Source organism: Halopseudomonas sp. (assembly GCF_041579695.1).
Classification (GTDB): Bacteria; Pseudomonadota; Gammaproteobacteria; order Pseudomonadales; family Pseudomonadaceae; genus Halopseudomonas.
In genome coordinates this window covers 57,672-105,685 of sequence record NZ_JBFGFI010000002.1, presented here as the reverse complement: position 1 = coordinate 105,685, position 48,014 = coordinate 57,672, and the positions used below count along the sequence as shown (strand labels likewise).

Annotated in this window: 41 protein-coding genes and 1 pseudogene (1 of these 42 only partly in view); 25 read left to right on the top strand and 17 right to left on the bottom strand. The window is 57.6% G+C overall.

All coding sequences use genetic code 11. The features are described from left to right. A partial coding sequence (locus tag ABYA88_RS01485) for a glutathione S-transferase family protein (protein ID WP_373184797.1) occupies positions 1–1,019 on the bottom strand: 1,019 nt, incomplete at its 3' end. A gap of 152 nt (positions 1,020–1,171) precedes the next feature. On the opposite strand from ABYA88_RS01485, the gene ABYA88_RS01480 reads away from it, so the two are divergent. Further along, entirely contained in the window at positions 1,172–1,876 is a 705-nt protein-coding gene (locus ABYA88_RS01480; protein WP_373184795.1) for an extensin family protein, read from the top strand. A 27-nt stretch (positions 1,877–1,903) separates the two neighbouring features. Here the strand turns inward: ABYA88_RS01480 and ABYA88_RS01475 are convergent. From ABYA88_RS01475 to ABYA88_RS01465, 3 genes and pseudogenes are all read right to left on the bottom strand, one after another. Then, positions 1,904–2,167, bottom strand: a pseudogene (locus ABYA88_RS01475) (SDR family NAD(P)-dependent oxidoreductase); the annotation flags it as partial. A gap of 137 nt (positions 2,168–2,304) precedes the next feature. Then, positions 2,305–3,948 (bottom strand): methyl-accepting chemotaxis protein, encoded by a 1,644-nt coding sequence (locus ABYA88_RS01470; protein ID WP_373184793.1) that lies wholly within the window; start codon positions 3,946–3,948, stop codon positions 2,305–2,307. A 128-nt stretch (positions 3,949–4,076) separates the two neighbouring features. Continuing rightward, positions 4,077–4,313 (bottom strand): cysteine-rich CWC family protein, encoded by a 237-nt coding sequence (locus ABYA88_RS01465; RefSeq protein ID WP_373184792.1) that lies wholly within the window; start codon positions 4,311–4,313, stop codon positions 4,077–4,079. A 365-nt stretch (positions 4,314–4,678) separates the two neighbouring features. Here ABYA88_RS01465 and ABYA88_RS01460 point away from each other — a divergent pair, with 365 nt between their 5' ends. Genes ABYA88_RS01460 through ABYA88_RS01450 form a run of 3 tightly spaced genes read left to right on the top strand, consistent with a single transcriptional unit; the run spans position 4,679 to position 7,460 of the window. Further along, the gene (locus tag ABYA88_RS01460) at positions 4,679–6,049 is read left to right on the top strand and encodes a flavin-containing monooxygenase (RefSeq protein ID WP_373184790.1); all 1,371 of its coding nucleotides are present in this window, start codon (positions 4,679–4,681) and stop codon (positions 6,047–6,049) included. Continuing rightward, entirely contained in the window at positions 6,046–7,152 is a 1,107-nt protein-coding gene (locus tag ABYA88_RS01455; RefSeq protein ID WP_373184788.1) for a hypothetical protein, read from the top strand. The genes ABYA88_RS01460 and ABYA88_RS01455 overlap by 4 nt, the downstream gene beginning before the upstream one ends. 14 nt (positions 7,153–7,166) lie before the next feature. Further along, entirely contained in the window at positions 7,167–7,460 is a 294-nt protein-coding gene (locus ABYA88_RS01450) for a hypothetical protein (protein WP_373184786.1), read from the top strand. Between the two features lie 205 nt (positions 7,461–7,665). Here ABYA88_RS01450 and ABYA88_RS01445 read toward each other — a convergent pair whose 3' ends face one another. After that, positions 7,666–8,454: a pseudouridine synthase gene (locus ABYA88_RS01445; protein ID WP_373184784.1), complete on the bottom strand. Its 789-nt coding sequence runs from the start codon at positions 8,452–8,454 to the stop codon at positions 7,666–7,668. A gap of 130 nt (positions 8,455–8,584) precedes the next feature. Here ABYA88_RS01445 and ABYA88_RS01440 point away from each other — a divergent pair, with 130 nt between their 5' ends. The 4 genes from ABYA88_RS01440 (at position 8,585) to fusA (ending at position 15,112) form a co-directional block, all read left to right on the top strand. Next, positions 8,585–9,343: a substrate-binding periplasmic protein gene (locus ABYA88_RS01440; protein ID WP_373184782.1), complete on the top strand. Its 759-nt coding sequence runs from the start codon at positions 8,585–8,587 to the stop codon at positions 9,341–9,343. 118 nt (positions 9,344–9,461) lie between these two features. After that, positions 9,462–10,382, top strand: a complete 921-nt coding sequence (locus ABYA88_RS01435) for a hypothetical protein (RefSeq protein WP_373184780.1) — start codon at positions 9,462–9,464, stop codon at positions 10,380–10,382. A 255-nt stretch (positions 10,383–10,637) separates the two neighbouring features. After that, on the top strand, positions 10,638–12,824 hold the full coding sequence (gene katG, locus ABYA88_RS01430; RefSeq protein ID WP_373184778.1) for a catalase/peroxidase HPI: 2,187 nt from the start codon (positions 10,638–10,640) through the stop codon (positions 12,822–12,824). Positions 12,825–13,024: 200 nt separating this feature from the next. Then, complete coding sequence (fusA, locus tag ABYA88_RS01425) at positions 13,025–15,112, top strand: elongation factor G (protein WP_373184776.1); 2,088 nt, start codon at positions 13,025–13,027, stop codon at positions 15,110–15,112. Positions 15,113–15,198: 86 nt separating this feature from the next. Here fusA and ABYA88_RS01420 read toward each other — a convergent pair whose 3' ends face one another. Together ABYA88_RS01420 and bfr are read right to left on the bottom strand one after the other, a co-directional pair. Then, entirely contained in the window at positions 15,199–16,746 is a 1,548-nt protein-coding gene (locus tag ABYA88_RS01420; RefSeq protein ID WP_373184774.1) for an MFS transporter, read from the bottom strand. Positions 16,747–17,309: 563 nt separating this feature from the next. Continuing rightward, on the bottom strand, positions 17,310–17,774 hold the full coding sequence (gene bfr, locus ABYA88_RS01415; protein ID WP_373184772.1) for a bacterioferritin: 465 nt from the start codon (positions 17,772–17,774) through the stop codon (positions 17,310–17,312). A 324-nt stretch (positions 17,775–18,098) separates the two neighbouring features. Between bfr and tssI the strand changes: the two genes are divergently transcribed. From tssI to ABYA88_RS01400, 3 genes are read left to right on the top strand one after another with little or no spacing between them, the layout of a single operon-like run. Continuing rightward, on the top strand, positions 18,099–20,249 hold the full coding sequence (tssI, locus tag ABYA88_RS01410; protein WP_373184770.1) for a type VI secretion system tip protein TssI/VgrG: 2,151 nt from the start codon (positions 18,099–18,101) through the stop codon (positions 20,247–20,249). Continuing rightward, complete coding sequence (locus ABYA88_RS01405) at positions 20,246–23,545, top strand: hypothetical protein (RefSeq protein WP_373184768.1); 3,300 nt, start codon at positions 20,246–20,248, stop codon at positions 23,543–23,545. The genes tssI and ABYA88_RS01405 overlap by 4 nt, the downstream gene beginning before the upstream one ends. Next, the gene (locus tag ABYA88_RS01400) at positions 23,542–24,732 is read left to right on the top strand and encodes a hypothetical protein (protein WP_373184766.1); all 1,191 of its coding nucleotides are present in this window, start codon (positions 23,542–23,544) and stop codon (positions 24,730–24,732) included. The genes ABYA88_RS01405 and ABYA88_RS01400 overlap by 4 nt, the downstream gene beginning before the upstream one ends. 350 nt (positions 24,733–25,082) lie before the next feature. Here the strand turns inward: ABYA88_RS01400 and ABYA88_RS01395 are convergent, their stop codons facing one another. Together ABYA88_RS01395 and ABYA88_RS01390 are read right to left on the bottom strand one after the other, a co-directional pair. Beyond that, entirely contained in the window at positions 25,083–26,360 is a 1,278-nt protein-coding gene (locus ABYA88_RS01395) for a sensor histidine kinase (RefSeq protein WP_373184765.1), read from the bottom strand. Further along, a complete protein-coding gene (locus ABYA88_RS01390) occupies positions 26,357–27,034 on the bottom strand; it encodes a response regulator transcription factor (RefSeq protein ID WP_373184806.1) in 678 nt (225 codons plus the stop codon). Before ABYA88_RS01390 ends, ABYA88_RS01395 begins: the two co-directional genes overlap by 4 nt. A 269-nt stretch (positions 27,035–27,303) precedes the next feature. On the opposite strand from ABYA88_RS01390, the gene ABYA88_RS01385 reads away from it, so the two are divergent. After that, entirely contained in the window at positions 27,304–27,681 is a 378-nt protein-coding gene (locus ABYA88_RS01385; protein ID WP_373184763.1) for a VOC family protein, read from the top strand. 52 nt (positions 27,682–27,733) lie between these two features. On the opposite strand, the gene ABYA88_RS01380 is transcribed toward ABYA88_RS01385, so the two are convergent. The 3 genes from ABYA88_RS01380 to ABYA88_RS01370 all read right to left on the bottom strand — a co-directional run bounded on the left by ABYA88_RS01380 (position 27,734) and on the right by ABYA88_RS01370 (position 32,490). Continuing rightward, complete coding sequence (locus ABYA88_RS01380) at positions 27,734–29,227, bottom strand: ice-binding family protein (RefSeq protein ID WP_373184761.1); 1,494 nt, start codon at positions 29,225–29,227, stop codon at positions 27,734–27,736. Between the two features lie 422 nt (positions 29,228–29,649). After that, positions 29,650–31,068 (bottom strand): hypothetical protein, encoded by a 1,419-nt coding sequence (locus tag ABYA88_RS01375; RefSeq protein WP_373184760.1) that lies wholly within the window; start codon positions 31,066–31,068, stop codon positions 29,650–29,652. Positions 31,069–31,305: 237 nt separating this feature from the next. Beyond that, positions 31,306–32,490, bottom strand: a complete 1,185-nt coding sequence (locus ABYA88_RS01370) for a YncE family protein (protein WP_373184758.1) — start codon at positions 32,488–32,490, stop codon at positions 31,306–31,308. A gap of 378 nt (positions 32,491–32,868) precedes the next feature. On the opposite strand from ABYA88_RS01370, the gene metG reads away from it, so the two are divergent. The 12 genes from metG to ABYA88_RS01310 all read left to right on the top strand — a co-directional run bounded on the left by metG (position 32,869) and on the right by ABYA88_RS01310 (position 44,183). After that, a complete protein-coding gene (gene metG / locus ABYA88_RS01365; RefSeq protein WP_373184804.1) occupies positions 32,869–34,926 on the top strand; it encodes a methionine--tRNA ligase in 2,058 nt (685 codons plus the stop codon). A 39-nt stretch (positions 34,927–34,965) separates the two neighbouring features. Then, positions 34,966–35,550: an electron transport complex subunit RsxA gene (gene rsxA / locus ABYA88_RS01360; protein ID WP_373184756.1), complete on the top strand. Its 585-nt coding sequence runs from the start codon at positions 34,966–34,968 to the stop codon at positions 35,548–35,550. Between the two features lie 2 nt (positions 35,551–35,552). After that, positions 35,553–36,131 carry an electron transport complex subunit RsxB gene (gene rsxB / locus ABYA88_RS01355; RefSeq protein WP_373184754.1) on the top strand — a complete coding sequence of 193 codons (579 nt, stop codon included), beginning with the start codon at positions 35,553–35,555 and terminating at the stop codon, positions 36,129–36,131. Continuing rightward, positions 36,131–38,293, top strand: coding sequence for an electron transport complex subunit RsxC (gene rsxC / locus ABYA88_RS01350; protein ID WP_373184752.1), 2,163 nt, complete (start codon positions 36,131–36,133; stop codon positions 38,291–38,293). Before rsxB ends, rsxC begins: the two co-directional genes overlap by 1 nt. Beyond that, on the top strand, positions 38,293–39,360 hold the full coding sequence (rsxD, locus tag ABYA88_RS01345) for an electron transport complex subunit RsxD (protein WP_373184750.1): 1,068 nt from the start codon (positions 38,293–38,295) through the stop codon (positions 39,358–39,360). The genes rsxC and rsxD overlap by 1 nt, the downstream gene beginning before the upstream one ends. A 2-nt stretch (positions 39,361–39,362) precedes the next feature. After that, on the top strand, positions 39,363–40,016 hold the full coding sequence (gene rsxG / locus ABYA88_RS01340; RefSeq protein ID WP_373184748.1) for an electron transport complex subunit RsxG: 654 nt from the start codon (positions 39,363–39,365) through the stop codon (positions 40,014–40,016). Next, positions 40,009–40,722 carry an electron transport complex subunit E gene (locus ABYA88_RS01335; RefSeq protein WP_373184746.1) on the top strand — a complete coding sequence of 238 codons (714 nt, stop codon included), beginning with the start codon at positions 40,009–40,011 and terminating at the stop codon, positions 40,720–40,722. Before rsxG ends, ABYA88_RS01335 begins: the two co-directional genes overlap by 8 nt. 6 nt (positions 40,723–40,728) lie before the next feature. Then, positions 40,729–41,364, top strand: a complete 636-nt coding sequence (nth, locus tag ABYA88_RS01330) for an endonuclease III (protein WP_373184744.1) — start codon at positions 40,729–40,731, stop codon at positions 41,362–41,364. A gap of 108 nt (positions 41,365–41,472) precedes the next feature. Then, positions 41,473–41,655: a PA3496 family putative envelope integrity protein gene (locus tag ABYA88_RS01325; protein ID WP_373184742.1), complete on the top strand. Its 183-nt coding sequence runs from the start codon at positions 41,473–41,475 to the stop codon at positions 41,653–41,655. A 168-nt stretch (positions 41,656–41,823) separates the two neighbouring features. Next, entirely contained in the window at positions 41,824–42,042 is a 219-nt protein-coding gene (locus ABYA88_RS01320) for a DUF2061 domain-containing protein (RefSeq protein ID WP_373184740.1), read from the top strand. A 90-nt stretch (positions 42,043–42,132) separates the two neighbouring features. Beyond that, positions 42,133–43,428 carry a serine/threonine protein kinase gene (locus ABYA88_RS01315; RefSeq protein WP_373184738.1) on the top strand — a complete coding sequence of 432 codons (1,296 nt, stop codon included), beginning with the start codon at positions 42,133–42,135 and terminating at the stop codon, positions 43,426–43,428. Continuing rightward, positions 43,425–44,183 carry a VacJ family lipoprotein gene (locus ABYA88_RS01310; protein WP_373184736.1) on the top strand — a complete coding sequence of 253 codons (759 nt, stop codon included), beginning with the start codon at positions 43,425–43,427 and terminating at the stop codon, positions 44,181–44,183. The genes ABYA88_RS01315 and ABYA88_RS01310 overlap by 4 nt, the downstream gene beginning before the upstream one ends. A 9-nt stretch (positions 44,184–44,192) precedes the next feature. Here ABYA88_RS01310 and ABYA88_RS01305 read toward each other — a convergent pair whose 3' ends face one another. Beyond that, on the bottom strand, positions 44,193–44,645 hold the full coding sequence (locus ABYA88_RS01305; RefSeq protein WP_373184734.1) for a YcgN family cysteine cluster protein: 453 nt from the start codon (positions 44,643–44,645) through the stop codon (positions 44,193–44,195). A gap of 2 nt (positions 44,646–44,647) precedes the next feature. Then, entirely contained in the window at positions 44,648–44,911 is a 264-nt protein-coding gene (locus tag ABYA88_RS01300; RefSeq protein WP_373184732.1) for a glutaredoxin family protein, read from the bottom strand. 163 nt (positions 44,912–45,074) lie between these two features. Here ABYA88_RS01300 and ABYA88_RS01295 point away from each other — a divergent pair, with 163 nt between their 5' ends. Further along, positions 45,075–46,403 (top strand): deoxyguanosinetriphosphate triphosphohydrolase, encoded by a 1,329-nt coding sequence (locus tag ABYA88_RS01295; RefSeq protein ID WP_373184730.1) that lies wholly within the window; start codon positions 45,075–45,077, stop codon positions 46,401–46,403. Here ABYA88_RS01295 and ABYA88_RS01290 read toward each other — a convergent pair. The 3 genes from ABYA88_RS01290 to ABYA88_RS01280 form a co-directional block, all read right to left on the bottom strand. Beyond that, complete coding sequence (locus ABYA88_RS01290; protein WP_373184728.1) at positions 46,390–47,259, bottom strand: hypothetical protein; 870 nt, start codon at positions 47,257–47,259, stop codon at positions 46,390–46,392. The genes ABYA88_RS01295 and ABYA88_RS01290 overlap by 14 nt on opposite strands. A gap of 18 nt (positions 47,260–47,277) precedes the next feature. Next, entirely contained in the window at positions 47,278–47,670 is a 393-nt protein-coding gene (gloA, locus tag ABYA88_RS01285; RefSeq protein ID WP_373184726.1) for a lactoylglutathione lyase, read from the bottom strand. A 108-nt stretch (positions 47,671–47,778) separates the two neighbouring features. Beyond that, positions 47,779–48,014, bottom strand: partial view of an argininosuccinate synthase gene (locus ABYA88_RS01280; RefSeq protein ID WP_373184724.1) — the end only. The gene runs 982 nt beyond the window's last position; 236 of the gene's 1,218 nt are visible here — the last part of the coding sequence; the start codon falls outside the window, past its right edge — the gene reads right to left on this strand; the stop codon is at positions 47,779–47,781.

The following is a 48,014-nucleotide window of genomic DNA, read 5'->3' as shown; positions in this document are numbered from 1 at the left end:
TCTGCATCAGTAAGTCCCTGCAACGCATTGACCGCCCGCTGGAGCAGAAAAAGCAGATACGGCTCCACACCCACCTCGAGCGAAACGCCCTTGAAGGTCGTGCTGACCATACCCAATTGACGCTGTTGCGGCTTCTCGGTCACCGGCGCGCCGTCGGCCGGCTGTGTGTTCTTCACCCAGTCATCGATGAAGGTGAACTTGTCGGTCAGCTCCGGGAATATTTCGCTGGCTATGTGCTCCAGAAGCGGCTCGAGAGTTGGCGGAATGGCATCTTCAGGCCAGAATTCGGTCTTCCGTTCGGGATATTCGACCACATCGAGCCCCGGTGCGGTCATGCGCTCGACCCAGCGATAAACCCGTGGCGCGCGCAGCTTCATGATTTGGCAAGGCACTGGATCACGTCCCAGGTGCGCGAACATGGAGCCGATCATGCCATAGTCACCAATCGAGGGCCGGTCGCCCAGCAGGTAGGGCATCTGCTCGAAGTGCTTATCGAGGATATCCAGCAACGCTTCGTAGGAACGCTCGATTTCCGGAATGCTCTGGTCGGTAACACCTAGGCGCGGCAGGTAAGCCTGCATGCGTCCCATCACCTTTTCTGCCATCGCCGCGCCTGATCCACCGGCGAACGCATGAATCAGAAATTCTTTCTGCTGTGCGAGATAGGACCAGCGATAATGCATTGCATGCTTGAGCATCGACTGACCACCGTAATACTCGATAATGATTCCAATCGCCTGCTGCAATGGCCCTTCCGGGTAAGCGGAGTAAGGAACACCGCGCTTCTCGAAATGATCGATGATATCCACCGTATCCTGGATGACCTCACCATCAGGCGTTTCGAGTACCGGGATGATGCCCCGCCCAATCTGCGGCAGAATACGCGCCGCGAAGTCAGGATGAGTAGTCGCTCGTTCGATATAAGGGATGCCCTGATTACGCATATAGCAACGGGCCTTGCCTGTATAAAGTGAATGTGGCGCGCCATAAAGAATGTAGGGTCTGGTATCGGTAAGCATGCTCGGCTCCCTTGAGTCTGTATTACGGGTCGGGGAGTTATAAGCACAGATTGTGCTGCAAGCAAGACGAATAGGCGTTATGAATATAGGGTTTACGTGATTGCTATCGGATTTTTCCAAGAGGTATAGGCCCTGATTTGAAGACTATCCTTGTGCGCTTGGCAAAACTGCTCGCCTTCCTTATGCTGTGCCTGCTGGTATTTCTACTGCGTCCCTGGGAGGCCATCCCACCGGCATGGAGCCCTTGGGAGCCGCTGTCGGTGGAACACGCGATGACACCTGTTACCCGCTGGAAGTTGTCCCGACTTGCCAATAACCCAACCCAATGCCGCGCTGCGCTGGCGACCGCACCGGATGAAGTACTTGCCTACACGCCGTTGGAAGATTACACGCCGATAGCGGGGTGTCCGCTGGCGAATGTAGTGAGAATCGAACGCAGCGACGTATCGTTCAGCTCCCCTTTCACCATCAGCTGTTCCTGGGCAGTAACCTGGGTCATGTTCGAGCGCAACGAGCTACAGCGCTTGGCCCTGACGCACCTAGACAGCAAGGTGACGCGTATCGACCACTACGGCAGCTTTGCCTGCCGCAATGTATACAACCGTGCCGAAGGGCGCCGCAGCCAGCATGCGACGGCATCGGCGTTCGACATAGCAGGGTTCCGGCTCGCAAATGGCGAACGAGTGTCGGTGCTTGAGAATTGGGCTGAACCAGGCGAATCGAAGCGCACGAGTTTTCTGCAGGCTTTCCAGGACAGCGCCTGTGATTACTTCGGCACCGTGCTGGGCCCTGACTACAACCGGGCCCATGCCAACCATTTTCACCTGGATACCAGCAATTACGGGTTTTGCCGATAATTCAAAACGTCAAATTATCGGGAACTATCACCAAGGTAGCTCCTCACCATTGCTGTGCCAGAAGGTGCCCGTGTTTTCCAGCGTCAGAGCGTCTATCCGCTCAACCAGGCCGCGGGCAGACTCGGCAGGGGTAATATGTCCCGAAAAACCCACCATGCGCGTCCGCACATAACCCGGATGAAGCTGTACCACTGCAATCCCTTTCGGTTTGAGATCCATTGCCAGCGACTAGCCGAACGCATTAAGAGCCGTTTTGGAGGCACGATAGCCGTAGCGTCCACCTGAATCATTGCAGCTCTTGCGCACCCAGACCGAATGCCAAGCTGAACGCATCCCACAGCGATCCCATATGCTCTCCTCATCACCGATGAGCGTTTGACACATGAGCTGCGGCAATATTCCATCCGCCGGTCAAGGCGGCATCGGGATCAGCGACTGGCTGTCTTGAACTGCCCGATCAAACGTTCAAGTTGCTCTGCTGCGCCCTTCAGATGCTCGGTATTCTCTGCCGTATCTTTGAGTTCGAACATGACCTTCCCGCCCAGGGCGCTGAGCTGGTTGAGGCTGCGGGCAATTTCATTGGAGGTCTGCGATTGTTCTTCAGCCGCGGCGGCAACTTGCTGCGTCATGTCGGAAATGGTTTCTACCGACGTGGTGATCGAGCCCAAAGCGGTCCGGGAGGCTTCTACCTGAGCCTGCATCTCTTCCGATTGCCGGTGGCTGCCTTCCATCGACTCCACAGCTCTGGTCGTACCGCCTTGCAGCAGTGTAATCATCTCCTGTATTTCATCAGTCGAGCGCTGTGTGCGGCTCGCGAGGGTGCGTACCTCGTCGGCTACTACTGCAAAGCCACGGCCCTGCTCGCCAGCACGGGCGGCTTCAATTGCTGCGTTGAGCGCCAGCAAATTGGTCTGATCGGCTACACCGCGGATGACGCTCAGCACCGAGCCTATGGTCTTCGAGTTCTCGTTCAGCTCACTTACGGCCTGAGCGGCGCGGGCAATATCGGTTGCCAGCGTGGCCATCATGGTCGAGGTGTTATCTGCGGTCTGGTGACCACGCGCAGTCTGCACACCGGCGTCCTTCGCAGCACCGGCCGAGTCAGACATGCGGCGGGCAATTTCCTCCACCGTTGCACTCATTTCTTCTACCGCAGAGGCAATGGTTTCCAGTTCGCTGTTTTGCTGATTGTAGGAAGACTCAGCCTTGACCATCGCATTACCCACATCCGTCGCGATCTGGCGGTTGCGCGACACCACGTCACGCAGCTCGTCGATCACACCAGACAGCTTGTCGGTGAAGGCATTGAAGCCGCGCGCCAGACCGGCTACTTCGTCACTGCCACTGGCATCCAGCCGGCGGGTCAGATCGCCATCGCCGGTCGCAATATCATCCATCGCACGCACAGCCTGGCCCAGCGGTCCATTGATACTGCGCGAGATGAGCAGATTGAACCCGATTAGCAGCAACAACCCGAGCGATGCCAGGATCAGCTTGGGAGTCATCTCCGCCCAGAAGAACCCATTCACGTCATCCAGATAGATCCCCGTGCCGAGCACTACGCCCCAGGGCTCGAACAAGGACACATAGGAAATTTTCGGAACCGGATTGGTAACACCGGGCTTGGGCCAGTCGTACGCGACAAAACCTGCTGAATCGGCACGCACGACTTCATTCATTTCACGGAAGAGGAACTTGCCGTTAGGATCTTTCACCTGGGCAACGCTGTTGCCGACAAGCGAAGTACTGAAGGGATGCATGAGCATCTGCAGATCAAGTGTATGCACCCAGAAGTAGTCATTGTCTCCGTAACGCTGGCCTTGCAGCACAACCAGCGCGGCTGCCCTTGCCTGTTCTTCACTAAGCTCACCCTGCAGATGTCGTTCATGAAAATACTCCAACACACCCATCCCCGATTCAACCAGATGCTGCGTTTTCAGTGCTCGGCCATCCAGCAGACTCTGACGAAAATCTACCGCGAAACCGGCAACAAGGGCGAAGACAATCAGCAGGATCAACGAAGTGACGGCAAGCAGTCTCTGGGATATTGAAAAGCGGCGTAGTAGGTTCATGGCGGGTCTCGAAAAAAGAGCGTGGGCTGAGGGAACATATGGAAACACTTTAAATCGGTATTGCCTATGCACCTTCGTCGAAAGGATGAGGGGGCGATACCGGCTTTTCGGCCGGCAGGCCCAGCGCCTTAATCTTTTCCGACGGACGGAATAGCTGTGCCCCGCTCGTCCGTGCATGAACCCGCGGCACATGCTGGACACAAACAAGCCTTGTTGACCTGGTCGGCTGGTATTCGCACAAGCGCCTGCATGCTTACCCCGACGCTCAAACACCAGCATGGCGTATCGAAGCTGCCCTCCACTGCGGGAGCGCACTGGTTGGATCCACCACATAGCGGACAAAGGTTACTGGGTAAGGGCTGCATGCTCATTTTCCTCGTGGCTGTACCTGTAAAAACGCGGAAACCTCAACTGTGATAGGATGCCCCTACTGGCATACGAGTTATCAAGTATTTTTCTCCTGCTTGTCCAGTTCGAGCGCTCCCCCCCGGCGTTTTCTCGAGATCTCGCGTTTCATCGGCGGCCTGCCCGCCTTCGGCCCTCTGTTGCACCCCGACAGCTGCAGCCTTCATTACATTGCGCCATCGGTTACCCCGACTTCAGTGCGCTTCATTGCGAAGCCCCATGTCTCGACCGTATTTCGGTTGGGCTGTGCCTGCTTTTCTCTTTTAATCGTCGCCCGGGCCGCTCTCGTCCGCGCACGATACCTTGCCTGTTATCAGGAGTCATTATGAGCTTTAGAGTTGCCATTCTAGGCGCCGGCCCGAGCGGCCTGGCCCAACTACGTGCTTTCGAAGCAGCCCGCCGCGACGGCGCTGACATCCCCGAAATCGTTTGCTATGAAAAGCAGAGTGACTGGGGCGGCCTGTGGAACTACACCTGGCGCACCGGTCTGGATGCCTACGGCGAGCCAGTGCACGGCAGCATGTATCGCTACCTGTGGTCCAATGGCCCCAAGGAATGCCTGGAGTTCGCCGATTACAGCTTCGAGGAGCACTTCGGTCGTCCCATCCCTTCCTACCCGCCGCGAGCCGTACTGCGTGACTACATCATGGGGCGTGTCGCCAAGAGCAACGTGCGCCAGTACATCCGCTTCAATACCGCTGTGCACTGGGTTGCCGAAGACGAAGCCACCGGCAAGTTCGCAGTCACCGTGCGCGACCTCAAGCAGGATGAGCTGAGCACTGAAGAGTTCGATCATGTGATCGTTGCCACTGGCCACTTTTCGACACCCAACGCGCCCTACTTCGAAGGTCTGGAAAAGTTTCCCGGACGCGTGCTGCATGCCCATGACTTCCGCGATGCGGTTGAATTCCAGGGCAAGGATCTGCTGTTGATCGGCAGCAGCTATTCGGCCGAAGACATCGGCACCCAGTGTCACAAGTACGGAGCCAAGTCGGTCACTTTCAGCTACCGCTCAAAGCCCATGGGTTTTGACTGGCCGGAATCCTTTGCCGAAGTGCCATTGCTTACCGAAGTCGTCGGCAAGACCGCCCACTTCAAGGACGGCACCAGCAAGGACGTCGACGCGATTATCCTGTGCACCGGATATCAGCATCACTTTCCGTTCCTGCCCAACGAACTGACCCTGACAACCAGCAATCGGCTTTACCCCGAAGGCCTGTACAAGGGCATCGTGTCTCTGGCCAATCCCAAGCTGATGTTCCTCGGCATGCAGGATCAGTATTACACCTTCAATATGTTCGACGCCCAGGCCTGGTACGCACGGGATCTGATGCTCGATCGCGTCACGCTGCCAACAGACCAGGCGATGGCCGCCGACACACATGAGTGGGTGGCCCGGGAGGAAAAGGTAGCGGACCCCTTCGAGGCGATTGACTTCCAGGCAGCCTACATACTGGATCTGCTTGAGCCTACCGACTATCCGCCGTTCGATGTGACCGGTGTCGCCGAGATCTTCAAGCAGTGGGAACATCACAAGGAGGCGGACATACTCGGTTATCGCAACAAGAGCTACCGCTCGACACTGACCGGTACCCTCGCACCCGTCCATCACACCCCGTGGATGGACGCGATGGACGATTCGCTGGAAGCGTTCCTCCACGAAGAGCAAGCCCAGCCAGAAAAGGAAGGTGTATGAGTCAGCAAAGCCCTAGCCAACCCACTCTCAGTCAGGCGCGTTCGCGTTTCACCTCCAGCAGCATCCGCTGGGGGTTCATGTGGGCGCTCTGGTGCGCCGTTCTGTGGGGCGCCTGGTATGTGCCGGGCTCCGCCGTCTGGTTTGAAGCGCCGTATATCGACCTGAGTTATGACACCAATGCCGAGTTCCTGCTGGCAGCGGCCGTGCTCACCACCTTCAACGCCATTGCCGTGCTGTTCTTCCTGTTTGTCTGGAACGGGGTGCTGGGCAAATGGGGTGAGTATGTGCGCACCATCAGGCAGATGCGCTACATCTCCAAGTGGTTTTTCATCGGCGCCATCTTTGGCGGGCCGATGGCCATCTTTGGTTCGTATCTGGCGATGGGCTATATCGGCGGCGCTTTCGCGGCAATTTCAGCGCTGATGTACCCGATAATCGGCGCCACGCTGGCCAGACTCTGGTACCAGGAAAAGATCACCCGTCGCGCAGCGGTGGGGATCTTCATCATTCTGGCCGGCGGCATCACCGTCTATGCGCCGGGCATTATCGGTGAACTCACCGGCACCGGCGACGCTGGCTGGCTGGGCTACCTGGGTGGTGCGATGGCAGCGCTGGGTTGGGGTATTGAAGGCGCGATTGCCGGCCGCGGGCTGGATGTAGCGGATCCGGATGTGGGCATTACCGTGCGATTCACCGCCGAAGTGCTGTATTGGGTTGTGCTGATTCTACCGGCGATCTACCTGTTCACCGATCAACCCGTAGTGGACCTGGTCATGGCCACATTCAACTGGGCTGCAATGGGCTGGCTGACACTGGCAGGCGTCACTTTCGCCTTCTGCTATGTCTCCTGGTACAAATCCTTCCCGCTGATTGGCGTAGGTCGTGGGCAGGCGATTGCAGCGCTTTACGGCCTGTTTGCGGTTATTTTTCTCGCCGCTTTCACGCTCGACTTCCCGGCGTGGAATTTCCTCGCAGGCCTGGTGCTGTTCGTGACCGGCGGGTTCGTCATGTACACCGAGAACAACGAAGTACTTGAAGTTGTCCGCGCTGTATCCAGCGATAGCGAAACGTCCAACACCTCCGCCAAAGCGGCCAACGTGTGAACACAGGAGCCACCATGAACACTTTGCACATGAAGGGCCGTATTCTTCAGTTGATCAATGCCACACAAGAGGTGGGCATCTGGGACTGGCAGGTCACCGACGCGCTGATGAAGGAGTTTGATCTCAGCGGCGCCTATTGGCGCGGCAACACCCGCGTCACGCTGGCTGACCTGTTCTCCAGCGGCATCATCGAAAGCGTTGAGGAAGAACTCGACGACCAGGCCTACTTCGGCGCAGGCCGGATCCTGTTCAAGTTCCGGCTAAATGACTTTGGTCGGCAACGCATGCGCGACACCGCACTGGCTTGAATGCCGGTGCGATCCTCTAAACTTAACAAGGAGAAATCATGTCTGATTTCTGGGGTTATCCGGGGGCTGACATCGTCGCCGTCGTCGTCATCATCGTGCTGAGCAGCCTTGCTCTGTACCAGGCACGTACCTTTGTAACCAAGCTCTAAGCGCAAGACGCTGGTGGCCCCTGGGCACCAGCGGCGGTAAAGGGTCTGGCAGGTTCTCAGCGCACAGCGCTGTGAACCTGCAGACCAGTCACTGCAACCTCCCCACTAAAGACCGTCAGTACCTGCATGAAAGAAGCCTCTGGTATCGACTTCAGCGTTACCGGCTGGCCGGTGACCGGGTGCATGAAAGCCATGGCAGTGGCTGCCAGCATCAATCGGCTCTGACCGAACCTCTCGGCGAAGTAATGGTTGTGGCGGGTACGACCGTAATTGGTATCACCAATAATCGGATGACTGATGTGCTGCATATGCCTGCGCAGCTGATGCTTACGACCGGTTTCTGGCTTTAACTCAACCAGGCTGTAACGACTGCTCGGATAACCTTCGATCTCGACGGGTATCTCCACCGTCGCCAGTTGGCGGAAGCAACTGCGTGCCTCGCGCACCGGCTGCTCTTCATTCTTGCAGCGTCGATCAGCCGGATGCTCGCGAAGAGGATGGTCGATGACTCCTGACGCCGGCGTCCAGCCGCGGACCATGGCCAGGTAGGTCTTCTTTACCGATCCGGACATGAACATCTTACCCAGCGCACGTGCGGTTCCGGGATCGCGGGCAAATAGCAGGAGCCCAGACGTCGGCCGATCAAGCCGATGCACCGGATAAACGTGCTCACCGCCGTTCAAAGCGCGCGCATATTGCAGGGCAAATTCGGTCTCGTGCCGATCTATCGGACTGCGGTGCACCAACAGACCCGCAGGCTTGTGCACCGCCAGCAGCCAACGATCCCGATAAACCTCTTCCAAGGGATTGAAGAGCGAGGACACGCATGTATCGACTACTTCCATGAACCTGCCTTTTCCAACACTGATTAAGGTCATGAGTCTAACCCAAATGCATGTATTTATCGGCTCGACGCCAGAGACATTCAACGCTAGGCTTTGCCAGAGATTCAAGGATGTGAGAACAGAATAAAAAATGAATTTTTATACCCGCCAATGGGGTATGGCTTCCCTGGGGCTCTTGCTGATGCTGACCTTTGGTGGCCTGCACGCCCAAGAAACTCCCCGCACCCTGACTGTTGCCTTTCTGGACTTTCCGCCGATGGCCTATGAGGATGACAACGGCAAAGCTGCTGGGAGTGTCATTGAACTGACCAACCGGATCGCAGCCGAAAGCGGCTTGAAGATCGAGTGGGTGAACTACCCGATCATGCGCATCTACCAGGGCCTGGCCAACGGTAAAATAGATTTCTGGCCCGGATCACAGGCGATTCCGGCTCTGCGCGATTTCACCCTGGAAACGCCCTCGATAGGTATTGATATTACTCTTTGCGCTTTTTCGTTGGGCGCTACACCAGTGCTAGAGAGCGTTCAGAAGCTTGCTGGCAACCGGCTGGTGCTTATAAGAGGCTACACCTACCGCAACCAGTTGAATGACATATTCGAGCAAAGTGCTCGTGAGCCCATTGTTGCCCCGAATCACGCAGCAGCATTGCAGCTGCTGGAAAAAGGCCGGGCCGACTATCTGATTAGTTACGCTGACCCGATCAAAAAAGCGCTGCTTCACTTCCCCCAAGCCGATTCCAAATGCGACGTACTCGATACCTGGCCTCTGGTCTACGTGGTTTCGAAGAAGACGCCTGATGCGCAAGGCATCCTCAAAGCACTGACTGAGGGTTATCTGAGAGCCAAGGCGGTTCAGACTACTGGCAGCGCATTCGTTCAAGCGCGATAGTTAGCTGCGCGGGATAAATGGGCTGAATGATGCGACACCAAGCCAATTGCGATATTTGCGCCACACCGCCTAAACTAAACTTGGCAACCCATCCCGACAGCCAATCAAAGGACATACGATGACCTTCGACACCCCCCTTTATCTCTGCGGCCCGTTACGCGAGCCAAAACAGATGCTTGCCGATCAGGAATACAGCGGACATACCTCCATTCATGACGACAGCATGGCGGAAAAGCTGGGCTTCAAGGCGGGTCCCATCGAAGGTCCCACGCACTTCAGTCTGTTTGCTCCGCTGTTGGCAGAGATCTGGGGGCAGGCCTGGTTCGAACGTGGCTGCTTCTCCGCACATTTCCAGAACATGGTGGTAGAAGGTGAGCTGGTACGCGCATTCATCGAACGTCCCTCACCCGGTGCAACCAGCGTACGCGCCTGGGCAGAGAAAGCTGACGGCACCCCGGTACTTGAAGCCAGCGCGAGTCTGGGACCCGATGCTGGCAAAACCCTGCTTGATCAGCGTATGGCAAAACTGCGTCCACCGGAAAAGCTGGTTATCCTGTCCGACCTGCATGTGGGAATGACCGGCGCCAAAGATGAAAAAGTGCGTATGAATGCTGACCAGCATATGGGCAACCTCTACCCCTTTTCGCTGACGCAAAAGCTTGAGGGTATTACCGAGAATTCGCCGTGGTATTCCGACCCCGCCAGCACACCGTGGGGCCGTGCGATCATTCCGATGGAAATGGTCAGCGTGCTTGCCGAGTACACCAGCAAGGAAGCCGAGTTTCCGGTCAAGCAGCCGGTTATCGGCCTGTTTGCTGATCAGGAAATTCGCATGATCGACGGCCCGTTGTTCGTCGGCGAGGACTATCTCATCCGTCGCGAAATTGTCGCGCTCTCTGAAAGCAAGCGCACCGAATCCTATTGGGTGCTTTCCAGTATCTATGATGCCAGCGGTAAAAAGCTCAAGGCGCAAATGCTGCTCAACCATGCCACGCTGAAAGCCTCCTACGCCAACTACGAGGCAGAAGCTTCGGCCTGACATCGGAAACGGCGGCCCTGAGGCCGCCGTTTTTCTTTCTCGCCCTCGTCATTCGTTGCCTGAAAACCCTGCTAACAAATCAGTACCACAATCCAGCCATGAGTTAACGTGGCCTGCGCCCCGTTCAGCTTTTACACGAGCCATGGATTCTGCCAGAACCGGAAAGCTTTGCTAATGTCATACCAGTCAGGACCTTGCACCTGTTGTCCTGCCCAGCGCCGTGCCCGGATCCCTACAAGAATTCCAGGAGTCGTTATGACCAGTGAAAGCAAATGCCCCGTGATGCATGGTGCACCCAAGAAAGGGCGTTCCAACCGTGATTGGTGGCCTGACCAGCTCAACCTGAACATCCTTCATCAGCATTCGCCCAGGGCCAACCCGATGGGCGAAGCCTTCGATTACGGCAAGGAATTCAGCAAGCTTGATCTCAAGGCCCTGAAGAAAGACCTCTATGACCTGATGACCGATTCCCAGGCCTGGTGGCCCGCCGACTACGGCCACTATGGTCCGTTTTTCATTCGCATGACCTGGCACAGCGCCGGTACCTACCGCATCGCCGATGGCCGCGGCGGCTCCTCCACCGGCTCCCAGCGCTTCGCTCCGCTCAATAGCTGGCCGGACAACGCCAATCTGGACAAGGCGCGCCGGTTGCTCTGGCCGTTGAAAAAGAAGTACGGCAACAAGATTTCCTGGGCCGACCTGATGATCCTGACCGGCAACTGCGCGCTGGAGTCCATGGGCTTCAAAACCTTCGGATTTGGCGGTGGCCGCGTGGACACCTTTGAGCCCGGAGAGGACGTGTACTGGGGTACCGAAGAGGAATGGCTGGGCGACGAGCGCTACGGCGAGGGTCGTGCTCTGCAGAACCCGCTTGCGGCGGTCCAGATGGGTCTGATCTACGTGAACCCGGAAGGCCCCAATGGCGAACCCAATCCGGAAAAGTCCGCCTTCGATATTCGCGACACCTTTGGCCGCATGGCAATGAATGACGAAGAAACCGTCGCGCTGATCGCTGGCGGTCATACCTTCGGCAAGTGCCATGGCGCGGGAGACCCGTCCCATGTGGGTGCAGAGCCCGAAGGTGCCGATATCGCGGAACAGGGTCTGGGCTGGACCAGCAAGTTTGAAAGCGGGTCTGCCGGCCATACGATAACCAGCGGCCTGGAGGGCGCATGGACTCCCCAGCCGACCAAATGGGATATGGGCTACTTCCATATGCTGTTTGACTATGAATGGGAGCTGGTCAAGAGTCCGGCCGGAGCCTGGCAGTGGGCGCCGAAGAATTCGGCCGAGAAAGACCTGGCCCCTGACGCCCACGACACAGGCAAGCACGTGCCTACCATGATGGCGACGACTGACCTTGCCCTGAAAGTAGATCCGGCTTACGAGCGCATCAGCCGTCACTTCATGAAAAATCCCGATGAGTTCGCCGATGCCTTCGCCCGCGCCTGGTTCAAGCTGACCCACCGCGACATGGGCCCAAAGGTGCGCTATCTGGGTGAAGAAGTGCCCCAAGAAGATCTCATCTGGCAGGATCCGGTTCCCACGGCAGATCATCCATTGGTTGACGCAGCGGATATCAAGTCGCTGAAGAGCAAGCTGCTCGATTCCGGACTCAGCGTTTCCGAGCTGGTTTCAACCGCCTGGGCTTCTGCGTCGACCTATCGTAACTCCGACAAGCGCGGCGGTGCGAATGGTGCCCGCATTCGCCTCGCCCCGCAGAAGGACTGGGCAGTAAACGAGCCGGCCAAGCTGGCCAAAGTGCTGGATAGGCTCGAACAGCTGCAACAGGACTTCAACAGCGCACCGCAAAACGGCAAGAAGATCTCCCTGGCCGACCTGATCGTTCTCGGCGGCTGTGCGGCAGTCGAGAAGGCAGCCCGCGCGGGCGGTCATGATCTGGAGGTGCCTTTTGCTCCCGGCCGCACAGATACAACTCAGGAGCTAACTGACGCCGAATCATTTGAGCCGCTGGAACCGAGAGCCGATGGTTTCCGCAATTATCTGGAAGTTGATGAAAAAATGCCCACTGAAGCCATTCTGGTCGACCGGGCCCAGTTGCTAACCCTCTCAGCGCCGGAAATGACCGTGTTGATCGGCGGTCTGCGCATGCTCAACGCGAATCATGAGCAATCTCGCCACGGGGTCCTGACCAAGCGACCGGGTACGCTGAGCAATGATTTCTTTGTCAACTTGCTGGATATGGGGGTCGCCTGGAAACAGACCTCGGAAACCGCCAACACTTTTGAAGGTCGTGACCGTGAAACAGGCGACCTGAAGTGGACCGGCACCCGAGTAGATCTGGTTTTCGGCTCCAACTCGCAATTGCGTGCACTTTCAGAGGTCTATGCCCAGGATGATGCAGAAGAGATGTTCGTCAAGGAATTCATCACCACCTGGGACAAGGTCATGAACCTTGACCGGTTCGACCTCACTTCCTGAGCCCCTGACCCGCGACGCAGGAAATAGAACGAGCACGCCGCACCGGCGATGCTCGTTTTTTCTTGCCCACACCTCAACAGCCCACTGCGAATCTCTGTCTTCATTCTCCGCCAGCCTTTCTATTCTAAAAGCAGAGCGAAATCCCTACTAATCCTGTATGATGAGCGCCTTTATTTCCACCCGGCTTATCAGAGAGCGCTATGAACACTGACCTAAACCTCTACAGAAACATCGGTATCTTCGCCCACGTTGATGCCGGGAAAACCACCACTACCGAGCGTATTCTCAAGCTGACCGGTCGTATCCACAAGCTTGGCGAAGTTCACGAAGGCGAATCTACTACCGACTTCATGGACCAGGAAGCCGAGCGCGGAATTACCATTCAGTCAGCAGCCGTCAGCTGCTTCTGGAAAGGCTACCGCTTCAACGTCATCGACACCCCCGGCCACGTTGACTTTACAGTTGAAGTATATCGCTCGCTGAAAGTACTCGACGGCGGCATCGGCGTATTCTGCGGCTCCGGCGGCGTTGAGCCCCAGTCAGAAACCAACTGGCGTTACGCGAACGACTCGAAAGTATCGCGTCTTATTTTCGTCAACAAGCTGGACCGTATCGGTGCCGACTTCCTGCGCGTAACCGCTCAGGTTGAAAAGGTTCTGGGCGCCAAGCCTCTGATAATGACCCTGCCCATCGGCCGCGAAGACACCTTCTCCGGCGTCGTCGATCTGCTGACCCGCAAGGCTTACGTCTGGGATGCTACCGGCCTGCCGGAAAACTACACCATCACCGACATTCCAGCCGACATGGTTGATGACGTTGAAAAGTACCGCAGCGATCTGGTCGAAACCGCCCTGGAAATGGACGATGACCTGCTGATGGCCTACATGGAAGGCGAAGAAGCCTCCATCGAAGATATCATGCGCTGCATCCGTAAGGGCACGCTGGAACTGGCATTCTTCCCGACCTACTGCGGTTCCGCGTTCAAGAACAAGGGTATGCAGCTGCTGCTGGATGCGGTTGTCGACTATCTGCCCGCGCCGCACGAAGTCAACCCACAGCCGCTGACCGACGAAGAAGGCAACGCCAATGGCGAATACGCCATCGTTTCCGAGAAAGAGCCCTTCCGCGCCCTCGCATTCAAAATCATGGATGACCGTTTCGGCGCCCTGACCTTCGTGCGTATCTACTCCGGTACATTGAGCAAGGGTGACACCATCCTTAACTCGTTTACCGGCAAGACCGAGCGCGTCGGCCGTATGGTCGAGATGCAGGCCAACGAGCGTAACGAGCTGAGCTTTGCTACCGCAGGCGACATTATCGCCATCGTCGGCATGAAGAACGTGCAGACCGGTCACACCCTGTGTGATCCCAAGCACCCCTGCACCCTGGAAGCCATGGTATTCCCCGAGCCGGTAATCTCCATTTCGGTCACACCGAAAGACAAGGGTTCCACCGAGAAGATGGGCGTTGCCATCGGCAAGATGGTTGCAGAAGATCCGACCTTCCGTGTTGAGACCGACATCGATTCCGGTGAAACCATCCTCAAGGGTATGGGCGAACTGCACCTGGATATCAAGGTCGACATCCTGCGCCGCACCTACGGTGTGGATCTGCTCGTTGGTCAGCCACAGGTTGCCTATCGCGAGACCATTACCCGCGAAGTAGAAGACAGCTACACCCACAAGAAGCAATCGGGTGGTTCCGGTCAGTACGGCAAGATCGACTACGTCATCAAGCCCGGCGAGCCAAACACTGGTTTCACCTTCAAGTCTTCGGTCACCGGCGGCAACGTTCCGAAGGAATACTTCCCAGCGATCGAAAAGGGTTTTGCTTCCATGATGGGTATCGGCCCGCTGGCAGGCTTCCCGGTACTGGACGTGGTTTGCGAGCTGAAGGACGGTGGTTACCACGCGGTCGACTCCTCGGCCATCGCGTTCGAAATCGCAGCCAAGGGTGCCTTCCGCCAGACCATGCCCAAAGCCGGCCCGCAAATGCTGGAGCCGATGATGAAGGTCGATGTATATGCTCCGGAAGATCACGTAGGTGATGTTATCGGTGACCTTAACCGTCGCCGCGGCATGATCCTGGGTCAGGAAATCAGCGCCACCGGCGTACGCGTCAAGGCCGATGTACCGCTGGCAGAAATGTTCGGCTATATCAGCACCCTGCGTACCATGACGTCCGGCCGTGGTCAGTTCTCCATGGAGTTCTCCCATTACGCGCCCTGCCCTGCCAACGTGGCAGAGACCGTAATCGCGAAAGAGAAGGAAAAGAAAGCGGCCAAATAAGCAGCAAGGCCCGCTATCTGAAACGCCCCGCCGGGTTACCCGGGCGGGGCGTTTTTATTTGTGCATGCACCTTCGGCCGGGGGTCGTTAGTGCTCTCCCGCCTTTATTCGTACCTGGCGCAAACAGACGGCAGTCAGAATGGCGGCTGCGGCCATTATCGCGGCACCAATCAACGCATTGGCATGCAGGGCCTGGGCAAATGCACTCTGGGCAACGACGAGCAGAGGCTCGGCCAGCTCCGGGGGCAGCTGCGGCACTATACCGAGAGCGCCACCCAGCGTATCGGTGGCAATTTCAATCTGCTGCACATCCAGACCTGACGGCATGTGCTCAGCCATCTGGCCCCGATAGACCGCTGCGCCGACACTGCCGATCACGGCAATACCCATCGCCATTCCCAGTTCGGTCGCGGTTTCCGATGTAGCCGCGGCTGCACCGGTTTTTTCCGGTGGTACCGAACTGATAACCAGATCCGTACCCAGAATCATCATGGGCATCACACCGACTCCTAACAGAATGGTGCCCAGCATCATCAGCCCGATTCCGTTGTCAGCGGTTATCAACATCAACGCAACGAAACCCGTCACCGCCACTGTCAGCCCACCGCTCACCAGCCAAGACGGCTGGATCCAGCGCGACATTCGCGGCACCAGAAGTGAAGCTATTGTCTGCAATATGGCAGAGGGCAACATCACCACACCAGCTGCCAGAGCACTAAGCCCCATGACGCCTTGCAGATACTGGAAAATCATCAGCCATGCCCCGGACAGAGCCAGGATCGACATCAGCATTGCGACCACGGAAACAGTAAAAGCGCGGCGGCGAAACAGCTCCATATCCAGCATCGGATCACTGAGACGACGTTGGCGCCGCACGAAAACCGCGCCCAAGGTCAGGCCAGCAAGACTGGCAACAATGGCCAACCCGTTCAGCCCATCGCGCGCAATATCCTTAAGACCAAAAATCACCAGCAGCAGTGCAGAGATAGACAGAAAAGCACTGGACAGATCCAGGCGGCCCGCCTGCTCGTCGCGGAATTCCGGAAGAAGAAATGGACCCGCGACTAACAGCAGCACCATCACTGGCACTGCCAGCAGGAAAACCGCACCCCACCAGAAAAACTCAAGCACTATCCCGCCAATCAACGGCCCGACGGCTGTGCCGACAATAAAGCCAGTCATCCAAACAGTAATCGCCAGGGTGCGCTCATGGGGCACGTGAAACATGTTGCGGATAAGTGACAGAGTCGACGGCATCAGAGTGGCTCCTGCCACACCCAGCAGAGCGCGTGTGGCAATCAGCATGTTGGCTGACGTGGCAAAGGCAGCAGCGATCGATGCCACACCGAAGGCCAAGGCACCTATCAACATCAGACGTCTGCGGCCGATCCGGTCGCCTAGGGTCCCCATGGTGATCAAAAATCCCGCTACCATGAATCCATAAATATCGAGTATCCACAGAAGCTGGGCACTGCTTGGCTGTAGATCCGCACTCAACTGCGGTACAGCCAGATGCAGGACGGTCATGTCGAGCGCCAGCAACAATGTTGGCAGAACCAGCACAGCCAGTCCCAGCCACTCAAGACGCCCCGCCGGGCGCCAGGTCTGTGGGTCAGCGGATTCGTTGATATTCATCGGAACCTCCGGAAGCGATCACGCTTCATACTCCCGCGTAGACGAGACCTGCATGATACAGAAAGCTCTGCCAGTCCACGTGCCGCAACGCCATTGCCGCCGCGGAGGTTTCCTATTCGGTAGAACCACTAGCGAGCCTTATCTCATCGCAACTCGCAGCCACCACCCAGGTTGCATTGGATCCGTATCACCAGCGCTGTTTCGAGGCAGCGCAATCGGCTGCGAGAGCAATAGAGCAACGCTTTGAGGACGATATCGGAAAAGGCCTGGTAAGCCTGGAAAGATTATTCGACACCACGCTTAAAACCATCGCCGGGTACGTCCCTACCCACAACAAGGCGTTTTGCGCGCGACCCAACGGCAACCTGCAGCACGACACCCAGCACTGCCGGACCAAGCGTCTGTTTGACAATCGAACCGGGAGTCGCTGTGGAAGTCACGAAAAAACGCTATTGTTGCCGATCTACAAGCGCGCCACGGACGAGATCATGCATGATCTGTCCGTACCCATCCGCATCGCTGGAGTTTGGGGGCGGGTTGAGGTTGGGCTACAGACCCGAGGCTCAGATCTGAGACTGGAGGTAGTTCTCCAGACCCACCAGTTTGATCAGGCGCAACTGTTGCTCCAGCCAATACGCATGATCTTCTTCGGTGTCCTGAAGCTGCGTTTCGAGCATCTCACGGGTCGGATAGTCCTTATGCTTCTCGCACAGTGCAATAGCCGCTGCCAGATTATCGCGCACTTCGTATTCCAGTCTCAGATCCGAGGCGAGCATGTCAGGCACGTTGTAACCCGGATGAATCGCATCGGGCGTCATGTCGGGCCGACCTTCCAGAAACAGGATACGCTTGAGAATGGCGTCAGCGTGCTGCGTCTCTTCTTCCATCTCGTGATTGATTCGGTCGTAAAGTTTGCTGTAGCCCATGTCTTCATACAGGCGAGAGTGGAGAAAGTACTGATCACGCGCGCCAAGCTCGCCGCGTAGCAGTGAAATGAGGCAGTCGATGACTTCCTGGTTGCCTTTCATATGCTGATCTCCACACTCGTTTACGAATTGTCCGATTGTGCCCCAGACAACTTTCGATTGCCATCAGAAGAGGCAAAAACCGATAATTAACAGTGATTTATGTGTATTTATATCGAAACTTTAAAAAGAACTATTAATATTCGCGTCGCCCTTATGAGCAACTTTTTGCGCACACAGGTTCTTGATCAGAATAGTCTTTCCCGCAATACCCATCACCTTTTTGCCGCCTGGTTCACATCATCCAATTGATTGATCTGCGATAATCTGCGCGCGGCCAGGCATGGCCAAATTCGCCAACCGGCAGATCAGAACGAGGAACAACGGATGTTCGCCCCCGCCAACACGGCCGCTTTTACGCTGGATTTTCCCCGCATGGATATGTCCGGCATGGATATGTCCGGCATCGCCCATGACTTCAAGGTGCTGTCGTTCACCGGCACCGAAGCCATCAGCCAGCCATACCGCTTTGAACTGGAACTGGTCAGCGAACGCCCGGATCTGGATATTGAAGCCCTGCTGCAGCAACCGGCGTTCTTCACCTTCGCAGGCCGAGGCAAGGGCATCCATGGACTAATCCACCGGATTTCTCAGGGCGACGCCGGCAAGCGGCTGACGCGTTACCACATCGACCTGGTGCCGCATCTCGCGTACATGGGCCATCGCACCAATCAGCGCATCTTCCAGCACCTGTCGGTACCCGAGATCATCAGCCGGGTATTGCACGACCATGGCATCCAGGCCGATGCCTACCGCTTCCAGCTCAACAGCGACTACCCACAGCGGATCTACTGCACCCAGTACGATGAGACCGACCTGCACTTCATCCAGCGTCTCTGTGAAGAAGAAGGCATCCATTTTCACTTTGAACACAGCATCGAAAACCACCTGCTGGTATTCGGTGACGACCAGACCGGTTTCCCCAAGCTGGCTCGCCAAACCCCTTACATCCAGGACAGCGGCCTGGTCGCCGACGAACCGGTGATCAAACGCTTCGCCATGCGCATCGAAACCCGCCCCAGCCGCGTCACCCGCCGGGATTACGATTTTGAAAAGCCGCACCTGTTGATGGAAGCCGCGCACAAGGCTGAACAGGTAACTGAAGGCGAAGAACCGCCGATCCCGCTACCTGACCTGGAAGACTACGACTACCCCGGCCGCTTTACCGAGCGCGCCCGCGGCAAGCAGTTGGCCAAACGCAGCCTGGAGCGGCATCGCAGCGACTACCGTCTGGCCGAAGGCAGGAGCGATGTACCCAGCCTGGTCACCGGGCACTTTCTGACACTGTCAGAGCACATACGCACGGAGTGGAATGACCTCTGGCTGGTGGTCAGCATCCAGCACGAAGGCAAGCAACCGCAGGTACTGGAAGAATCCGTCACCAGCTACGTTAAAGACAGCGACGGCTTCACTCAGGGCTACCGAAACCAGTTCACCGCCGCCCCCTGGGACGTGCACTACCGCCCCCAACTGGACCACCCCAAACCCAAGGTGCTCGGCACCCAGACCGCTGTAGTCACCGGCCCCAAAGGCGAAGAGATCCACTGCGACCAGTACGGCCGCATCAAGGTGCAGTTCCATTGGGATCGTGAAGGCCAGGGCGACGAACGTACCAGTTGCTGGCTGCGCGTGGCTTCAGGCTGGGCAGGCAACCAATACGGTGGCATCGCCATTCCTCGGGTCGGCATGGAAGTACTGGTCACCTTCCTGGAGAGCGACCCAGACCAGCCCCTGGTTACCGGTTGCCTGTACCACAGGACGCATCCGGTCCCCTACGAACTGCCCGCCAACAAGACCCGCAGCGCGTTCAAGACCCTCAGTTCACCCGGCGGTAGCGGGTACAACGAGCTACGCATCGAAGACAAGAAAGACCAGGAACAGATCTACATCCACGCCCAGCGTAACTGGGATGAGAATATCGAGAACGACCAGAAGATCCGCGTCGGCAACGAACGCCACGACCGAGTGGAAGCCAACAGCTATACCGAGTTCATGGCCGAAGAGCACCACACCACCCACAGCGACCGCAAAACCGAAATCAAGGCGAACGACCACCTAACCGTCGGCACCAGCCAACACGTCAAACTCTGCACCGCCCAGCTCCTCGAATCAGGCGAAGAAATACATCTCTCCAGCGGCATGAAAGTCGTACTGGATGCAGGCAGCGAGATCACCTTCAAGGTCGGCGGCAGTTTCGTAAAGCTGGATCCTAGCGGGGTTACGTTGGTTGGGCCGAGCGTGAATATCAATGCCGGCGGTAGCCCCGGCTCGGGGAGTGGTGCTGCGCCATTGCCGCCTGTAGCGCCCCTGTTCGCTGATACCGCACCAGTCGGCGAAGTAAACGGTAGAGCCAACGTGAATCCATTGGCCTTGCCAGATCAAGGGGAACCGGGGCCAAAGCAGTTGATCGTCGACGTTTGGGGAGATCCGGAACTGGGCAACCAGATACAGCTACTCGATCCAGAGGATGACGCATGAGCGGGTTAGTGGATGAGCCGATTGGGCAAGGAACTCGCAAGCGCGCCGATTACGAGACCAGGCAGCGTGCCCGATTGGCACTCAATATCGAACGCATCGACGGCGGCACCCTGCAGATTATTGTAGAAAGTGATATGCGCAGCCACGAAGAAGAAGCTGATATTCAGCAGAATACTTTCCTGGCAGTCATGCCCTTGGCACGTTTGCCAGGACACGAGCGATACGACGAACAACCCAAAGGCGCACTGCCCCGCGCCGGACGGATCTATATTTTCCGTCAGGGCAAACTGTGGCGAGAGCTGGCCTGCGATGGCCAGGGAAATCTGTCCGATGTGGACGTCATGCATTGGCGACGAGGGTCAGCTCAGGCAAACGCTGCCGACAACCGCCCTGCTGTTGGCAAGCAGCAATCACTTGTTCTCGTACCCATGCTGCTCCAAGGTCAGTTTGTCGGCAATGATTATGAGATGACCTACAGCGAGCTGCCTTGGACCTGGGAATACATAAGTTGGCTTGAAGAAGACAGAAGTCGGGTAACCGATCGTTGCCAGACGGTAGGTCCAGCGTGGTCCGCGGCGGTAATCGGAGGTGACCAGTGGAGTGCGAGCCAGAGCATGCCGATCACGGTGATCGACAAGGAAGCAGATGGGCTGCGCCCACGGGATTTCAGCATCGAGAGCCTGATGGACGATCCCGCATTATTCAAGCCCGCACTGTCTGCGATTCCGCCTAGCGATTGGGCAGTCAAGTTACAGCAGACCCTTGAACAGCTTGCTGTCCACGAAGCTGCGGGGACTGCTCAACCGCTTACGAGTTTTACCGCTACTTCCGATGTACTGACAGAGAAATCCCTGCGTGGTTACCCACAGCTGGTCGGGCTCATGCTTGATGACCCGCTCTTCACGATGCGTCACGCCATAGCCCAGATACGGCTCGCCGAACAACACTTGCTGGCCCTCAATGCCCTGATCCCTTATAGCCCGAACGGGCGTTATGCTCAGGTACTTCACAGCACCGTCCTGCACGAGCGCAATAGCCCCCTGGCGAAATTCAAGAGCTACCTTGATACCGACCGGATAGATGATGCTGTATTTGAAAATCAGCGGCTCCTCGCTCGCGATTACATGGAAGCCATGCTCGAAAGATTGTTGCGCCTCTTCGATGGATCTCTCGCCCAGGTGGCAAAGGATTGGCTGATCAGTAACGATGAGCGACTGTTGGAGCCATATGTATGGCTGGCAGAAGCCTTGGACGCTCTCAGCAAGAATCCGGCCCAGTCGGATGCTTTGTATTTTGGTTCGATGCGCAGCAGTCTTCAGAGAAGTCTTGGTCGGGTCAGCGGCAGCCTGCTGACCGGCACGCATGATTTGACTCGGGGTATGCTGGCAAACGCTGACGGCGAGCTGCCAGACGCAGTAGTCCGCATCCAGGCACTGGCTGAAAATGGCCGCCAGCCTGACCCGGAAAACATGGGCTTGAGCAGTCTGTTGCAGATGGTAGACATCGACCCGGAGGACACTGACCGGGGTCTGGTATTCAAAAGCTTGCACGCCCTGATCGGGGACGTAATGGATTATTTTTCCGTGACCGTCCTTGCCCACCTCAACCGTCTGCAGGCGAGTGAGGTTGTGCTACAGGTCGACTTCCACCGCTTGTTCGCACCCTCCCTTGGCATTGTTGGTCGACTTTCACCGAAGTGGCACGGGCTTCAACTAATGACCGCAGGAGAGGCTCAAACGCAAAACCTGCGAATTCTAGGTGTTAACACCGGCAATCTCCGCAATGGCCTGACTCCCGCGGAACGAACTACCCTCACCCGTAAACATTACCTGTACGGCAATATTCTAGATCACGAAAACCGCGTCATAGGGTCCAGTAGCCCTCGTCAGCTTGGGGGCAATATGCTACCCAACCAGGGCAGCACTACCCTTATTGTTGCGCCAGAAAATCACCCCGAGGTACGTAAGTTCAGTTCCTGGAAAAGCACTATAAGCGATCACGTAGATACAGTGGTTCGCACACCTGCAATGCCTTTGGTTGCTGTGGCGTGTGCTTTGTATAACTTACGTGCGCAAACCGAAGATATGAGGGGATTATTGGATGAAGGGTTCGAAGGAGAGCTGCGTTATACCTTTGGAAGACTGTCTGCGGGAGCGGATTTAACCATTGCGATTGGTAACCTCACCAAATATATCTTTGGGTCAGGACACGGCCTTGTACAATTCTTAAATAAGCCTCGAATTGAGGTGCCTAGATTATTGCCTAAATGGCGGACCAATCTGATCACACAAACAGGCAGCTCCAAAATCCCCCTGCTTCGTATTGCACCTGGCTTAGCTATCTTAATCTCGGCAGCACTCTGCACCTGGGACGCCAAACGAGCCTGGCATCAAGGCGATCGGAATGCCGCTGTCGCCTATGGCATCGCAGCCACCGGTGGTGCTACATGGGGTGCTTATGCGCTAGGCATGTCAATCAACCCAATCGTATTGGCCGCCGGTGCGATATTGTGTATCGGCGGCAGCATTGTTGCCGGATGGTTAATTGATAGTGATATAGAAGCGCTGCTCAAAAACGGCCCTTTCGGCAGGCAGCACGGCGAAGCAGGATTAATCGATAGCGTGCTCGGCGACGATCAGCGATTCGCTCACCTTGCCAACCCACAGAATGCCTATACCCAACTGCTCGGCATTCTCGGCAAACCAGTAATCCGGGTGGAGCGTTTTTCGGACTGGAGTCGCAGTGCCCCGGAGTATCAACAGAAACAGGTCAAGCAGATCGGCGCTCATCGGTCGATGCTTCCAAATAACTGCCAACCGACCAATACCATCCCATTTGATGAAGAAGACTGGGCGGTGACGTTGCACTCACCGCTGCTATCAATGCTTGGCACCGGGGCAGAGTTTCGTTTGCATGCCATAGAGGAGATGCGCTCGCTGTCACTTACCGGCGCGTTCAATGCAGAGCGAGTGAACCAGCGCGTTATAGATGATGCCAAATTGGCGGCGCTGCCACTGAACGACTCAATGGTGCTGTATGTATTACCCAGAAAATTTCCTGTACTTACGATGACACCGCTGCAACGCCACTACAACAAGGTTACTCAGAGCCTTAAGGTCATGGCACAGTTCCACATTGATCCCGAAGAGAACACAGGGAAATTATTGGTCGTGCCTCAACCCAGTCCAAAACGGTGGCAGCCTTACAGCACTGCTTTTCTCCACACTCCTGCACAAAATGCCAAGTCCGAGGAAGTACCCTACTGGCTGATAGAGACCACGGAATTCAAGGTATGACCATGCAGGAAAAATTGTCCGTCTACGGTACTGGCGCCTTTTGTGCGCGCCGCATCCCCACGTTGGCGCCCGCCAAGGAAGCACACCCTGGCTTAATGGATCGTCCGCTGGCGTGGGGACACTATGCTGGCCTCGATTCCGTCGTGGAAATAGATCACCAACTTGAAGCCGGGCTACATATCATTTACGAGCTGCAGCAAAACGAAGAGGGGAAACAGCAGATTTTTTACGATGCGCAAAGATGGAACTTCGAGAATGTCAGCCGTGCACCGTATTTTCTGTTTATCTTGAAAGTTTCGTGTTTTTTTCTTCCTTTATTCATATGGGGTGGACTGGCAGGTGTCATGCTTGGTGATTACTTGTATGTTCCCGTACTCGGACTCTCTCTTGCGTTTATAAATTTATACTTGGCAACTTCGTCAAAAAAGTGGTACGCCTATTTAATAATGGTTTTAGGCGCGGTCGTAACCGCCGCCGTTATCGCCTGGAACCAAAACGCACTCTGGGGCTATTGGGCAGAACAAACTGCCTTCTGGCTCGGCATGATCCTGTTCGCGATAGCGCTATTCGGCGCGGACGCTCTGCTCTGGATGTATGCCCGTTTTTACACCCACGATGGCAGCGGTTTTAACCGCCGCGAGGGCACGCTGACTATCGCGCGACGCTTTCGCAGGCCTTTCGTAGCGCCGTTCTATGAGTTCGACCCTTATATCCAGCTTCAGGTCACCCCGCACGGCGGGCATGACTATGTGTTGTGGTTGCGACACCGCTACACGGATACATCCGCTTGCCTGGCCACCAAGCTGCATAGCCTGGGCCTGGATAAACCGAACATTCTGGCTTTCTGGGATACGTTGCAGCGCTATATGGATGTGGACGAGCCGCTTCCTGATTTACCCATTCTGGAGCAGAGCAGGCATCTGGATCCGGTAACAGCAGCGTACGACCAAGCGCATAACCGACCGCCCCGTCGCTGGCGGGATATGGATGTGAACACCTGGCGACGCAAGGAAGCGCGAGAGCTGAGAGAGAGCCTTGAAGCCTACCCGTGGCAACGGAAAGCTTGCATATTGCGGGAGAGAATTGATCCTGCGCTAAACATCGAGACCTATTACCGCCAGCAGGAAGCCAACGGGATCGAAGGGACCCCCAGAGCCGATGACTTCGATAATATCCATCGCCCGTGAATACGACTTTGGCGAGGCCTGAAAGCGCCATTGGATCCCAGCCTTCGCGCGCAAGACGTTTTGGGGGGAGCGTGAGGCGTTTGATTGGAGCGCCGTGCTTACCGTCAACCGCTCGTTCAAAACGAAGCGGTAAAGGTCACTCCGTTCAAACTCGACTCAGTGCTCGCCAGTCGTTGTGGGCCGACCTTTCGCCTTGTCTGCTGCGTCATACCGCTTGCAGATGGCACCGCGACGCAACCAACGGCAACGAATGCGGTTTTTTGAAGGATGGTCAGCGTTGGCATGGTTCATGGTCGATCTCCTGGCGGTGGGGAATCATCCCCTTGGCCGATACAATGCCAAGCCGCACGTTAAGAGGGGGTTAACGTCTGCAAGAAGATTTCGACCTTTCGTCCCGATGCCACCGGTTCATTGATGTAGCGCCAGCCGAGCTTCTCGGTAAAGCGCTCGGTCAGCTTAAGCCCGAGACCGAAACCCCTTTCACTGGCCGCTTCCTCATCCTCGTTCAGGCTGTTGACGATAGTCACCTCTCCGCCGCGCTGGACGATACTCACCGTGCCGCTACGCGTGTGCTGAAAAGCATTGCGGATCAGATTGCCTAGCACGATCCGGGTGGGCGCATCCGGCAAGTGAAGTTCCGCAGGCTCCAGGTCCAGCGCCAGTTCAACCGGATGGCCCTGCAACAAATAGCGCAGGCCCTCTACCAGCTCGCGGATCAGCTCATCGACGCGCAGGTCCTTGCTTGGATGCGACGAGGCATCATCGCGGCCGAGCCATAGCAGAGTTTCGGTCACGTCCTTCATGGTCAGACTGGCGCGGTCGATGCGGTTGATGATCTCGATTTCCCGCGGATCGGCTGCCGCTCCACTCGCGGACTGGATCTTGCGCAACAATTCCAGGTTGGCGCGCACCACGCTAATGGGTGTGCGCAGCTCATGACTGGTATGGCTGAGAAAGACCTGCTCACGCTCAAGCCCCTGCTGGGCCGAGGTCAAACTGGCTCTGACCAGCTCGGCAAAATGGTTCAGCTCAGGGTAGACAAAATCCGGCACCGGCTCGCTCAGGTTGCGTTCAGTCAGGCCTGCGGCCCAGTTGCCCAGGGCAGTGATGGGCCGAGATACCCGCCGCCATAGCAAGCCGACGGCCAGGGCGATGAGAAAGGCGGTACCCAGGCCGATCAATGTCAGATTGATCAGCCGGTTCTGCGCCGGGGAGATCACCTGCCCCGCTCCACTGGGTAACGGTGCCAGTTGCTGAGTCACAAAGCGATCACCGGCGGGCGTTTCCTGGCGCACCGCGAAGTACAGCCTGGCCTGGGGTTCACCTTCATTGGCATATACCTTGTACAACACACCCGATTGCTGCGGGGCCTGGGCGAAAGCATCACGAATGATTGCCGGTTGCTGCTCCCAGGTCCGGGTGACGATGTATTCCTCCCTGGGCGCGGGAATGCCCAGCTCGAAGGCGACGGTCTGCATGCCGGCGCGGCCTAGCTGACCGGCAACGATATTATCCATACCGCTCATGTAGGAGTGCGCCGAAAGCAGCGTATAGCCGGTCACCAGACCGATACCCAGAGTCAGAATGGTCAACAGTGCCAGCCATTTCAAACCAAGCAGCCGCATCATGGCGCCGGCTCCCGGATTGCAAAGCCGTAGCCCGGGACGGTATGCAACAGATGCTGGTCAAAATCCCCGTCTATCGCTTTTCGCAGATGATGCATATGCACCTTCAGAGCATTGCTGTCGGGCACATCATCACCCCAGATCGCCTGTTCCAGCTTTTGCCTGGGTACCGCGGCGGGCGACGCGCGCAGCAGATGTTCCAGCACCTTCCAGCCGGTGGGAGAGATCTTCAGTGCGGCGCCCTTGCGGCTGGCCTCGTGGGCGCTGAGGTCAATGCGCAGGTCAGCACATTGCAGGATCCTTGCCTGGCCGCTGCGCCGGCGCGTCAACGCAACTACGCGCACCACCAGCTCCTGCAGCTCGAAGGGCTTAACCAGAAAATCGTCGGTGCCGGCCTGAAAGCCTGCCAGCTTGTCATTGAGCTGGTCGCGGGCTGTCAGCATGAGGATGGGAACGTCATTGCCGTCGGCACGCAGACGCTCGCACACACTGATACCGTCCAATCTCGGCAAATTCAGGTCCAGCAGCATCGCGTCGTAGGCATGGTCCTGGCTCAGCTGCAGGGCCGTCACACCGTTGTCGGCATGATCACAACGGATCCCTTCAAGCTCCAGGTACTGGATCACGGTCGCAGCCAGATCCCTATCATCTTCCACCAGCAGAATATCCAGCATTATGTCGCTTTCTCATCAAAGGCAACCGGCCAGGCCGGTTCGTGTTGGGGCAAGCATCGCGCTCGGAGTAGTGAATATCAAGCCCGGGAGTGTCAGCACAGCTAGGTTAACGCTCGGTTAAACATCAGAAAAGCTCGTGGGTGACTATCCCGGGGAGCAAGGGTCGCCGATGACTTCGGCCGTTACGATTTCAAGTTGACCGGGGCCGCATTTCGCTTAACTCTAGGCGTGCGAAAACGCATAACAAGAATCTGCCATTCAAAGGAAATAACATGTTCAGTCACGTCATGCTCGGCGCCAACGACATTCAGGCATCCAAAGCTTTCTACGACGCCATACTCGGCGTTGTTGGCTGCAAACCCGGCGTCATCGACGATAAGGGTCGCTGCTTTTACTTCACCAAGACCGGCACCTTCGCCCTCAGCAAGCCAATCGATGGGGAGCTGGCCTCCCACGGCAATGGCAGCACCATCGGCTTCGCCATGGAAAACCCCGAGCAGGCAGACGCCTGGCATGCTGCCGGCACCGCCAACGGTGGCACTGCCTGTGAGGATCCGCCGGGCGTGCGCGAAGGGGGCGGCATGAAAATGTACCTTGCCTATCTCCGCGACCCCTCCGGCAACAAGATCTGCGCGCTGCACCGTATGTAACTGCAATAAAAAAAGGACCCCGAGGGGTCCTTTTTTATTACTGCTGCCAGCTTCAGGGCTGAGTAGCAGTTACCGCATCCAGCGTTACCAGCGTCTGGGCAAGGGCGCGACCGTTAAAGGTAGCACCCGTCTCCATAACGATCTGGGTCTTGCTCAGCACAATACCGCTAAGCGTTGCGCCTGTGCGCAGCGTGGCCTGGCCGGCAACCTGCCAGAAGATGTTCTGTGCACGAGCACCACCGGAGAGCTGCACTGCAACATCGGAACCGAGTAGAAGATCCTGCGATATCTGCATGATCCACACATCGTTGGCGCCGCCGTCAAAGCTGAAGTCAGAGGAAGCGCTGACCTCGGTACCCCACTTGTACAAGCCGGGAGTGAAGGTCAGGCCGCCTATATTGCCTGCACCCACTTCAGTAGCTGTCGGATTGCTTCGGCCAGCGGCATTATTGAACGCCAGCTCCATATCGCTGATCGCGGTGGTCAGTTTGGTCGGAGTTGGCGAAGCCATATTAGCTGCGTAAATCTTACCCGTCACCAGGTCCGATTCCGAGAACTTGTTGGATGCATCCCGCGTCTGGCTGAAGCCTGTAATCGCAGCCTCATCGATAGGACTCACACCAATGTCGCCGGTTATTGCGGTAACACCTGTGGTAGTAATGCCTGTCTTGGACAGGATCACGAAGTTGCCTGCAGTACCCAACGGAACGGGATCTGGGCCCTGAGCAACTGCCGGCGAAACAGTCGTGGTAAATTCCACGCTCCGATCGGTTACCAGCGCGCTCAGCGCGTTGGCCGGATTGGCCAGGTCGGTTATCGCTGTTGTCAGAGTCGCAATGTAAACCGTATTCTCTTGCAGGTCCGCAGTAGGGTTGAACACCGCGGTGCTGCCGCTGTAGCTCACCAAGCCGTTGACTGCAGCGCCATTTTTCACCACCAATGTGAAGCTGTCCGCAGAAACAGTAGTGGGATCAACACTCTCGGAGAAAACCACGCTGATGTTCCGGTTTACCGGCACATCTACCGCGCCGTCCTGCGTGCTGAAAGTAACAGTGGGTGCGACCGTGTCAGCAGTGCTACCAGTGGTAAACTGCCAGTTCAGGTCTTCGCCCAGCGCCACACCGGCAGCATCCTCGACATCGGTAGTCAGAGTAGCTGTATACAGCGTGTCGTCCGTCAGACCGCTATCAGGTGTAAAGATGGCGGTGCGCGATGCAGCGTCGTAACTGACCACGCCGACAATTGCGGGACCACTGTCGCCCTGAAGCAAGAACGAGGTGCCATTGATCGAAGTACCGTCCATAGCCTGATTGAACGTGACAGCGAGCTTTTTATTGCTGTCGACAGTGGTGCTGTCACTGATGGGCCGCACGGCCTGAATCAGGCTTGAACCGGCGATCTGCACCAGCGGAGTCGTTGTCGGAGAAGCATCATCTGCATTGGAGCTGCTGCCACCGCCGCCGCCCAGGCAACCGGCAAGGGATAACCCCGAGAGCACCAGCGCGCTGACCGCCATTAGCTTGGCGATAGAAAGAGATTTTTTCATGATGATTACCTATGATCGAATGCTAACCGCGTGGAGCAATGCTGGCCGCTTTCGGTAAGAAGGAAACTCGAATCTGAAACAGACGCGCTTTATCTCTGATTGTTATCAGTAGAAGTCCGGGTTGGGGGGGTTGGCGTCGGGATGGGAGTTGGCGCAAAATATTCGCGTACAACCTACTTATACGTGGTATCCGTTGAAATAGCTGAGTTATTTTGATCAGCCTCGGCCGAGTCTCTATCCAACCCCCGCCATACCCTCGCCCTGCCTAATCTGATGTCATTCTCCCCCACAAAGGCAACGGCGGCTTGATGGTCGCGGCGAAGCACGCGCCGGAGCTGACCCGGAGCAGCCATGAAAGGCTGCTGGCTTTACCATGGAAAACTATGTTTATGCGTTCACAGTGCGAAACACTGATGTTCCAGTCACTCCGTGAGGGGTTGTGAGAGGATCCACAGACTCAGCACAGTCAACCCAACCATGGCGATTGTCATCGGGACCTGCGAGAGCACAGCGCGACGCGTATCTTCAAACAGCTGGAGTGCGCGCCGATGAGCGACCAGGACTGACAGCGCGTGCCCTGCAATCAATGCCGTGAAGGCTATCCACCAGATGTGTCTGGCCCCAATGATGCTGATGTTGATGGACCAGTTCCGCGTACCGATCAAGTCCCACCCCAGGCCAAACGGGTCGGACGCCGCGGGGAAGATCAGCTGGCCGGCGATCAGTAGGTACGAGACATAGTGCGCAAGGTGGTAGGCGACCGCTATAGGCAGAAGCGTTCCGGCGAAGGCGCGCGCGAGCTGACCAATAGGGAGCGTACCGCCGACCAGAGCCCCCATCAGAATCATCAACAGCCAGTAGGCGCCGTAGAAGGCGGCAATGGTGATCAAGAGGCCAATAGTGCGAATCACCTGAATCAAATCCGCACCCTGTCCACGCAGCCATAGCAGCGGCGAGCGCAGGAATGGTGAGTTACTCACGAAATCCAGAACTTCGGTCCAGACCGCGGTTTCCGACAAACCGTCGAATAGCACAATCCCGATGAGCCCTATGACCAGAGCCACTTCACCGCGGATGGGCTCTGCCTTGTTCAGCAGGCCCTCGCCTGGCGGGCGCACCCGCAAGGTCGTGGCGCTGGTCACCGACAGCGGCGCAACCCGGCCAAGCACCGCGAAAATCCGGCTCAGGGGGTCTGCCACACGGAACCACTGTTCTCCAAAGGCGAGCCCGCCAAAGAGAGCGATCAGGAGATAGGCGGTCAGCAGCAGACCCACCATTTGCGGATCTTCCGACCAGTCCGATGTCAGCTCAATCCATGCGATCGCCAGAAGCCCAGCCGGCGCCATCAGGCCGGCAGCCGACGGCAGGTTGGCTGCACTGCCATGCCATGGCCGACCGGTCGCCCATACCGAAAATGCCGCCAGTCTGCGGAATGGATCGATCTGCGGCCAGAGGCAGATCACCAGGGCCGAGAACAACACGAAACCCACCCAACAGATCACCCAGACCCAGACGGTCGTGAAGTTGTGCATGGCCTCCTGCGGTCCGAAGAACGCAGAACCGAGCAGAACTGCCAGTACAATCAGGCCAACAATGCTCAGCGCCGTAGAAAACGCGTGACCGGCTTTGGCGGGCAGCGGTATGTCCACATGCAGAGGGCGCGCCCACCCGGTGCGAAGAAAGAGCAGTGCAATGACAAACGACGCGGCCACCGCCACCCCCGCTGCAGTAAGGTACAGACTGAGCGGCAATGGCAGGTCGTAGCGGGCGCCGAAAGCATGAGCCTGGACTTGCGGAGTCGCCAGAACCGTCGTCGCTAACGCACCCTGCCAACGCGTCACGCGGGCCTAGCCCCAAGGTTGGCGAGCGGGCTGTAGGTGCACCCCAGAGGGCCTTGCACTCCGTGTGTCTCGACTGGAGTGCGGCCTGCATGGATGTCCATACCCTGAGCCCAGCCAAACCCGAGCGTTGCGCGAAGCAAGAGTGCGGCTGTTATTGCTACGCCCCACCCATTCAGATGCATCATCACCTCCGGAATGTTTGCCGCGACGCCGTCGATCCCGCGCCGCGGCATGCGCCTAGTGTCCGGCCAGGTGGTTCCACTCCGGCAAGAGCGTGAGCGAGTTCGGGTTGAATCCGGCATTCTTGAGAGTGTCCATCGAGGCAACTACCTCCCCTCTCTGAAGATCCACCACCGAGACTGAACCATCACTCATGTCCGGCAGATTGATAAACGAGTTCTGGACGAATCCGTACCTGAAGTCCGGCGTGAATCCGACGTGGTGTGCACCGTCGGCCGTAACGATCTGTTTCAATAGCTTCGGCTTAGTCGGGCCTTTCGAGATGTCGAAGATATGCAGGTGACCGGGCTTCATCGCCGTCGTCACGTACATGCGGTTGGGGTTCTTGTCGTCGTTGAAGTAAATCTCAAGCGGCACGGTGGCGCCATGCTCGGCGAAGTTGAAGATCGTCTCGCGACCGAACTCCTGAGAGTCCGGATTCCAGATCAGCGCTTCGAGCGTATGTCCGAACATGTTGGTAACGATCGCTGTCGCAGGCTCGACCCCGGGCACGAAGAACACCTCGACAGGCGCGACCTTGGACGGCGACTCGGCATCCGCCATCTTGATCTTGCCAATCGGCTCGAGGTCAGATGCACGCACCACCGAGATGAACTCATCCGGGCTGCTCAGATCCGGCGTTATGGTCGAGGTGACCAGTATGCGATCGATCGCAGTGTTAACGGCAAGGCCGTGAGGGTAAGTGCCCGGCAAATCAATCTCGCCGACCACTTCGTCGCTCGCGACGTCGCCAACGATCACCTTGCCGGAGCCCATACAGGTCAGATACCAGCGTTCGTTCGCTTCGTCGAGAATCACGTCCTCGGCCACCTTGCACGACGGCGTTTCAAGCGTGGAGAGGCGGTAGGGATTTTTCGTAAGATCAAGAACCTGAAGCGCCGGCTGTTGCAGGCCGGTGATGTAGGCCTTGCTCATCGTTCGGTCATAGAAGATGTGGTGCCCGACTGTTGTAGAGTCAATCGGAATATCAGAAAGAATCTTTCCGAAATTCGGACTCTCCGGGTCGACGTCGATTATAGCCAGACCCTCGCGTCGAGCTGTTTCGCCAGATAACTTGAGGCTCTTGAGCTGGTCCGCAGGCTTACTCTCGTAGTTCATGATGGCCAGTATTTCTGCGGTCACTGGGGCGGTGGGCACCAAAACTGCCAGGACCGCCAAAGTCCAGGGGATTGCGGTTTTCATGGGATGCCCTCCTCAGTGGGGCACGACCAACCTGAGACAACCCCAGGCAGTCTCGTAGAAATGTATAGCTCCTGTTGGACCAGAGAGCAATGCGTCTGGTCGGCAACCTGCCAAAACGAGTAGAAGATCCTGCGAAATCTGACCGCACCATCTTCAATATCCGGCGTCTTCAATATCGTTAGTCGGGTAGCGGTATATAGCGTCTCAGGAGACCACACCAATAACTGCCGTTGATCGAGCCAGTATCCATGTCCTGGTTGTTGAATATACCAACCAGAGCGCTCATGGGCTCATCCCAACAGCTGCCATACCCCCGCCCGCCCTACTCTGCTATCATTCTTCCCCTTCTCGCCCGTCATCTACAGAAGCTGAATGTCCATGCCAAGCCCCACGACACCTCGCCAGATTCTCGTCACCAGTGCCCTGCCCTATGCCAATGGCTCGATCCATCTGGGGCACATGCTTGAGTACATCCAGACTGACATCTGGGTGCGCTTTCAGAAGCTGCGTGGTAATCGGTGCATCTACGTGTGTGCAGACGATGCACATGGCTCGGCGATCATGTTACGGGCAGAGAAGGAAGGGATTACTTCCGAGCAGCTGATCAACAACGTAAAAGCAGAGCATACTGCCGATTTCGCCGATTTTCTCGTCGGCTTTGACAACTATCATTCGACTCACTCAGATGAGAACAAGTACTTCTCCGAACTGATCTATGAGCGCCTGAAAGAAGCAGGCCACATCAGTACACGGTCAGTGACCCAGTACTTCGACCCCGAGAAGGAAATGTTTCTCGCCGATCGCTTCATCAAGGGCACCTGCCCCAAGTGTGCCGCACAGGATCAGTACGGTGACAATTGCGAGAAGTGCGGCGCGACTTACGAGCCGACCGAGCTAAAGGACCCACGCTCGGCCATTTCTGGCGCCACGCCGGTACTGAAGGATTCGAAGCACTTCTTCTTCCGACTGCAGGACTTCAGCGACATGCTCAAGGAGTGGACCCGCAGCGGCACTCTCCAGGACGCGGTTGCAAACAAGATTGCCGAGTGGTTGGACTCCGGTCTGCATGAATGGGACATCAGCCGCGATGCGCCCTACTTTGGCTTCGAGATTCCCGGCGAGCCCGGCAAGTACTTTTATGTATGGTTGGATGCGCCGATCGGTTATATGGCCAGCTTCAAGAATCTATGTGATCGCCGCCCCGAATTGAGCTTCGATGCGTTCTGGGCCGCCGATTCCGAAGCGGAGCTATATCACTTCATCGGCAAGGACATCATCAACTTCCACACGCTGTTCTGGCCGGCCATGCTCGAGGGCGCGGGTTTCCGCAAGCCGACGGCAGTGAATGTGCATGGTTACCTGACGGTGAACGGACAGAAAATGTCCAAGTCCCGCGGCACTTTCATCAAGGCGCGCACCTATCTGGATCATCTGTCACCCGAGTATCTGCGCTACTACTACGCGGCCAAGCTGAGCCGTGGCGTGGAAGACATGGACCTGAGCCTGGATGACTTTGTGCAAAAGGTGAATTCGGATCTGGTCGGCAAGGTTGTGAATATTGCCAGCCGCTGTGCGGGCTTCATCCACAAGGGCAACGACGGCGTGATGGTAGCGGCGAATCCGGCGCCGGAGCTGACCGACGCCTTTGCCGCGGCAGCTCCGAGCATTGCGGATGCCTATGAGAAGCGCGATTTCTCCAAGGCGATGCGTGAGATCATGGGCCTGGCTGATCGGGCGAACGCCTGGATTGCCGACAAGGCGCCCTGGTCGCTGAACAAAGTGGAAGGCAAGCAGGACGAGGTCCAGGCTATTTGTTCACTTGGCATCAACCTGTTCCGCCAACTGGTGATCTTTCTCAAGCCAGTGCTGCCCAAACTGGCCGCGGATGCCGAGGCGTTCCTGAACGTGCCCGAGCTGACCTGGAGCAGCCATGAAACGCTGCTCGCTGACCACCAGCTCAATGCGTTCCGTCCGCTGTTGACGCGGATCGAGCCGGCCAGGATCGACGCAATGATCGAGGCATCCAGGGAAGATCTGGAAGCCGCTGCCACCGAGAATGCGCCTGCTACCGCGGGCAATGGTGAGCTGAAGAAGGATCCGATTGCCGACGAGATCGACTTCAATACCTTTGCCGCAGTGGATCTGCGCGTGGCGCTGATCGAGAAAGCGGAGTTCGTCGATGGCGCAGACAAGCTGCTGCGTCTGACCCTGGATATTGGCGATGCCAAACGCAATGTGTTCTCCGGGATCAAGAGCGCTTATCCTGATCCAGGCAAGCTCGAAGGCAAGCTCACGCTCTACGTTGCCAACCTGGCTGCACGCAAGATGAAATTCGGCATTTCCGAGGGCATGGTGCTGGCTGCCGGTCCCGGAGGCGAAGAGATCTACCTGCTGAGCCCCGATGCCGGCGCGAAGCCTGGGCAGCGGGTAAAATAGGACCCGCGTTTTCCAGCGATATCACTACGGTTAGGTAACATGACAGAATTTGCCCTGATCCTGGTCAGTACCATACTGGTCAACAATTTCGTACTCGTGCAGTTTCTCGGGCTCTGCCCCTTCATGGGCGTGTCCGGCAAGCTGGAAACCGCCATCGGCATGTCGATGGCAACGACGTTCGTGCTGACGCTGGCGTCGATCCTCAGCTACCTGACTTTCCAGTACATTCTGGTACCCTTCGAGCTGGAATTCCTGCGTACTATCTCGTTCATTCTGGTTATCGCCGTGGTGGTGCAGTTCACCGAAATGGTGGTGCACAAGACCAGTCCGCTGCTGTACCGCGTTCTGGGTATCTTTCTGCCGCTGATCACCACCAACTGCGCGGTACTCGGCGTGGCCTTGCTGAACACCAACCGTGCCGAGCAGACTTTCATGCAGTCCGCCGTATATGGCCTGGGGGCCGCACTGGGTTTCTCGATGATCCTGATTCTGTTTGCCGGACTGCGTGAACGCATCGCCATCGCCGATGTGCCCGTCCCTTTCCGGGGCGCGGCTATCGGCATGATCACTGCCGGACTGATGTCGCTGGCATTCATGGGGTTCACCGGCTTGATAAGGTTGTAGCCATGTCTGTCGTCATCACTGCAATCATTGTTCTGCTGGTTCTGGCACTGGTCTTCGGCGCCATCCTCGGCTATGCGGCGATCCGCTTTCGTGTCGAGGGCGACCCGATCGTCGACCAGATCAACGCGCTTCTACCCCAGACCCAGTGTGGCCAATGCGGTCACCCCGGCTGCAAACCTTACGCTGAAGGCATTGCCAATGGCGGCGAGCCGATCAACAAATGTCCGCCGGGTGGCGAATCCACGATTCAGGCCTTGGCCGACCTGCTTGATGTGGAAGTACTGCCTCTGGATGCCGAACATGGCGAAGAAAAACCGCGCACCGTCGCCTATATTCGCGAGGCCGAGTGCATTGGCTGCACCAAATGCATCCAGGCCTGCCCGGTGGACGCGATACTGGGTGCAGCGAAGCAGATGCATACGGTAATTATCGATGAATGCACCGGCTGCGACCTGTGCGTGGAGCCCTGCCCCGTCGACTGTATCGACATGGTACCGCTGCCCACTACGCCGCAAAACTGGAAATGGGACTATCCCCTGCCACCGCAAGGCGTGATCGCCACCGACCGGGGAGCCCTGTAATGCAAGAGCCGATTCGCATCTGGGATATTCACGGCGGCATACATCCCGAGGAAAACAAGCATCAGTCGGTGCAGCACGGCCTGGAGACTCCACCGTTACCCAAACGCCTGATTCTGCCACTGCTCCAACATATCGGCGCGCGCGCCGAGCCCATAGTGGCTGTGGGCGACTCTGTGCTTAAGGGCCAGATGATCGCCGAGGCCAGCGGCATGGTCAGCTGCCCGCTGCACGCGCCTACCTCTGGAACCGTCACCGCAATCGGCCCGGCGCCCTTTCCCCATGCCTCCGGACTGGAAGAATGGGCGATCACGCTGGAAAGTGATGGACGCGACGAGTGGACCGCTCTGGACCCTATAGCCGACTACCGGCGACTGGAGGCCGCACCGCTGCTCGAGATCATCCGTATGGCCGGTATCAGCGGCCTGGGTGGTGCAGGTTTTCCCACCTCGGTGAAGCTCAAGGCCCGACCGGAGCAAAAGATACATACGCTGATCATCAATGGTACCGAGTGCGAGCCCTATATAACGGCTGACGATACCGCCATGCGCTACAGGGCAGCTGAGGTAGTGGCGGGCGTCGAGATCCTGACGCACATTCTCAAGCCCGAAGAAGTACTGATCGGTATCGAGGACAACAAGCCGGAGGCCATCGAAGCCATGCGCGCCGCAGTCGGCGACAAACCGATGCATGTGGTGGGCTTTCCGACCAAATATCCTTCTGGTGGCGAGAAGCAACTGATCCAGATACTTACCGGCAAGGAGGTGCCCAGTGGTGGCCTGCCGGCGGATATCGGCATGGTCTGCCAAAACATTGGCACTATGATCGCCATCCATGACGCGGTCATCCTCGGACAGCCCTTGATCAGCCGCGTGACTACCTTGACCGGCGAGGCATTGAGCCACCCGACCAACGTAATGGCGCTGATCGGCACGCCGATACGCGACCTGCTTGATTTTGCCGGACTGCAGCCCGACCGTCTTTACCGTCTGGTGATGGGCGGGCCAATGATGGGTTTCACCCTGCAGAGCCTTGACGCGCCAGTAATCAAAACCAGCAACTGCCTGCTGGCGGGCACTATTGAGGAGCTTCCGCCGCCGCCCGCCGCGCAGCCCTGTATCCGCTGCGGCCTGTGTTCGGAGGCGTGCCCGGCCATGCTGTTGCCCCAGCAGCTGCACTGGTTCTCCATGGGCAAGGACTACGATCAGCTCAAGCGGCTGAATCTGTTCGACTGCATCGAATGCGGCGCGTGCTCTTATGTCTGCCCCAGCAGTATTCCGCTGGTGCAGTACTATCGCGCCTCCAAAGCCGAGATACGTGCTCTGGAATTGCAACAACACAAGGCAGACCACTCCAAGCAACGCTTCGAGCACCGATTGCAGCGTCTGGAACGCGAAGCCGAGCAGAAGGAGCTCGAGCGCCAGGCTCGCGCCGAAAAGGCTGCACGCATGAAGGCTGCCAAGGAGCAGCAGGCAGTCAGCGCCGCGAGCGTCTCCGGCGACGAACAGCCCGATGTGGCCCGCGTGGAAGCACACAAACCGGCCAGCCTGACGGCCGAGCAAAAACAACTGAAGATCGCCGCAGCCACTGCCCAGATGGCACTCAAGAAAGCCCGCAAGCAGCTGGCCAGCAATCCCGACAGCGAAGAACTCAAGGCGCAGATACCCGAACTGGAACAGGCCTGTGAAGCCACCCAGCGCGCCTATGACCAGGCGCTGGGCGACACTTCGGTCAAGAACACGCCGCCGCCCAACGCGGCCGCTGATGACGAAACCAAGCGCCTGAAGATCGAAGCGGCCATGATCCGTGCGTCGTTGAAGAAAGCCGAGCGCGCCGCAGGCGATGCGCCCACCGAGGAGCAGGAAAAGGAAATCTACGCCCTACGTGAGCAAGTCGCAGCAGCCGAAGCGCGGTTGCCCAAGGATGAAGCGCCGAGGAAGCCGGTCGCCGGGACTCCGGTCGCCGGGAAGCCGGTCGACGAGACAACGCGACAGCTCAAGACCGATATGGCTATGGCCAAGGCGGCCTTCAAGAAAGCCGAACGCGCCCTGGAAGACGATCCGGGCAACACACAGCTTGAAGACCAACTGGCTGCTGCCAAGAAAGCACTGGATGCCGCTGCCAAGGCGTTCGCCGATCACATGGCCAGCAAGGAGACCGACTGATGGCTCTGGTGCGCATGACCTCGCCCCATACCAAGGGTAACAACCGTACCCAGACGATCATGCTCTGGGTGCTGGGTGCGACGCTGCCCGGCGTGCTGGTGATGACCTGGTCTTTCGGCTGGGGCACGCTGATCAACATCATGCTGGCCACCGCGTTCGCCCTGGGCACCGAAGCGCTGATCCTCTGGCTGCGCAAACGCCCGATCAATTTCTTCCTCAGTGACGGCAGCGCGCTGGTCACCGCCTGGCTGCTGGCGCTTGCGTTGCCGCCGATGTCGCCCTGGTGGCTGGTGCTGATCGCCAGCAGCTTCGCGATCGTGTTCGGCAAGCAGCTATACGGCGGCCTCGGGCAGAACCCGTTCAATCCGGCCATGCTCGGCTATGCCGTAGTGCTGATCTCATTTCCGGTAGAGATGACCACCTGGCCAGTCTGGCGCGGCGCGAGCGAAGCGCTACCGGATGTGCAAGCTACCCTGGGCCTGCTCGAGTCCCTGCAGCGCGTATTTTCGATCGGTACCCAGGCCGTAGACGGCTGGACTGCCGCCACACCGCTGGACATCCTGAAAAACAACGATAGCCTGACGATGCTCGAACTCCAGCAGCAGCGGCCCGTTTTTGGCGCGTTCGGCGGCAATGTGTGGGAATGGGTCAACCTGGCGTTCCTCGCCGGCGGCCTATTCCTGATCTACAAGAAAATCTTCACCTGGCACGCACCGGTGGGCATGCTTGGCGCGTTGTTCGTGATGAGCCTGCTGTTCTGGGGCGGCTCCGGATCGGGCTCCAATGGCTCACCGATGTTCCATCTGTTCAGCGGCGCAACAATGCTCGGGGCCTTCTTCATCGTCACCGATCCGGTCTCCGGCGCGACCAGCAAACAGGGACGCCTGGTATTTGGTATCGGGGTTGGCGTGCTGGTATATACCATCCGCGCCTGGGGCGGCTACCCTGACGCCGTGGCCTTCGCCGTGCTGCTGATGAACCTGGCCGCGCCGACCATCGACTACTACACCACTCCGCGGACCTACGGCCATCGCAAGGCAGATCGCGGCATGGGCAAGGTGGACTGATCATGCAGAATCCGCTTACCACCGGCAGCTCGGTCTTTCGCAACAGCATCATACTGGGCGTGTTTGCGATGTTTACAGTGGGCCTGATTGCCGTTACCCAGCAGGGCACTGCCGAGCGCATCGCCGAGGAGAAACGCCGCGTGCAGATGAGCGCGCTGACGCAAATCCTGCCCGAAGACCAACACGACAATGAGCTGCTCAACGATACGTTCACGGTCAACGATCGCGACCTTCTCAACCTGCCAGGTCCCGCGGAGGCCTACCGCGGGCGGGAAGACGGCGAGGTCGTGGCCGTGATTCTGCCGGTGGTCGCGCCCGATGGCTACAGTGGCCGGATCGATCTTCTTGTCGGCATCCATGCCGATGGCGGGGTGGCTGGTGTACGGGTAACCAGTCACCGGGAAACCCCCGGTCTGGGTGACAAGATCGAACTGGCCAAGAGCGACTGGATCCTCGAATTCAACGGCAAAAGCCTGAGCATGCCCGAACCCGAGAACTGGGCTGTACGCAAGGATGGCGGCGCATTCGACCAGTTCGTCGGCGCGACCATTACACCCAGAGCGGTGGTACAGGCGGTCTATCGCGCGCTACAGTATTTTGAAGAGAACCGCGCCATGCTGCTGGAACTACCGCAAGAGGAGCCTGCCAATGGCTAGCACCAAACTCTCCGAAATCACCGCCCAGGGGCTCTGGCATAACAATCCCGGTCTGGTGCAGTTGCTCGGCCTCTGCCCGCTATTAGGCGTGAGCAGTACAGCGGTAAACGGCCTGGGCCTGGGTATCGCGACAATTTTGGTTCTGGTCGGCTCGAACCTCGCAGTCTCGGTGATCCGTAGCGCGGTAACCGACGCGGTACGCCTGCCCGCATTCGTGATGATCATCGCCGCGCTGACCACCTGTATCGAATTACTGATGCAGGCCTATACCTATGAGCTGTTCCTGATTCTGGGCATCTTCATTCCGTTGATTGTGACCAATTGCGCGATTCTGGGCCGAGCAGACGCCTACGCCTCCAAGCATCCGATACTGCCGTCGGTGGTGGATGGCTTCATGATGGGGCTGGGCTTTGCCCTGGTATTGGTTGTACTCGGCATGCTCCGCGAACTGGTGGGCTATGGCACCCTGTTTGCCGGCATGGATCTGCTGCTCGGCCCCATTGCCGAGGACTGGCGCATTGTGGTGTTTCCCAATTACAAGGATGTGCTCTTCGTGATCCTGCCACCCGGCGCATTTCTGTTCATGGGCCTGCTGATCGCGCTGAAGAACGTGATCGACGACATCGTCAAGGAACGGGCCGCTGCGAAAGCCGCAAAACCGGCGGCAGGCGGCAAACGTGTGCGCGTGACCGGCGCGGTGAACTGACCGCCAATGAACAAGCACAAACGTCTCGAAATCTTCCAGCGCCTGCGCGAGGACAATCCGACACCGACGACCGAACTCAACTACAGCAGCCCCTTCGAGCTGCTGATCGCGGTCATCCTGTCGGCCCAGGCTACCGATGTGGGAGTCAACAAGGCCACCGCCAAGCTTTTTCCGGTCGCCAATACGCCTGAGGCGATCTATAACCTCGGCGTTGCCGGTCTGTCCGAATACATCAAGACCATTGGTCTTTACAACAGCAAGGCACGCAACGTGATCGAAACCTGCCGCCTGCTGATGGAGAACCACCACAGCCAGGTCCCCGACAACCGGGAGGATCTCGAAGCCCTTCCCGGCGTCGGCCGCAAGACCGCCAACGTCGTGCTCAATACTGCATTCGGTCATTCTGCAATGGCGGTCGATACCCACATCTTCCGGGTCAGTAATCGCACCGGAATCGCCAAGGGAAAAACCGTGCGAGAGGTCGAAGACAAGCTGATGAAGCACGTACCGAAGGATTTTCTGGTCGATGCGCATCACTGGCTTATCCTTCACGGACGCTATGTGTGCAAGGCGAGAACCCCGCAATGCGGCAGCTGCCGGATAGAAGACCTGTGTGAATATCCGCACAAGACCTCTGACTAGCGCAAACTTCGCTCTCAAGCTGCAGGATGATTGAAAAAATCTATTTCCGCTAAACTCAATCTGCCGTTATAAGGTGCGCAAATGGCATCGTCACTGTGGAGTTGAGTCATGGCCAAAGCAAAAACCGAGATAGAACTGGAAGACGATGATTTCGTCGAAGAGGACGATACTCCCGATACCGATTCGGCGAGCAACTCCAAGACCAACCTGACCAAGCGCCGCCTCATTGACAATTATCTCGAAGAACGACGCCTGCAGAAGCAGTTGCTGGACTTCGATTTCGAAGACTGACACCTGCCACCCCGTGCTCCGATTTTCGCGGCGTCTGCGCAGCGCCGCAATTATCGATTGATTCAGCCAATGGGCGCTATCAGTTAAATCTGTTTTGACTCACACATGATTGCATCTACTCTCAAGCCAGTCGGGAATGATTCCCATTAACGGGCTTCGGAGAACATCATGATCAAGACAACCACCTTCGCGATAATGCACTTCACGATCGCTTTTGCTGTCGTCTATGCCATGACCGGCAGTCTGTTGCTGGGTGGCGCAGTGGCATTGGTCGAGCCAGCGGTGAATACCGTAGCTTTCCACTTTCACGAAAAGATCTGGAAACGCATCGAGCGTCGCGGCGGGGCCAATATGCCCGCCCGCTTTCGCCCGATGATTCGCGCCTGAATTACACGAAAGCCTGCAATTTTAAAGGCGCTTGGAAACTAATTCGAGTATTTTGGGGAACTAGCTGTGAACTCGCAATGGAATCGCTAAATGCCCAGAATTATCCTGTCCCTGCTCTTCAGCGCTGTTGCCCTCATGGCCCCAGCGATCAATGCCGACGATTTCAGCTATCCCGACATCAACGCGTTCCTCTCCACGATAGGCGGCACGCCGGAAGAATTGCGCGCTCCGGTACCCGCTGAGCCGAACATTCAACAGGAAGACATGCGCGTGCGCGTGCTGCCGGATCGCGCATTACCTCCTGCGTTCGAGTTCTATAGCAAGATGGGCTTCGGTGTTGCCTGGCATGACAAGCCGGCACCCCTGGTTTTTTTGCTTGCAGGTAGCGGATCGGGCTACGACAGCGCACGTCTGGACTATCTTAAGGCGCTGTACTGGCAGGCCGGCATGCACGTAATCGTGATGTCCTCGCCGACCAATTTCGATTTCATCGCAGCGGCCTCCACCAGCGGATTGCCCGGGCTGGGACAACGGGACGCGCGTGACCTGCATACCGCAATGTCGGTGGCACTGGAGCACGCACGCAACGAAACCGGACTGGAAGCCACCGAGTTCCGCCTGGTGGGCTTCAGTCTGGGCGCAATGAACGCAGCCTTCGTCAGTGAACTGGATGAACACCTCGGCCAGTTCAATTTTACCCGTGTACTGATGCTCAACCCGCCAGTCAATCTGTATGAATCGATCAAGCGTCTGGACAAGCTGTCACATACCCTTGTGCCTGGCGTCGACAGCACTGAAAGTTTCTATGAGCATATATTCGACAAGCTTTCTCGCTACTTCGCAACAAGAGGCGATACGGATATCGAGAGTACGCTGTTCGAGGGGATACAGACCTCCGAAGAGGCGCTGTCCGATGCCGAAATGGCCATGCTGGTTGGTGCGGTATTTCGCTTTGCTGCGGCAGACCTGAATTTCATGGCGGATCTGATCAATAACAAGGGGCGCTATGCACCGACTGATCAGACCATTACCGTCGGCACCTCGCTCACGCCTTACCTACGCCGGGCGTTGTTCTGCGATTTTGGCTGTTACGTGCGTAACCAGCTGTGGCCAGACTGGCAAAGCCGGCATGCGGGGAAAACCATCGAGGATATGGCATACGTCACGAGTCTGCAGAGTATCGAAGAACATATCACCAACAACCCACGCATGGCCGTGCTGACCAATGCCGATGACTTCATCCTCACCCGTGAAGACTACCAGTACCTTGCCGATACCTTTGGCGATCGTGCATTTCTCTACCCACGGGGCGGCCACGGCGGCAATCTGCAGCACCAGGAAGTAACCGCACGCATGCTGAGTTTTCTGGAAGGAGCCAAACCATGAGCCGGATATCGATCACCCTTGCAGCCCTGTTGTTCGCAGGTGGCCTGCAGGCTCAGAACGCCATTCCAGAATATACCGACCCGCTTGAAGGCATCGAGACCAGGGAGGGCGCGGGTTATCAGTTCGAACGCTCGAGCCTGCGCGCGCTGAACGTTCAGGATCCGATAGAACCTATCAACCGCCGTATCTATCGTTTCAATGCACGCTTTGACGACCTGATCTATCTGCCTGTGGTCAATGCCTATGAATGGGCCACGCCGAAATTCGTACGAACTGGCGTTTCCAATGTTTTCAATAACCTGGCAGACATTCCCAATCTGGGTAATAGCATTTTGCAAGGCAAGGCTGACAAGGGCATGCGCACCACCGCGCGGCTGCTGCTGAATACCACGCTCGGGGTGGTGGGTCTGTTCGATGTGGCCAAAAAGATGGGACTGCCGCAGCAAAGAGAGGACTTCGGGCAGACGCTGGGGTTCTATCGCGTCCCGCCGGGGCCCTATCTGGTGCTGCCGTTCCTCGGGCCCTCCTCCCTGCGCGACGCTACCGGCCAGGCAGTGGACTGGACATTCGAAGATTACGTGGAGTTTCTCGATAACCGCGAAATCAAGAACAACAACCCGTCACTCTGGGCACTACAGGCGGTGGATATGCGCTATCAGAACGAGTTTCGTTACGGCGCGCTGGACAGCCCCTTCGAATACGATCAGGTGCGTTATCTGTATACCAAGCTGCGCGAGTTGCAGATCAGCCAATAGGAGGCACGCCTAGCCGACCCTGAAGATGATGTGTTCTTCCCAGTCATCTTCGGCCACGGCGTCTTCGGCGACCATACGGCCGGCCTGCGAGATACCTGCGGCATGCACCGCGTCAGGGTCGCCACAGACCAGGTGATGCCAGGGAGGCAGGTCCTTGCCTTCGGCTATGCGACGGTAACCGCAGGTGGGCGGCAGCCAGTTGAATTTTGCGGCAGCGCCCGGTGTCAGCTGAATACAGTCCGGGACGAATCGGGTTCGCTCGGCGTAGTTGCTGCACTGGCAGCTCTCGCGGTCCAGAAGTTTGCAGGCGACGCGGGTGTAATAGATAGCGTTGGCATCATCTTCGTCCTCCAGTTTCTGCAGGCAACACAGGCCGCAGCCGTCACACAGCGACTCCCACTCCGCCTGATCCATTTCTTCCAGCGTTTTGCGTTTCCAGAAAGGCTCAACCCGCTGCGCCATGTTCAACCCTCCTCGCCCAGAACGTCGGCAAGAAACAGCATGGCGGTCGCCAGATCGAATGGCCAATCCAGCTCAGCACCCGTATCCTCGCGGCGCAGCACTGGTATGCGCAGTTGATAACGCTCCATCAGCACGTCGCTATCGGTTATATCCTGTTCGCGCGGGCGCAAACCATTGCCCTGCAAGGGGGCGAGCTCGCTCGTGGCGGCCTCGCACAGGTGACATGCGGTGGTACCGTAAAGAATCAGATCGGGAACAGGCTTCATGGGCAAAAGATCATCAGGATATTCGAAGGACAGGTCGGCGATTCGCGCCAGCCGGGTATGTTAACCCGGAACCGCCGGCTAAAACATGTCTGCCGGCTCACATCCGACGCTTGGCAGCCAAGGCTGCGATGCAACATACTCGAAGGTCTGCAGGGAGATAAGAATGGATTGGGAAACACTGCTGTGCCGCGAACGGCTGGGCAAACCTATTGCCAGCAACGAGGAATTGGGGCGCACGCCCTTTCACAAGGATCATGACCGGGTGATCTTTTCCGGCGCGTTTCGCCGGCTGGGCAAAAAAACCCAGGTGCATCCGGTTTCAAGCAATGACCATATTCATACCCGCCTGACCCACAGCCTGGAAGTGGGCTGCGTGGGGCGCTCACTGGGTATGCGGGTAGCCGAAATGCTGCGCGATGAATTGCCTGCCTGGTGCGAGCCGGCAGATATCGGCGTGATCGTCCAGGCCGCTTGCCTGGCCCATGACATCGGCAACCCGCCCTTCGGTCATTCCGGCGAGGATGCGATCCGCCACTGGTTCCATCAGGCCGACCGCAAGGGCTGGCTGGACCCGCTGACAGCAGCCCAGCGCCTCGATTTTCTCAGCTTTGAGGGCAATTCCCAGGGTTTTCGAGTACTGACCGAGCTTGAGTATCATCAGTTCGAGGGTGGCATGCGCCTGACCTATGCGACCCTGGGTGCCTACCTGAAGTACCCCTGGACCGCGCGCCATGCCGACAGCCAGGGCTACAAGAAACACAAATTCGGCTGTTATCAGGCGGAATTCTCCCTGCTCGAGCAGATTGCCGGCAAGCTGGGGCTGCCCATGCAGGCAGACCAGTGCTGGGCACGTCATCCGCTGGTCTATCTGGTAGAGGCCGCAGATGACATCTGTTACGGCCTGATTGACCTGGAAGACGGCATGGAAATGGAGCTGCTGGATTATTCCGAGGTCGAGCACCTGCTGCTGCAACTGGTTGGCGATGACCTGCCGGAAACCTATCGTCAGCTTGGCGCCCAGGATTCCACCCGGCGGCGTCTGGCTATTCTGCGCGGCAAGGCGATCGAACACCTGGTCAACGCTGCCGCAGAGGCATTCATCAACCAGCAGACTGCGCTGCTGGCCGGTACCCTGAAGGGCGATCTGGTCGAGCATATGCATCCCAACGCCCGACGTTGCGTGCTGGAAGCAAAGAACATGGCGCGCGAACGCATATTCCAGGACAAGCGCAAGACCCTGCACGAGATCGGTGCCTACAGCACACTGGAAACCCTGCTTGATGCGTTCTGCGGCGCTGTAAACGAGCAGCATGCCGGACAGAACCTGAGCTTCAAGCACCAGCGCATTCTCGACCTGATGGGCAACAACGTGCCAGGGCCGGACTGGGATCTGTATCGCAGCTACCTGCGGGTTATCGACTTTATCGCGGGAATGACAGATCTGTATGCCGCCGACATGGCAGCGCGCATTCGCGGTGTCAGCCCTGCCTGAGGGACGCTTCGGTGGCCAGTCGCAGGCGCTCGAGCAACAGGTCAGCAAGCATGTATTGAGCACTGATGGCCTGGGTCGCCGTGTTGAAAAAACCCATGGCACCGAGTGCCCTGTGCGCTGGATCGCGAAGAAGCGTATCGATAGCCTGCAATAGCGTGTCGATCCTGTCTTCGGACTCGCGCACAGGCTTGGCCAGAGCCTCTCGCAGGACTGGCTCAACGCTCAGCTGGGCAGGCGCCAGATAGGCCTGCTCTCGAATCAGTTCGCTCAGGCGCTCCAGCTCCTGGCATTGAGCTGGACTGTTTTGCCTGCGCGCGGCAATGCCGGTGCCAACCGCCCTCGCCTTGCCGAGCAGCTCTGCGTTCTCCAGCAAGTCGAGCCAGAGCCCTTCCGGCTGGGGTGCAAGCCCTCCAAGACATATAAGGTCATGGCGGTTTCCCAAGGCTTTAATGGTCTCGAGAATCAGCTCGGCGAATTCATGGTGCAGTTGCAGTACGGCGATTGCAGCATTGCCCTGGCGCTCATGATCGATCCGTTTCCATAGCGGATAGACGCCCTTCCAGGCCTCGTACCAGGCGAGGTTCGCCTGATGCAAAAACGCATTTTCGAGAAGACGATAGACCTCACCGTGCACGGTCCAGCGCTCGCTTTCGAGGTTATGGGCGCCCGACATCACGCCAAAACACAAGCCTCGATGCCTTTGGACCTGCTCCAGTAGGTCACGTAGCAACCGCAACTGCTCAAGTGCACGTGATCGGGCCTGAAGCTGCGCAGTTTCAGCGCGGCGCTTTTGCCGCTTGCGGGCGAACAGCAGTACGATCAGTACTACTATCGCGATGAGTAGCCACCAGACCATTGCGCCTCCCGCATACCCTCAATTCTGCGAGCGGCCCGATAACAGCTCGATCCGATATCCGTCAGGGTCTTCAACAAAGGCCAGTATCCGGGTGCCATGTTTCATCGGCCCGGCTTCGCGAACAACATTACCGCCAGCCGCCTTGATCTGCTCACAGGCCTTGTAGACATCAAGCACCTCGATCGCGATATGACCATAGCCATCACCCAGATCATAGTGATCGACGTCCCAGTTGTAGGTGAGTTCCAGAACTGCGTTTTCGGCTTCATTGCCGTAACCAACGAAAGCCAGGGTAAACCGGCCCTCGGCGTTGTCCTTGCGGCGCAGCAGGGTCATGCCAAGCACTTCAGTGTAGAAAGCAACAGAAGCGTCCAGATTACCGACGCGAAGCATGGTGTGGAGTATGCGCATGCAGACCTCCCAGGATGACAACTGAAAGCATAGGACTTGAAGCTTGAAGCGGCCGCCTGAACCAGCCGCAGGGGCGATCCAGGTTTTAACTTCAAGCTTCCAGCTCGTTTAGAGCAACTTCCGGCCCTTGCTCGCGGCAATACGCATGCGCAGCGCGTTGAGCTTGATGAAGCCAGCAGCGTCGGCCTGGTCGTAGGCGCCGGCGTCGTCTTCAAAGGTGGCTATCGCGGCGTCGAACAGCGAGTCGTCGGACTTGCGGCCGGTGACGATGACGTTGCCCTTGTACAGCTTCAGCCGCACTACGCCATTCACGTTGGCCTGCGATGCGTCAATCATCTGCTGCA

Coding starts and splice junctions, on each gene's coding strand:
- ABYA88_RS01395 (WP_373184765.1), bottom strand. CDS start 26,360: ATGATGCGGCTGCTTGGTTTGAAATGGCTGGCACTGTTGACCATTCTG.
- ABYA88_RS01380 (WP_373184761.1), bottom strand. CDS start 29,227: ATGAAAAAATCTCTTTCTATCGCCAAGCTAATGGCGGTCAGCGCGCTG.
- ABYA88_RS01295 (WP_373184730.1), top strand. CDS start 45,075: ATGGATTGGGAAACACTGCTGTGCCGCGAACGGCTGGGCAAACCTATT.
- ABYA88_RS01370 (WP_373184758.1), bottom strand. CDS start 32,490: ATGAAAACCGCAATCCCCTGGACTTTGGCGGTCCTGGCAGTTTTGGTG.
- rsxB (WP_373184754.1), top strand. CDS start 35,553: ATGTCTGTCGTCATCACTGCAATCATTGTTCTGCTGGTTCTGGCACTG.
- tssI (WP_373184770.1), top strand. CDS start 18,099: ATGTTCGCCCCCGCCAACACGGCCGCTTTTACGCTGGATTTTCCCCGC.
- katG (WP_373184778.1), top strand. CDS start 10,638: ATGACCAGTGAAAGCAAATGCCCCGTGATGCATGGTGCACCCAAGAAA.
- ABYA88_RS01450 (WP_373184786.1), top strand. CDS start 7,167: ATGAACACTTTGCACATGAAGGGCCGTATTCTTCAGTTGATCAATGCC.
- ABYA88_RS01465 (WP_373184792.1), bottom strand. CDS start 4,313: ATGCAGCCCTTACCCAGTAACCTTTGTCCGCTATGTGGTGGATCCAAC.
- fusA (WP_373184776.1), top strand. CDS start 13,025: ATGAACACTGACCTAAACCTCTACAGAAACATCGGTATCTTCGCCCAC.
- ABYA88_RS01320 (WP_373184740.1), top strand. CDS start 41,824: ATGATCAAGACAACCACCTTCGCGATAATGCACTTCACGATCGCTTTT.
- rsxC (WP_373184752.1), top strand. CDS start 36,131: ATGCAAGAGCCGATTCGCATCTGGGATATTCACGGCGGCATACATCCC.
- gloA (WP_373184726.1), bottom strand. CDS start 47,670: ATGCGCATACTCCACACCATGCTTCGCGTCGGTAATCTGGACGCTTCT.
- ABYA88_RS01315 (WP_373184738.1), top strand. CDS start 42,133: ATGCCCAGAATTATCCTGTCCCTGCTCTTCAGCGCTGTTGCCCTCATG.
- ABYA88_RS01300 (WP_373184732.1), bottom strand. CDS start 44,911: ATGAAGCCTGTTCCCGATCTGATTCTTTACGGTACCACCGCATGTCAC.
- ABYA88_RS01470 (WP_373184793.1), bottom strand. CDS start 3,948: ATGAACCTACTACGCCGCTTTTCAATATCCCAGAGACTGCTTGCCGTC.
- nth (WP_373184744.1), top strand. CDS start 40,729: ATGAACAAGCACAAACGTCTCGAAATCTTCCAGCGCCTGCGCGAGGAC.
- ABYA88_RS01335 (WP_373184746.1), top strand. CDS start 40,009: ATGGCTAGCACCAAACTCTCCGAAATCACCGCCCAGGGGCTCTGGCAT.
- ABYA88_RS01400 (WP_373184766.1), top strand. CDS start 23,542: ATGACCATGCAGGAAAAATTGTCCGTCTACGGTACTGGCGCCTTTTGT.
- ABYA88_RS01460 (WP_373184790.1), top strand. CDS start 4,679: ATGAGCTTTAGAGTTGCCATTCTAGGCGCCGGCCCGAGCGGCCTGGCC.
- ABYA88_RS01405 (WP_373184768.1), top strand. CDS start 20,246: ATGAGCGGGTTAGTGGATGAGCCGATTGGGCAAGGAACTCGCAAGCGC.
- ABYA88_RS01440 (WP_373184782.1), top strand. CDS start 8,585: ATGAATTTTTATACCCGCCAATGGGGTATGGCTTCCCTGGGGCTCTTG.
- ABYA88_RS01310 (WP_373184736.1), top strand. CDS start 43,425: ATGAGCCGGATATCGATCACCCTTGCAGCCCTGTTGTTCGCAGGTGGC.
- ABYA88_RS01420 (WP_373184774.1), bottom strand. CDS start 16,746: ATGAATATCAACGAATCCGCTGACCCACAGACCTGGCGCCCGGCGGGG.
- rsxD (WP_373184750.1), top strand. CDS start 38,293: ATGGCTCTGGTGCGCATGACCTCGCCCCATACCAAGGGTAACAACCGT.
- rsxG (WP_373184748.1), top strand. CDS start 39,363: ATGCAGAATCCGCTTACCACCGGCAGCTCGGTCTTTCGCAACAGCATC.
- ABYA88_RS01445 (WP_373184784.1), bottom strand. CDS start 8,454: ATGGAAGTAGTCGATACATGCGTGTCCTCGCTCTTCAATCCCTTGGAA.
- ABYA88_RS01435 (WP_373184780.1), top strand. CDS start 9,462: ATGACCTTCGACACCCCCCTTTATCTCTGCGGCCCGTTACGCGAGCCA.
- ABYA88_RS01305 (WP_373184734.1), bottom strand. CDS start 44,645: ATGGCGCAGCGGGTTGAGCCTTTCTGGAAACGCAAAACGCTGGAAGAA.
- rsxA (WP_373184756.1), top strand. CDS start 34,966: ATGACAGAATTTGCCCTGATCCTGGTCAGTACCATACTGGTCAACAAT.
- ABYA88_RS01290 (WP_373184728.1), bottom strand. CDS start 47,259: ATGGTCTGGTGGCTACTCATCGCGATAGTAGTACTGATCGTACTGCTG.
- ABYA88_RS01325 (WP_373184742.1), top strand. CDS start 41,473: ATGGCCAAAGCAAAAACCGAGATAGAACTGGAAGACGATGATTTCGTC.
- bfr (WP_373184772.1), bottom strand. CDS start 17,774: ATGAAAGGCAACCAGGAAGTCATCGACTGCCTCATTTCACTGCTACGC.
- ABYA88_RS01455 (WP_373184788.1), top strand. CDS start 6,046: ATGAGTCAGCAAAGCCCTAGCCAACCCACTCTCAGTCAGGCGCGTTCG.
- ABYA88_RS01385 (WP_373184763.1), top strand. CDS start 27,304: ATGTTCAGTCACGTCATGCTCGGCGCCAACGACATTCAGGCATCCAAA.
- metG (WP_373184804.1), top strand. CDS start 32,869: ATGCCAAGCCCCACGACACCTCGCCAGATTCTCGTCACCAGTGCCCTG.